A 55,385-nucleotide genomic window follows, 5' to 3' on the forward strand; every position below is an offset into this window, starting at 1 on the left:
ATCGGTTGTCCAATTTTTTAAAGAACCGCTGCCGAAGCAGCGAGAAAGAGATTCTGACAAACTTCCTTGTCGCCGTCAAGTACTGCTGTGTTTTTTATTTCCTTCAACACCGCCGCGCTCAACGCTCTTTCCTCTTCCCGCTGCCGCCGCATTTGCCGGCAACGTCGCGAAGAGGGGCGGATTATATAGAGCTCCGAGCGGGCGTCAAGCCTTGAGGGGAATTTTGTTTGCTGCCCGCTCCCAATGGATCGCCAATGCCGGCGGTGGCACTTGAAAAGTGTGACGAGTATGGCTCGGGGGAGGGCAAAGGAAGCGCCGCGCGCGGACTCGGGCGACGTGCGCCCGTCCGCTAGGCGCTTATTCGCGCAGTGTCAGTGGAGAATCCAGCATCAGTCGCCGACCCGAGACCTGATCGGTCACGTTGGCGATGATGTGATATTGACCGACAGCGTCGTCCTGGCCGAAGCTCAGGCCGACGCTGGAATTTCCGATATGCAAACCGCCGGGTACCGGTGGATCCGACCACAACTCGCCAGCCCCTCCGGACATCTCGGTGCCCGAGGGGGAGATCACGGAGAACTCGGCGACAACGTCGCACCGACCTGCCCCATTCGTCGCACATCCTTGGAATACTAGAACGGCTGTCACGGACGATCCCCGAGTCAGTATGTACTCCCAAGGCAGTTGAGGTAAGCGGGATCGGGAAACCAATGCTTCGGCGAAGCCCTGCTCGTCCGGAGTAAGGACCAATTGCGCACCGAAATGGTCCGTGGGGCCGAGTGCGGCGCGGCTGTCCGGCACCGCCGTCTTCAGATGCCCGCTAGCTCCGACGGGAATTAGCAGAATAAATGCAAGCGCGGCAGCGATGGCTGATTTTCTCATCCTGAACGGCCCTCCCGGAACGAAGCGGCACGTAGAAACTTGTGCACGACATGTCGCCTTGTGAAAAGGAATTATGACGCTGACCGCTGCAGCTTGTACTTATTTTACATATTCACACATCTTCAATTCCGGATCCGGGCAGACGACGGATGAGGCCGCATCGCAAGTCCGACTGGAGGTCGATCGGGCAATTGCTCGTCTGGCCCGGCCTGAGCTGCCGGTTCCCACGTCCCCGCCGACGTGCCTTATCTCTGCGTCGGCGAGGCGCTTCAGGCATTACAGAACTTGGTGCGATCCATCACACAGCGGGTGGTTATTGCCGTGCTTACAGCCACAGAAATACGCGGTCTTGCTCTCCTCCGCCTTGTATTCGACGGGGGTGAACTCCGACCCATTGTGGCTGCCATCACAGAAGGGCTGACTCGCGCTCTTGCCGCAGGAGCACCACCAATAGCTCTTGCCTGCTTCGACATCCACGGCGTACGGAGCTTTCTGCGCAATCGTTGCGTCGCTCATTGTTATCTCCCAAGAAATGGCACCCGCGAAGAGCGGGCAAAAAAAGGCCCCGGAGGATCGGGGCCTCGGTTCGCAGCTGTTATTGCTTGACCGCTTCGACTGCGATCACGAGCTTGACGTCGTCACCGACGTAAGGTGCAAACTTGCCGGCACCGAAGTCGGAGCGCTTGATGGTGGTGACAGCGTTGGCGCCGCAGGCTTCCTTCTTCACGATCGGATGATCCATGCACTTGAATGAGGTCACTTCGAGCTTGACGGGCTTGGTGACGCCCTTGATGGTCAGGTTTCCATCGACGGAGGCGAGCTTGTCGCCGTCGAAGGAGAGACCCGTCGACTTGAAGGTGATCTTGGGGTGCTTGGCTGAGTCGAAGAAGTCCTCGCCCTGGATGTGCTCATTGAAGAGGTCCGAACCCGTGTCCACCGACTTGGTGTCGATCGTGACATCCACCGAGCCGCTCTTCCCCGCGCGGTCGATGACGATCGTGCCGGTGGTCTTGTTGAAGCGGCTCTGCTGGGTCGAATAGCCGAAGTGGTTGTATTCGAAACGCGGGAAGGTGTGGGTGCCGTCGATGACGAAGGTTTCGGGGGCAGCGAACGCGGGAGCGACGAAAGTGGCGGCCAGGGTCGAAATGAGGGCGAGGCGTTTGAGTTGCATTTCTTCGGAATCTCCTAGGGACAAACGGTTCGATTAAGGTGCTGCGGTTATCGGGGTTGGGTGGTGTGTGTTATTTGGCGGCGCGGCGATCGGCTTCGACGTGGAAGCTCACCTTGACTTCATCGGCCACGATCGACGTATCCGACCAGCTGCCGTCGCCGATGCCGAATTCCAGGCGCTTGAGGGTGAAGTTGCCGTCGAATTTCGCCGTGTTGCCGGCCTGGGTCACGACGATCGGGGTCGTGACGTCGCGAGTGCGGCCCTTGATGCTGAGCTTGCCGGTCATTTCGTAGCGGTTGCCGCCGAGCGGCTTGACCGACGAGGACACGAAGGTGGCGGTCGGGAAGTTCTTGAGGTCGAACCAGGCCTTGCCTCCGACTTCCTGATTGGCGTCGGACGAGCCGGCATCGATCCCGGAGAGATCGAGATCGAGGCGAACCGTCGATTTGGCCGGAGCAACGGCGTCGAAGGCCAGGTCTACCTTTGATTTCCGGAATTGGCCTTCGACCGGCACGCCCATTTGCGTGAATACGAACGCGATCTTGCTCTTGGCCGGTTGCACCTGATCAAAGACGGCGGGCGCATCGGCTGCGACGGCGGTCAGGGGAGCCATCGGCAGGGTTGCCGCAAACAGGGCGGCGGCGAGCACTGTGCGCAGGGTCATCGTCGAGTTTCCTTGATTCAGTTTGAGCGTTTGAGAATCGGCATCATCCGGACCAGCGTTTCGTCGCGGTCGACGAACTGGTGCTTGAGCGCCGCCGCAACGTGCAGGCCGATCAGGATGAGAAGCCCGTCATTCAGGGTTTCGTGGATGGTCTTGAACAGGTCGCCGAGCGCTTGATCCTTCGCCACCAGATCCGGCAGCGGCAGGATGCCAAGATAGACGACCGGGAAACCTTTGGCGGAGCTCATGAGCCATCCGGTAAGCGGCACGGCGATGAGGAGGACGTAGAGCAAGCCGTGGGTTGCGGAGGCGGCAAAGCGTTGCCACGCGGGCGCTTCGAGGGCCGCGGGGACGGGTTGGGTCAGGCGCAGCAACAGGCGCGGAAGGAAGAGGAACAGCACCGTGATGCCGATCCATTTGTGATACGAGATGAGCTTGAGCTTGTTCGGCGACAGCGGCAGATCGCTCAGGTAGAGGCCGAGCGGAATCGCAGTCAGGATCAGCACGGCGGTGAGCCAATGCAGGAGTACGGACGGCGTCGCGTAGTGTTTTGGGACTTTCATTCTTCTTCCTCGTTACGGATGCGGCAGGTCAGGGGGCGCGGAAGAATTCGGCGACGAGGCAATCGATTGATTTCGGAGGGTGGCCGACCAAGGCTGCGAAATCGTTGCTGCATCGGGCGAACCGGTTTTCCGAGGCCGCGGTATACATTGTTGCCATCGCACGTGCCAGCCAAGCAGGCATTTGCGCCTGCTCCAGCAGCTGCGCGTATTCGTCTTCGCCGATCGCCTCGTAGCGCAGGGGCTTCCCGGTCGCCGCGCCGACCTTGGCCGCGATTTCGGTGAAGTCGTGGGAGGTCTGGCCGGTGAGTTCGTAGAGTCCCTTCTCGAGGCGCGGTGCGAGCGCGGCCGCAGCAATGGCTTCGGCAAGTTCATTGCGCGAAATGAAACTGACCTTACCAGTACCCGCAGGCAGGCGCAGGACGCCGGTTTGCAGCGCCGACGCGAGCGTCATCGGCAAGAAATCGGCGTAGAGGCCGTTGCGCAGGATCGTGTGCGCAATACCGCAAGTCGCGAGGAGCGATTCGGTGGCCGCATGGACTTGGGCGAATTCGGATGGGGAATTCTCCGCCGCGTCCTGGAAGCTCGTGTAGAAGATGTGCTTGACGGCCGCCTTGCGTGCGCTCTCGATCGCCCTGCCATGCTGGGCGATCCGGACAGCCTTGGGGCCGTCGGTGGAAATCAGGACGAGGCGATCGATCCCGGAGAAAGCCGTGGCGAGCGTGTCGACATTGTCGAAGTTGCCCTGACGGACGTCGATTCCGCGCGCGGCGAGTTGTGTCGCGCGGGCGGGATCGCGGACGCTGACGGCGAGCTGGCCGGCGCCCGCGTGCGGCAGGCGGGCTGCAAGGCGCTGCACGATGCGCTGCCCCAACTGCCCGGTGGCTCCGGTTACCAGAATCATGTCATCGCTCTCCGTTCTTGCATCATTGCGTGATTCGAACTTTAGGCGAACGATTGCTCCTAAAATAGGCCTTGTCTTCGAACTCTTTGTTGCACGGAAGAAAACAATGGACCGTCTTCAAGCCATGGATGTGTTTGTCCGCGTCGCCGAAGCCGGCAGCTTTACGGCTGTGGCGGATCGGCTCAACGTTGCCCGGTCGGCAATCACGCGCCAGATTGCGGCGCTTGAGGCGCACCTCGGGACAAAGCTGCTGGCGCGCAGCACGCGACGATTGAGCTTGACGGCATCCGGGTCGGCCTATCTGGAGAAGTGCCGGGAAATCCTGTCGATGGTCGAGGCGGCCGAGGGCGATCTCGTCGGGGAAAAACGTGCGCCGCGCGGCCCGATCCGGGCCAGCGTGCCGATGAGTTTCGGCATTCGACACCTGATGCCGCTGGTCTCGGATTTCATCACGACCTATCCGGAAGTGACGGTTGATCTCGAGTTCAGCGACCGGCGGGTGAATCTGATCGAGGAAGGGATGGATTTCGCGGTGCGGATTTCGCCGCGGATCGATCCGAGCTTGGTCATCCGTCGGCTGGGAGTAAGCAGCCTTGCGGTGGTCGCCTCCCCCGCGTATCTCGACCGGCACGGGCGTCCCAGCCATCCGGACGACCTGCTGTCGCACCATTGTCTGACGTATACGCTGGCCCCGGTGCCGGGTTGGAACTTCCGGGTCAATGGCGAACCGTACTCGGTTCCGGTGAAGGGGCGGCTGCGGATGAACAACGGCGATGCCCTCGTGGACGGGGCGATCCGTGGCCTCGGCATTGTGTGCGAACCGACGTTCAATACGGCACAGGCGGTTCAGGTGGGACTGCTCGAACAGGTACTGGCCGAATACACGGCGATGCAGCTGCAGATCTACGCGGTATTCCCGGGGACGCGCTACGTGCCCCATCGCGTGAGGACGCTAGTCGATTACTTGGCGGAGCGGATCGGGCCAGTGCCATACTGGGACCAAGGCTTCTCAGGGCATCGGCAGGAGTGAGCCGGGGCCGTCTCGCCCTGTGTTCAGAAATTCATCCGCCACGGGAGCTCGCCCTGGATGAACAGGCGCGCCTCCTCCGACGAGGGGCGGGAGAAGAAACGCTGGACCGAGGCATGCTCACGCACCTTGCCCGCGCTCATGAACACCACATCGTCGCCGAGGCGGGTCGCTTGGCCGAGGTTGTGGGTGGTCATCAGGATGCGGGTGCCGTCGGTGCGGATTTCGCGCACGATGCGCTCGACTTCAGTCGTCGCCGAAGGGTCGAGGCTCGCGGTCGGCTCGTCGAGCAGCAGGAGGCGAGGCGCGGTGACCCAGGCGCGAGCCAAAGCCAGGCGCTGTTGTTCGCCGCCCGAGAGCTGTCGCGCGCTATCCGTCGCGCGAGCGGCCAGGCCGACGCGTTCCAATACCTTCGCCGCGCGCTCGTGACGTTCGCTCCGCGGAACTGCGAAGGGTTTTAGCGCGACGGCGACATTTTCGAGCACCGAGGCACGCAGCATCATCGGCCGCTGGAAGACCATCGCGACCGCGAGGTGCGGCCGTGCGCCGTTTCCCCATTCGATCGTGCCTGCGGTCGGTTCGACGAGGCCGCATAGCGTACGCAGGAGCACGCTCTTGCCGGCGCCGTTCGGCCCAAGGATCAGCGTAATCCCCTCGCCCCCAAGTTCCAGGTCTACGCCGTCGAGCACGGCACGGCCGTTGGGCTGGAATTTCAGGTCGCGCAGTCGCAACGGAAACATCGTCTTCATCCGTAGCGGCGCATCGCCCAGGCCCGAACCGTGAAGGCGACCGCATTGAGGACGAGGATGACGGAAATGAGGACGAGCCCGAGCGCGATCGCGAGCGGAAGATCGCCCTTGCTGGTTTCGAGCGCGATGCTGGTCGTCATGACGCGTGTGGCGTGGTCGATGTTGCCACCAACGATCATGACGGCGCCGACTTCACTCATGGCGCGGCCGAGACCCGCGAGCACGGCGACGAGCAAGGAGTGCCGGCAGTCGTAGAGAAGCGTGGTCACGCTCTGCCACCAAGTGAAACGCATCGCTTGCAGTTCTTCCGCGTAGCGCTGCCAAGCGTCGTCGACGACTTGGCGGGCGATCGCCGCCATCAACGGGATGACGAGCACGGTTTGCGCGACCACCATCGCGGCCGGCGTGTACAGGAGGCCGAGTTCGCCGAACGGCCCGGAGCGAGACAGGAACAGGTAGACGATGACGCCGACGACGACCGAGGGCAGGCCCATCAAGGCGTTGACGGTGACCAACGCGACGTTCCTGCCCGGAAATCGGCCTACTGCGAGAAACGCGCCCAAGGGCAATCCGATCAGGGTTCCGAGCAGGACAGCCGCCCCGCTTACGCGGACGGACAGGGACACGATCTCGACCGCCCGGTGGTCGAGCGACGCAATCAGCAGGAAGGCTTCATAAAAGGTGGAGGAAAACGCCGCCATTCACCAAGGATAACGGATCAATTGCTGCGCAGGGACAGGGCGGCAGCCGCCGTGTCGCTCCATCACCGGCGTAGCACCTTGAATTGCCCAACCAGCGCGGTGAGTTCTCCGGTCATGCCCGCAATGTTTGCGGTTTCCTGCGAGGTGTCATCGGCCTCCGCGGCCGCTCGATCGGCAAACTCGGTGATGGCCGTAATGCTGTTGCCGATGTGTTCGGCGGCTTCGCGCTGCGTGACGACGGCCTCGGCGATCTGCTGCACCATTGCACCGATCTGCCCCATCGCGACGACGATGTCATTGAGCGCCTGTTCGGCAGCGCTGGCGTGACGGACTGTGTCCGAGGCCTTTCCGCCCCCAGCTTCCATGACGGAGAGCGCACGATGCGATCCCGCCTGGAGCCGCCCGATCACGACTTCGATGCGTTCCGTCGACTCGTGCGTACGCTGCGCGAGCTTGCGCACCTCGTCGGCAACGACAGCGAATCCGCGCCCCTGTTCGCCGGCCCGGGCGGCTTCGATCGCAGCATTGAGGGCAAGCAGATTGGTCTGGGCGGCAATCTCGCGGATGATCACCAGCGCATCACTCACGTCGCCGACTTCGGTGTGAAGGCTTTTCATCGCTTGACCCGCGTCGGCGACGTCCCGGGCAAGATCGCGGATCGCCTCGATCGTCGCTTCGATGACGCGTCGGCCTTCCTGCGCTGCGTTGTCCGAGTGGCGAGCAGATTCCGCCGCGGACGAGGCGCTGGCCGCGACCTCCTGGACGTTGGCATTCATTTCGACGACTGCTGCCGACGCGGCCTCGGTCTGCTCGTGCAGCCGGCGCATGCTGGAGCGGGTGACATCTGCTGCGCGCGCGAGGGTGCCGCTCATCGACTGCAGGCTGGAGCTGTCGTCGGTAAGCCGGACGATGATGTCGCGAATGCGGGCCACGAAGCGATTGAAACTGCCGCTGACCTCCGCCAGTTCGTTCGTGCCGACGGCCGCAAGCTGCCGCGTGAGATCGCCCTCGCCCTGCGCGATGTCGTTCATCGAATCGCGCAATTGCTGTATCGGCTTCAGCACGCTTTGACGAACCGCGAGGACGACGACGATGACGCCGATGAGCATGGCAAGGCTCGCCAGATTCATCAGGTTCTGGATCGTGGTGATCGACTCGGAGGTGTGCTGGAGCGATTCGGCAGACTGGACAGTCAGTTGGTCAACCAGGGCGTCGATGCGCTGGGCGAGCGCCGCAGCCCTGTCGTCGAATCCATCGCCCTGGCGCTTCATGATGGCGTTACCGGCATCGCGACCGGTGTTGATGTAGGCGCGGGCCATTTCCACGCCGATTCCGTGCAGAGTGGTGACGTCGGCGGCAAGCGGGCGGATGCGTTCGGCGAGGCTGGGTTCAAGTTCGCCGAGCCGCGACAACGCCTTCTGCGCGGCCTCCATCGCGTGGCGCGCTTCGCCGAACGAATCCTCTTCGGCGGTGGCAGCCGCGTCGGTCAGGAACTGCTGGATCTGGATCGTCTGGAAGCGCGCCTCCTTCGCCGCCAGCATCGAGCTCTGCAGCGCCTGGCCGGAAAGCGACTGATCGTGGATGCCGTTCAGCACCCTGTTCGAGAAAATGGACAGCACCGCCATTCCCACGAGCACGACGACGCTCGCGACAAGAACGAGTCGAGCCAACGAAATTCGATTCAACATGCATCCCCTCCCCGCCCCCGTTTCAGGGGAAACTGCTCGCGCCGATGGCGGCGATCGAACCCGTATTGTCCTATTACCTTTTACGTAACGGCGCTCTCTCAACAAACTTTAATGGAATAGCGCAGAGGCATCTCCCGGGGAAGCCGGGTGCCGACCATAGCTGACGTATGTCTTACCCGCCACCTCGCTGCATTGCGCGATCGAGCGTGTGCAGTAGCCGGCGGCGCGCCGCTTCGTCACCCCCGTGAAATTCGTATGTGACCTTCAGGAGCGGCAATTCGAGTATGCCGAGTCGACGCGTGCCTTGTGTGATGGCAACGATCTCCAGGGCGAGGTCGCCGCAGGCCACCGAGAATCGATTCGGCCCGACACTCGCGACCCCCTCCGGCCAGGCCTTGCGCAGATCGCGGCCAAATTCCTCGGGGGTTGCGGTGACGGTTCGTTCGAACCGTGGGGGTACGACGTCCTTGAAGAACACTACGAGTCGTGCCGCGAGGCTGCCGGCCTCAGCCGCCCGCGATCGGCGGCCAGATTGCCAATTCGTCCCCGTCGGCAAGCCGGTGCATGAGCCGCTGCGCCGGCGGGATGAACTGGCCGTTGACGAGCACGAGGTGGGCGCTGCGCTCGGGAATCTGGAAGCGGCCGATCAGGTTTGCGATCGTCGTGCCCTCCTCCACCTCCAGTTCGACGCGGTTACCCTTGCGGTCGGCCGGGAGGTGGTCGGTGAGCGACGCGAAGAGCTTGAAGCCGATCTTCATTGCTTTGCCTTCGGAATGCCTCAGCGGGCCAAGGCCATCGGCTGCTGCGAACGGGCGACGTAGGCTTCGACAAACTGCAGCGGGTTGGCGAGCAGGCGCTCCTTCCACGCACCGAGCTTGACCTGCCCGTGGATCAATCCGCGCAGTGCGCCGACGTGTTCGGTGAGACCGATCGAGGTCGCGCCGATCATCACGTCGTCCTTGAACTGCAGGCTCAGGTAGCGATAGCGGGCTTCGTCGATGTGCTCGACACCCGCGCCGCCCTGGTCGCTCTTCTCACCCCACCACTGGCCGAAAGATGACGAAATGAGGCCGAGCGTGGCCAGAACGTTGATCGCGAGCACGCCGTTGAGCTTCGTCGGGCGACCGGCCATATTCAACGCGGCAACGCGGGCCTGATCGGCGGCGTTGGGCTGGATCGCGGCGACGAGATGCTCGCCGGTGAAGAGGTCGGGGGCCTCGGCGACGTCGCCGGCGGCATAGACCCCCGGTACGCTCGTCTCGAGATATTCGTTGACGAGGACGCCCTTGGCGACGTGCACCGGCGTGGATTCGAGGAAGGCGACATTCGGCGCCACGCCTGCCGCGACGATCACGAGATCGCAGGACAGCACGTCGCCGGTCGACAGGGTGACGTCCACCACCGAAGGCTGTGCGCTACGGTCGATCCGCTTGACGCCTGCATTGGTGACGACGCGGATGCCCTTCGTCTCGACCCAGTTCTTGATCATGCCGCCAGCCTTGGGCGTCATCATCCGCGGCACCATGCGGTCGCCCATTTCGACGACCGTGAGCTGGACGCCGCGCGCCGCAAGGGCTTCCATGATGATGCAGCCGATGAAGCCGGCGCCGAGCTGCAACACGCGCGAGCCGGGCTTGGCGAGATTGGCGATGGCGCGCGCGTCGGCGAGCGTCCAGCACGTCTGCACCTCGGGCAGGTCGACGCCGGGAATCGGCGGACGCACCGGGTGCGAGCCGGTTGCGATCAGCAGACGGTCGTAATCCTCGAAGTGGCCGTCCTGGAAGAGGATGCGGCGTTGTTCGGTGTCGAGCGATACCGCCCGCGCGTTCAGCTCGCGGACGCGCAGCTTCTTGAAGTGGTCGGGCGTCTTGCGCAGATAGGTGCCCGATTCGTCGATGTTTTCCTCGAGCAGGTAGGGAATGGCCATGCGCGAGTATGGCGGCTCGCCTTCGGAGCCGACCATCAGGATCTCGTCGGCGGGGGCTGCGCGACGGAGCGTCTCGGCTGCGACGACGCCCGTCGGACCGTTGCCGAGTATCACGTGTTTCATGGGAGCTGTCCTCGATTGGGCGATGAACTCCCCTTCCCGGGGCGACGCCGCCGGGAAGGGGGACTACGCTTTGCGTATCGGACGACGATCAGAGGCCGAGGCGCGACAAGGTTTCCGGCGTAGGCACGCCCTCGGGCGTCCAGCCGCGCACCTTGTAGTACTCGGGCAGCATCTCGCCGAGACGGTTCACCATGCCCTTGGCCGGGCCGGTCTTCGCGGGTTCCGTCGTCAGACGCTTCGGCAGGTTGTCGTCCTTGCCGGTGAGGCCGGCCGCGAGGTTGAACTGGCGCTCCATGTTCCAGATCCGCTCGCCCACTTGGTTGAGCTTCTCCATCGACCAGTCGCCTTCGCACGCTGCCTGCACCTGAGGCTGGACATCAGCCAAGGTCCAGGCGAAGGACGTGAATACGCACACACCTGCCGCATCGAACACCGCCGTCGCGTCCTGGAAGGCCTTGACGAGTTCGGGCTTGCCTTCGGTGGCGTGGGGGTCGGTCTTGACCGGAATGCCGAGGACTTCCGAGGCGATCGTGTAGCCGCGCAGGTGGCAAGCGCCGCGGTTGGAGGTCGCGTAGGCGAGGCCGATGCCCTGGATGCCGCGCGAATCGTAGGCGGGGAATTCCTGCTTCTTGACGCTCATCGACAGTTCGGGGTGGCCGTACTTGGCCGTGAGCCTTGCCGAACCCAGGCCGATCTCCTTGCCGAAACCTTCACCATTCGCGGTCAGCTCGGCAATCCGCGCCAACGCCTGCGCGGAACCGAAAGGCGCTTCCATGCCGATCTGGTCCTTGGTCAGGACACCCATCTCGTACAACTCCATCGCCGCACTGACGGTCGCACCGAAGGAGATTGGGTCCATGCCCTGCTCGTTGCACAGCATGTTGACGTACTGCAGCGCTTCGAGGTCGCCGACGCCGTTGTTCGCGCCGAGCGCCCAGGCCGCTTCGTATTCCAGGCCCCCGGAAGCGCCCCAGTACTTCGGGCTGTTCTTGACCGTGAAGTGATTCTGGTCGAGCTGCGAGATGCGCCCGCAGGCGATCGTGCAGCCGAAACAGGCGGCGTTGGTGACGAGGTGCGTCTTGCCGTCGGTCTCGCGCTTCTCGTGCATCGCCTCGGCGGAAATCTTGGAGGCCTCCTCGAACTGCACGTCGCGGTGGTTGCGGGTGGGCAGCGCGCCGACTTCGTTGATGACGTTCATCAGCACCTGAGTGCCGTACTTCGGCAGGCCCTGGCCGGTGACCGCGTTGTCGGCGAGGACCTTCTTCGCGTCCTGCGTCGCCTTGAGGAAGGCGCCGAAGTCCTTGATGCCGGATACACCCTTGGTGCCGCGGATTGCGACCGCCTTGAGGTTCTTCGAACCCATCACGGCGCCGACACCGGAGCGGCCGGCAGCGCGGTGCAGGTCATTGACGATACAGGCGAACATCACCTGATTCTCGCCCGCGAGCCCGATCGAGGAGACGCGGATCAGCGGATCCTGATGCTGAGCCTTGATCGTTTCCTCGGTTTCCCAGCAGCTCTTGCCCCACAGGTGCGAGGCGTCCCGCAGCTCGGCCTTGTCGTTCTCGAGAAACAGATAGACCGGCTTCGGAGACCGTCCCTCGAAAATGATCATGTCCCAGCCGGCGAACTTCATTTCGGCACCGAAGAAGCCACCCGAGTTCGAACAGGCGATGGCGCCCGTCAACGGCCCTTTGGTCGTGACGGTGTAACGACCACCAGTCGAGGCCATAGTGCCGGTCAGCGGGCCGGTCCCCATGATCATCTTGTTGTCGGGTGACAGCGGATCGACCTTGGGGTCGATCTCGGAGACCAGATACTTGGTTGCGAGACCGCGCGAGCCGAGGTACTCATCGGCCCATGCCATGTTGAGCGGCTCTTCCTTGCACGTGCCCTGAGTCAGGTTCACCCGCAGGACCTTGCGATTCCATCCCATGACGTTCCTCTCCTCTCAGGCTGCGGGTGCGGGGGTGTTGGCCTTTGCGGCCCAGGCCTGCATACGCGCAAGTCCGGTCCAGTCGGCGTCGATGTAGGTGATCGCGCCGGTGGGACAGGCCTTCGCACAGGCGGGATCGCCCTCGCACAGGTCGCACTTCTGGACCTTGCCGGTGCTCTGGTTGTAATTGATCGTGCCGAAGGGACAGGAGATAGTGCAGACCTTGCAGCCGACACAGGTGTCCTCGAACACCATCTTTGCGCCGGTCGTCAGGTCGAGACGGATCGCATCGACCGGACAGGAGTGCATGCACCACGCTTCGGTGCACTGCGTACAGGTGTAAGGGACCTTGCGCCCTTCGTGCTCGAAACTGAACACCTTGATGCGCGACTTGCTGGGATTGATGACCCCGGTGTGTTCGTACGAGCACGCCATTTCACACTGCAGGCAGCCGGTGCACTTCGCGGGATCAATGTGAAGTGATTTCCACATCGAATGTCTCCTCCGTCATGTGGATTTACCTTGGGAACAACATTTGGTTACAGCAAACACCATGCCAAAGACCATTAGTCTGCCATGGTTTTCTTGTGGGTCAATTCATCCGGCCCAGCTTTCTATACAAGGTATTCCGACTGACGCCGAGACGGCGGGCGGCGGCAGAAATGTTGCCGCCGACTTCGCGCATCACGGTGCTGATGGCTTCGAGTTCGATTTCGTCCAGACTCCGCGGGCCCGCCGCCTCGGCGACCGCCCGGACTGCCGCTGCACCGGCAGGCTGTGCCGGCGCCGGAACAAAGTCGGCGCGGCGAGGTTCGCCGTCGTCGCCTGGATCGGTTCCGAACAATTCCTCCGGCAGGTGCACCGGCAGGATTTCGTCCTCGTCGTCGTCGAGCAAGGCGACGGCGACGCGAATCACGTTCTGGAGCTGGCGCACGTTGCCCGGCCAGTTGTAGCGCTGAAAGAAGGACATCACCTCATCGCCTATCCCGACCCTGCCCCGGCGCATGTCGCCGATCTCGGCGTCCAGCAGGCGCGTGACGATGGGGCGGATGTCGGTGCGTTCGCGCAGCGGCGGCAAGGTCACCGTTAGACTGTTCACGCGGTAATAAAGATCCTCGCGGAACGTGCCTTGCTTCACCGCCTCGCGCAGCACGCGGTGAGTCGCGCAAACGAGCGAGATGTCGACCGGGATCGACTTCATCGAACCGATCGGCGTGACGCTGCGCTCCTGCAGCACGCGCAGCAGACGGGCCTGCATGCCCATCGGCATGTCGCCGATCTCGTCGAGGAAGAGTGTGCCGCCGTGCGCTTGCTGGAGCTTGCCGATCGCCCCTTCGCGACGCGCGCCCGTGAAGGCGCCGCCGACGTATCCGAAGAGTTCGGATTCGATCAGGTTCTCGGGGATTGCCGCGCAGTTGAGCGCGACGAAGGGGCCGTCGCTGCGCGGTCCGCTGTGGTGGAAGGCACTCGCGAAGAGTTCCTTGCCGACGCCGGACTCGCCCTGGATCAGCAGCGGGATGTCTTTCCCGAGGACGCGGCGGGCGCGATCGAGCGCGAGTTGCAGGCGGGTGTCGCCGGTCGCAAGGTCGTCGAGTTGGATGCGATTGCGGCCACGCTCCGTCGACTTGGCGGGCCGCTCGGATGCGCGGTCGAGGGCTTTTGTGGCGGGCACTTCGACACGGACCGGGCGCTGGCCACGAACTTGAACGTAGATGGGCTCGCCGCGGCGGGTTTCGATCATCAGCAGGTCTCCAGCGGCCGAAGCGGCGCGATCCATCAGTTGGCCGAAGCCGGTGCGGAGGAAGGTGGACAGTGCGGGGGTTTCGAGCAGTCCCGGAACCAGTCCTAGGTATTCGCGGGCGAACGGATTGGCGCCGATGATGGCGCCCTCGGGGCTGATCGCGATCATGCCTTCCTGCAAACTGCCCACGTACTCGGGGCGCGGATGGAAGGCAATGCGGATGTCGCGGGCGAACTCCGCCTCGAACAAGCGCTTTTCAAGCAGTTGCACCGACAGGCGCGCAAGGCCCAAGGTGTGGCGCTGATGAGTGCGGGAGTCGCCGGAGATGTCGAAGACGCCGGCGAGCTGTCCGCTGGCGCTGAATACGGGGACGGCACAGCAGGTGAGGAATCCGTTGCGCTCGAGATAGTGCTCGGCGCCCAGCACTTCGACGGCTCCACGCTCGACGATGGCTGTGCCGATCGCGTTCGTGCCGCGAACCGACTCTTCCCAGCTCGCGCCTGGCTGGAGTGCGACCTGGTGGGCACGGCCGACGAAGTCAGGGTCGCCGAGACAGTGCAGGATCATGCCTTCGATGTCGGCGAGGAGGACCATGCTGCCGGTCGAGCGGATCTGCTCGAAGACGTGTTCCATGATCCCGCCAGCCTGGTCGAGCAGGCGCGCACTGCGATCGCGCGCTTCGGACAGCCGAGCCCTGCCCGCCGGGTCGACCGGTCGTCCGTCCTGGACATCCAATCCGACCGAGCGGCTGCGCTCCCACGAACGCAGCACCAGCGGTGCGACGCCCGATTCGGGCAGCTCACCTCGTTCGAAGAAGCTGCGTCTTGCGTCAAGAACAGCATCGTCGCGGCGCTCTCGCAACTGCGGTGTCACAACCATCATCTCCTCCTGTGATGCGCCTTATACAGGACTTATTGTCAGCGTGTCCCTTGCTCCAGAAAGTAGCACCTGCCCCATGTTGAAGCAATCGACCCTCTGGCTGGGGTAGCTCCGATGGAGCAATTTCTTTGCCAGCAGAAGATCAGCAGAATCCCGCGGATCTTGTGGGTTTGCTGCGAGTCGAAGCCCTTACTGAAACGGTGGCACAGCGTTTGCAGTACAGGTTACGCCAAGGGCACCGTCCCAGGTGCACGTGAAATCTAAACAAGTGTGAGGAACGACAAGGTGGATACGCAGAACTACAAGGAGACCCCGGCCCGCAAACTGCGAGTTGGAGCAATGGCGATCGGTCTGGCGCTCGTGGCGGGCCTGGCACACGCGCACGGCAACGTCACTCCCCAAGCGGTCGATGTATCGACCTTGAAGCCCCTGGGCAAGGAATGGATCACCTCCCCCAATCCCTACCGCGGCGATGCAGAGGCGATCCGCGTCGGCAGCTCGGCCTTCAACCAGAACTGCGCGCGCTGCCACGGTCTCGGCGCGGTCTCGGGCGGCATCGCTCCTGACCTGCGCAAGCTGGACATCGAACCGGAAACCGACGAATACTTCCTCGGGCGCATCCGTCACGGCGTGACGCGCAATGGCGCGGTATATATGCCCCCGTTCGAAGGCATTCTGCCGCAGGAGGCAATGTGGGCCATCAAGGCTTGGTTGGAGACCGTACGTGAAAAATGATCGTCGTTCCTTTCTGATCGCTGCGGGGGCGCTGTGCGCAAGCCCCCTGCTGCCCGCCTATGCGAAGGCGGCCGACCTGGAGCTGCAGCAGCAAGGCACCTTGAGGATCGCCGTCTATGCCGACTTCGCGCCGTATTCGGCGCGCGGCAAGGGCGTCGATATCGCGCTCGGGCAGGCCCTGGCTGAAAAGCTGGGCCTGCGCGCGGAGATCGTCGAATTCCCCGCCGGGGAGAACATGAGCGACGATCTGCGCAACATGGTCTGGAAAGGCCATTACCTGGGGACGCGCCCGGGGGACGTGATGCTGCACGTTCCGGTTGACGCGTACTTCGCGCAGCAAAATGACAAGGTCGCGATCTTCGGACCCTACCAGCTCGAGACGATGGCCCTCGCCCGGAACCCCGAGCGCGTGCCGCAGATATCGGGCTCGCCGTCGGAAGCGCTGGAAGTCTTCACACGCGAAAAGATCGGCGTGGAGCTCGACACCCATTCCGATGATTACCTGATGCACGCGCTGGGCGGACGCCTGCGTGACAACGTCGTGCACTTCCACAGCGTTGCCGACGCCGTGAAGGCGATGACGCACGGTGAAGTCAGCGCCGTGATGGGTCCGCGCAGCGAACTCGAGGCGACGATGAAGGACGACAAGCAGTTCCGCCTCGATCCGATGAACATCACCGGCATGCGCGTCAGTAGCTGGACGCTGGGCCTGGCAGTGAAGTCGGGCAGCAAGGAACTGAAAGCTGCGCTGTCCGAAGGTCTCGCCGAAATCCAGCGCTCGGGCGAGCTCGACCGCATCTTCGCGACTTACGGCGTCACACACCGGACGCCCTGAAAGCGATTCTGCGATGACTCGGAAGGTCATCGCAGAATTGCGTCATTTCCCCCAATCGCTCCAAAACGGAACAACTGCTCCACTTTGGAGCAGGTCGCTACACGTCCTGCTCCACGGCGGCGATACAGTTCATGCCGCCTTCGCGCCGGCGCGCTTCAGCATGCCGCGCTGCGGGTCGTATCCCTGGACGGCGAGCGCGAAAAAGACGATCAACGCCGCAACCACGATCGCCATCGAGGTCACGGCGAATTGCCCGTACAACGCGAAGCGGATCGCCTCGACCGCGTGGGTGAAAGGGTTCCAGCGAGCGACTGTGTAGACGACGGCCGCGCCGGATTCTTCGAGTTTCCATAGCGGATAGAGCGCCGGCGAGATGAAGAACATCGGGAAGATGACGAAGTTCATCGTGCCCGCGAAGTTCTCCAACTGGCGCACCTGCACGGACAGCAGCAGGCCCAGCGCTCCAAGCATCATTCCTCCGAGCACGATCACCGGCAGCGCGTAGAGCCAGCCGGTCCACGGCACCTGCACGCCGAAGAGCGCCGCGATCACGAGGAAGACGTAGGCCTGCAGCACGGACAGCAAGGTGCCGGCGAGGAGCTTCGCGAAGAGCAGGTAGGCGCGCGGCAAGGGGGCGGTCAGCAGCAGGCGCATCACGCCCATTTCGCGGTCGTACACCATCGCGAGCGAGGACTGCATGCCGTTGAAGAGCAGCACCATCCCGAGCAGGCCGGGGACGATGTATTCCTGGTAGGGAATGTAGGTCTCGTAGGGCGGGATGATCGACACGCCGAAGACGTTCTGGAAGCCCGCGGCGAACACAACCAGCCACAGCAGCGGGCGGACGAGCGCGGAGGCGAAGCGCCCACCCTGTCGGACGAACTTGGCCACTTCGCGGCCGGTGATGGCTTGCAACGCAAGCCAGGCGTGGGAAAGTTTCATCGGTGCTCCTGGTGGCCGGCCGTCAGAAGGCGCAGCGGCTGTCGCGCTGATCGAAGCCGAGCGTATCCATGTTGTTCGTCGGATGCAGGAAGCCGTCGATCGGAGCGCGCTCGATCACGGCGTTGTGGGTCGCGAGCAGGATCGGCTGGCGCAATTGGTTGTCCCACGCGCGGAAGCCGAGGCGGTTGCCTTTGAAGCCGTCGATCGCGATTTCGTCGCCCTTGAGATATTTGACGACGACCGGGAAGGCGGCGTTGTTCGTGCGCGCGACGGCCTCGACGACGGACTTCACTGCCATCCAGGCGGCCCAGTCGATGTCGGCCATGCGGCGGCCGGCCTGCTTTTCCAGGCGGGCGTTGAGCTGCGGCGCGCCGTTGCGCTCCCAGGCCCAGGTCCATGCGGTGGCGACGAGGCCGTCGGCGCCGACAACCGGACGCGGCTTCACCGTGCGATAGGGGACGCTGCGCGCGAATTCGCCGTCGCTGTCGGCGACAAAGACGACGTCGTAGTCGCTGCCGGCCGTGAGCAGCGCGACATTGCCCTGGTCGCGCTGACGTGGATCGTTGCTCAGCACGAAAGGCTTCTTGTCGACGACCTTGACGCCGAAGCGCTTGGCGGAGCGCTCGAAAGCTTCGGCGATCAGGTGATCGTCGGGCAGCGGGCCTTCGAGCATCAGCACCGAGCGCCATTTGCGCGACACGAGGTACTGCACGAGCGCATCGGCGGTCATCGCGTGGTTCGGCAGCGTGTGCATGAGATTCGGCTGGCATTGCGTCTGGCGCAGCGCGTCGTCTGCCGCCGAGACGTTGAAGAGCAGCAGTTCGCGGCCGCGCACCGCCTTCGCGACTTCGGCGACCACGGCGGCCGGTGCGTCGATGAGGAAGTAGCGCACGCCTTGCCCGTTGAGTTTCTCGACGGCGGCGATCAGGACCTTCGCATCGGCGCCGCTGACGCGCTCCAGGGCGAAGTCAACGCCCGCCGCCTTGCCGGCGAACTTGGCCTCGCGGATCGCCACTTCCGCACCCGCGTAGGGACGCCCGAGCGGCTGGGCGAGACCGTGCAGCGCCAGATGCGTTTCGTCGTAGCGCGGGTCGCCTTCGATCTCAAGATGGGCGATACGGACGGTCGCAGCCCAGGTGGCAGGCGCGAACAGCAACGCAGCCAGCGCCGCGAACAAGGCGAAGAGCCGTGGGAATCGTCCCGCGTAGACTCGGTACGTGATCTGCACGATGCCCCCTTAGTCGTCGATCACGACCGAATGCGGCACGCGGCCGACGGGCACCGACCGCAGCACCTTGCGGCTGGCGGTGTCGATCACGGAGAGGTCGTCCGAGAGGCCATTGACGACGTAAAGCTGGCTCTCGTCGCGATTGAGGGCGACACCCCAGGCGCGTTTACCGACGAGGATGTAATCCTGCACAGCGCGGGTCGCGACGTCGACGACGGCGACGTGGTTCGCGCGCCCCAATGTGACGTAGGCGGTCTTGCCGCCGCGCGTCATCGTGATGCCGACAGGCGTCACGTCGTCCTGGCGGAAGCCCTTCGGCTTGAAGTCGACGTTGCCCTTCACGGTGTCGTGCGTCGCATCGATGATCGAGACGCGCGCGCCCATCTCGTTGGTGACCCACACTTCGCTGCCGTCCGGAGTCATCGCGAAGCGGCGCGGGCGGTTGCCGACCATCACGTTCGCGACGATCTTGTTGGTCGCGGTATCGACGACGTGCACCATATTCGCGACTTCGGAGGTGACGTACACGCGCTTTCCGTCGGGGCTGACACGCACGCCTTCGGGCTCCTCGCCGACCTCGACCTTGGCGACCGGCTTGCGCGACGCGACGTCGATCACGGCGAGCTGGGCGCCCTCTTCGTGCGAAACATACAGGCGCTTGCCATCGGCCGACAGATCGAACATCTCGGGGTCCTCGGCGACCGGAATGCTGCGCACGACCTTGAGCTGGGCGACGTCAATGACGTCGACGCGGTTGTTCTTGCTCGAGATGACGTAGAGCGACTGCCGGTCCGGGCTCAAGTGCATGTCGCGCGGGCGCTTCCCGGTCGCGATCGTCTTCACGACCTTCCACGTCTTGCCGTCGAGCACGGTCACGGCGTTGTCGTTCTCGCTGCTGACGAACACGTAGCCGGTGTCCTTCGCGCCGGCCGCTCCTGCGGCAAAGGCCAGCGCGAGCGCGGCCATCGTCGTCCTGATACGAATCACTGGGGGAGTCTCCTGTCGTTGCTGTTCGATTGTTACTGGTAGCCGCTCAGTCCTGGTTGCCACCTGTCAGCTTGAGGAAAGCTTCGGCGAGCGTCGGCGTCCCGGCGAATTGCGCGAGCGCCTCGGGACGCCCTTCGGCGAGGATACGTCCCTGATGGAGCACGATCACGCGATTGGCGGCCTCGGCCTCGTCGACGAGGTGGGTCGCCCACAACGTCGCGACACCGCGGTCGCGCAGCGCGAGGACTTCGTCGAGCAATTGGCGGCGCGATGCGGGATCGAGCCCAACGGTCGCCTCATCCATCAGCAGCACGGCCGGCTCATGCACCAGCGCCCGCGCGAGCTCGACCTTGCGCCGGTTGCCGCCACTCAACGCACGGACCGGGTCCTTCGCGCGTTCAACGAGGCCGACACGGCGCAGGCTGTCGTCGATGCGCTCGCGGGCATGCTTGCCCCCGAGCCCATGCAGCTTGGCGTGAAAATTCAGGTTGGCGACGACGCTGAGATCGAGGTCGAGCGTCATCTGCTGGAACACGACGCCGATGTCGGCCAGCGCCCGCACCGGATCGCGCCGGATATCATGGCCGCAGACGCTGATGCGGCCGGTGTCGGCATTGAAAAGCCCGGTCAGCAACTGGAACAGCGTGCTCTTGCCGGCCCCGTTCGGCCCCAGCAGTGCGACGAACTCCCCGGGCTGCACCGCGAGGCTCACGCCACGGAGGGCCTCGCGCGGGCCATAGGATTTGCGCACGTCCTCCAGGCGCAGCAGCGCGTGATCGGGCGACGCGGCACCAGGAATGTCGCTCCCCTCCTGGCCACGGCTTTGGGTGACAGGCTCAGCTTCGATCATTTCAGACATCCGGTCTTTCCTCCTTCCCCAATCCACAAGCCGCCAGTCCGGCGAGGATCTCGGGATGCTCCGCCAGCAGGCGGGCGTGCAATTGTGCGACGGCTGCGTCGTCAGGCATTCTCGGGCGCCGCAGGCTCACCGGCAATTCCAGCACGACGTGCCCGGGCGCGGGGGATAGAAAGCATATGCGGTCGGCGAGCGACAGCGCCTCGCGCAGGTCGTGCGTGACGAAGAGCACGGTGCTGCGGCAACGTTGCCACATTTCGACGAGCATCGCGCGCAAGCGGTTGGCCGTGGGGACGTCGAGCGACACGAAGGGCTCGTCCATCAGCAGCACCGCCGGTTCGATCACGAAGGCGCGTGCCAGGGCAACGCGACGCTGCATCCCACCGGAGAGCCGACCCGGGTAGGCGTGCATCACGTCGCCGAGCTCCATTGCACGCAGCAGAGCGAGCGCCCGTTCGCGTGCTTCAGGCGACGGCCCTGCGACGAGCAGCACGTTGTCGAGCACGGTGAGCCAGGGCATCAGTCGCGGCTCCTGGAACATGTAGCCCGTGTCATGCCGCGCGCCGGGTGCGCCGATGCGGACACGGCCATCGACGTCGTGGTCGAGCCCGCCGATGACGTTGAGCAGCGTGCTCTTGCCGCAACCCGACGGGCCCACGACGCAGACGAATTCGCCTGGCGCGGCGCGCAGTTCGAGCCCCGCGAGCGCAAGATGCGGACGGCCGCCGCGGTCGGCGTAGGATTTGCGGTCGATCGTGATTTCAAGCATGAATCAGCTCCGCCACCGGGTGAGGCGCCGTTCGAGCGGTCGCAGGCCGGCCGCTTCGACGATCAACACGACCGCCGCGAAAGTCAGCGTGTAGGCCAGGATGCCCGCGATGTCGAACAGCTGGAAGAACATGTTGAGCTGGAAGCCGATGCCATTGCTGCGGCCGAGCAGTTCGACGACGAGCACGATCTTCCAGATCAGCGACAGGCCGGAGCGGGCGGAGGCAATCAGCCAGGGATAGAGCTGCGGCAGATACACGCGCATGAAGGTGAGGCGCCGCGGCAGACGATAAGCCTGCGCGACCTGCATGAGGCCTCGATCGATCGCGCGCGCGCCTTCGCGCACGGTGACGATCACGGTCGGGATCTTGTTGAGCGCGACGGCGACGATCGCCGCGGCGTCGTTGAGCCCGAACCACACGTAGCACAGGATGATCGTGACGAGCGCGGGGATGTTGAGCCCGAGCACCAGCCAGCCGTCGAGCAGCAGGTCCAACTGGCGCCAGCGTCCCATCGCGATACCGATCGCGGTGCCGATCGCCATCGCGAGCAGGAAGCTCACCGCGACGCGCGCGAGCGTGATCCCTAGATGGAGCGGCAGCGCGCCCGACAGCATTTCGTCGAACATGCGCCGGAACACGACAGGTGGCGCTGGCAGCGTCGAGCTGTTGAACAGCACCGCCGCGAGCTGCCACACGACGAGGAATCCGGCGAGCGACGCGAGACGCAGCCACGCTTCGGCGCCGACGCGCGGCACGCCGAGCCGCGGTGTCTTGCGCCGCTCGCCCAGGAGCATCACGCCCGCCTCATCGACGGCGCCCTTCATCACCGCCCGCCCGCGCGCCAGAAGGTGCCGGCCGGCAACGCGGTCGCGGAGCCGACGAGGTCGGTACCGCCTTCGTCGGCCAGTATGCGGAACACGCTGCGGGCCGTGCGTTCGGCACGTGCGACATCGGCCGTCGGGATGCCGGCACGGAAGCCCTGCTTCAGCGCGGTGAAGGTCGCGTCGTCCTCGGCCTGTGTCAGGGGCCGGATGTCCGCCCACACCGCATCGGACTCCTGCATCGCCTGCTTGGCCTTGGCCGATGCGCGCAGGAAGGCTTCGAGCGCCGGACGGTTCTTGTTTGCCCAGTCTTCGCGGAACACCCAGCCCACCATCGGCAACTCGCCTTCGACGCCGAGCCCCTGCAGGATCTGGTCGAGACTCAGCAATTCGCGCATCCCGGCTGCGCGCAGGCGCGCCGAGAAATGCCAGAAGTTGAGCACCGCAGGCAGCTCGCCCTTGAGCATCAGCGCGTTGAGCAGCGGCGGCGCGCCGAAGTCGGGTTTTACGAGCTTCGCAGCGTCTTCGCCGAGGGTCTTGCGCGAGTAAGCACGCAGCAGCAGCCAGCTCTTGTCGAGCGCGCCGCCGGCGACGCCCAGGCGCTGGCCGCGCAGGTCTGCGAGCGAGCGAATGTTCGAATCCGGCCGCACCATCACCGAACCGATCGCCCGCGAGTAGGGGACAAAAGCGAATTCGCGCCCGTCTGCACGCTGACGGGCAACCCAGATCCAGTCATTGACGATCAGATCGACCGACCCGCCCTGCAGCGCGACGTTCGCGGCGTCCTTCAGCGCGAGTGGAACGACTTCGAAGCGCACCCCTTCGCGCTCGGCGAGCCCGAGCCGCTTGATGACTTCGAGTTCCCAGCTGACGGTGCCGTATTGCAGCACCCCGATGCGGATCGTCGGGAGATCGGCAGCCAAAGCGGCATCCGTCCCCCAAACCAACGCGCAAACCGCAAACCAGATCCGCACAACCGTTCGGAACATCTTCTCGTCTCCTCGCAATTTATATGTTCGCCGGCAGGATCGAGCCCGCCGGTGCGTCATCTGATAAAGCACGATTCGCGCCATTTAGTCGTCCCGGCTACATCGCCGAGTAAACACGTCCCTTCCCGCAACTGGTGTCCCACGAAGCGTCCCAATCCCACGGGACAGGTGTGCCAAATCACTGGGATGGGATTGCCGAAGCTCTGTCAGGAACAGCAGCGCCAGCACCGAACAAAACCATTCTCCGCCAAATGTTCTTTATATACCAGTCACTTACTTAACTACCAACTATGCCTTAAGCATTACTGCCATACCTTGGCCCGGCCTTTGCGCTACCGGTTCGTCTGCATCACGAGTACAGGACCGGAGACACAATGAAAAACGAGACTGACACACCCTGCTTCAATTGCAGCGCCCCGGAAAATCCCGCCCGGCGGTCGGCGCTGATGAAGATGTGCACCGGGGCTCTCCTGGGCCTCACCGCTGCCACACCTCACCGCAGCCACGCGGCGGAAGTCAGCGACGCACGCCCGGAAACCGGCGATCTGCTCGTGCGAGCCGACCCCGAGGGCAACACGGAGCCGCTGACCCTGGCGGACTTAGCCCTCGGTGATAAGCCAATTCTAGCCTTCCCGTTCGATCCTGGGAGCGGAGCGATCAAGAGCGGTTCCCGCCTCAACAAAGTCATCGTGTTCCGCGTCGCGCCGGACGACATCCACGAAGACATGCGCAGGAAATGCGCGGACGGCGTGGTCGCCTATTCGGCCGTGTGCACGCACCAGGGCTGCGACATCACGAACTACGTCGCCAAGGACAACGCCCTGATCTGCTTTTGCCATTTTTCCCAGTTCAGACCCACTCACGGAGGAGAAGTCATCGCAGGACCGGCTCCGCGAGGCCTTCCCGTTCTGCCGCTCAAGGTCGAAAACCAGCGCCTTGTCGTCGCCGGAAAGTTCTCGTCCAAGCCGGGCGCAACCGCCGTTTGAACCAGCCCACCACCCACCCGCAAAAAGTAAAAACAGGAGGAGTCACATGAGAAAGACACTCAAGCCGCTGGCCGTCGCCCTGGCGCTCACGCCGCTGATCGCAACTGCCTCGCTACCACCGTATGCCCCTGTCACGGATAACCGCCTCGCGAATCCGGAGCCGCAGAACTGGCTGTCCTACCGCGGCAACTACGCGAGTTGGGGCTACAGCTCGCTCAAGCAGATCAACACGCAAAACGTCGCAAAGCTGAAGCTCGCCTGGGCTTACTCCACGGGCATGACTGAGGGCCACCAGTCGCCCCCGATCGTGAACAACGGCTACATGTACATCACGACGCCGAACAACCAGGTGATCGCTTTCGAGGCGGCCACGGGCAAGGAACTGTGGCGGTACAAGAAGGCGATCCCGGAAGAGCTGCAGCAGCTCCACCCGACCAATCGCGGCGTCGCGCTCTACGGCAACAAGCTCTACCTCGCGACCACCGACGCCACCCTCGTCGCGCTCGATGCCGTGACAGGCAAGGAGTTGTGGAAGACTGCGGTCGCCGACTGGAAGAAGGGCTACTACATGACGCTCGCTCCCCTTGCCGCCAAAGGCAAGATCATGGTGGGATCGTCGGGCGGCGAATATGGCATCCGAGGTTTCATCGCCGCGTTCGACGCCGAAACCGGCAAGGAAGCCTGGCGCACGCATACCGTCGCCGGCCCGGGAGAACCTGGCGGTGACACGTGGCCCGCGGATACCTACAAGCGCGGCGGCGGTTCAGTATGGATCACGGGTTCCTACGATCCGGAAACGAATCTGGCCTACTGGGGCGTCGGCAACGCTGGCCCCTGGATGCCGGACACACGGGCAGGCGACAACCTTTACGCGAATTCGACGATCGCACTCGACGTCGACACCGGCAAGCTGAAGGGCTACCACCAGTACCACTGGAACGACGGGTGGGACTGGGACGAAGTGTCGGCACCGCTGCTGATCGATCTGGAGCGCAACGGCAAGAAGTTCAAGTCGCTGGTGCACGCCGGCCGCAACGGCTACTTGTGGCTGCTCGAACGCACCAGCAGCAAGATCAATTTCGTCGATGCCTGGCCCTACGTGACCCAGAACGTCTTCAAGAGCATCGATCCGAAGACTGGCCGTCCGACCTACGATCCCGCGCGCACCCCGGGCACCGGAAAAACCGTCAATTTCTGCCCGTCGCTGTGGGGCGGCAAGGACTGGCCGCCCGAGGCGTACAACCCCGGCACCGGCCTGCTCTACATCCCGGCCAACAACAACCTGTGCTCGGAACTGACCGGCGAGCCGGCCAAGTACAACGCCGGCGAGCTCTATATCGGGGTCTCGATCGACAACATTCTGACCAACGTCCGCATGGACGATAAGGCCCGCAAGCACGTCGGCGAAGTGCAGGCCTGGGACATAAAGACCGGCAAGAAGGTGTGGACACACACGTACCCCGAAATGAACTGGGGTCCGCTGCTCAGCACCGGCGGCGACCTCGTCTTCGGCGGGGGCACCAATGACCGCAAGTTCCGCGCATTCGACGCGACGAACGGCAAGGTCCTGTGGGAATTCCCGACCAACTCGGGCGTCACGGGCGTGCCATCGACCTTCGAGATCGATGGCGAACAATACGTCGCCGTCCAGTCCGGTTGGGGTGTGGATGCCCAACGCATGCAGGGCGCCTTCGACGCAGTGCTTCCGCACAAGACGGTCGTCCCGCAAGGCGGCGTGCTGCTGGTCTTCAAGCTCGAACAGTAACCCGTTCCGACCCCGGCCCTGATCGGCCTTTCTCCACGCGGCGCCAGACGGTGCCGCGTAGGGATCGCTTTGCCCAAAAAATCGAATCAAGGAGACGACATGCACCACAACAAACCCGCAGCACTCAAGCACCCTGCACTCGGGATCCTCGCCGCCGTCGCCACGCTGTGCGGCGCTCCGGCCCCCGCCCAAGCCCAGACGACCTTCGACGTCATCGGTCCGCACGAATACGAACTGCCGGTCGGCTTCAAGCCGTTCAACGTCTTCGTCCAATACGCCTACGCCCAGCGCAACGACAAGACGTTCGACGGCGACGGCGACCGCGTGAAGGGCTCCGGCGCGAACACTACGGTCGGTCTGTCGAAATACGTGCGCTTCTGGACGCCGGAGTCGAACCCATCGATCGGTCTCGCCTATGAGGTGATCGTCCCCGAGATCGGCGTCAAGGATCGCAGCAACTCCAGCCAGACCAGCGGCATCGGCGACCCGCTGACGGGCTTCGCCATCTGGTACAAGCCGACGCCCTCCTCGACTCTCGGCTTCCAGTCCTTCGTGCAGATTCCCGTCGGCGACGACAGCGTGAGCGACAGCAACTGGAAGAATCTCTCCAGTGTACTTTGGGATGTTCGCGTCACCGACAAGCTCGGCTGGACGGCTGACGCCGGGTTCGTCTTCCAGAACGAGAAGAAGGACGGCTCCCGCCCGGGCACGACCTTCCACACCAATCAGCGTCTCGGCTACCGCCTCAATGGTCTGCTCGAGCCATTCGTCGCGCTGGACTATGAACGTAGCTCCAAGACCAGCACGGTCGATAGCGCACACGTACTCGACGCCGGCGTGGGCCTCATGTTCCACACCTTCGACAACCAGTCGATCACGCTGCGCTACTCAAAGAGCATTGAGGGCGAGAACCACGCCTCGAACAACAGCCTGAATATCAAGTACGCGTACGCCTGGTAACGCCTTCGCGGGTTCGACAACGGGCCCGCGAAGGGGACTTCCTCACCCTGTTTCAGGAGACTTCAATGAAACTTCTGCACGCACTCGCTTCGAGCATCGCAACGCTGGTCGCCGTGTGGGTATACCTCAGCGTCGGCAATCCGGACTTCCACTTCAACCCCTGGATAGGCTTCGTCGCCTGGGCCGCGTTCTTCGCAGCCGGGGGTGGCACCGCCGGCGCCATCAAGTCCGCAGCGGCCGGGCTCGCAGGGATCGGGCTGACGGCGATCACGCTGTACTTCGTGGGCACCCTCGGCGGCGACATCACGTCCCTCGTGATCCTCGTCGCCGTGCTGGCTTTCGTTCTGGTCGCAATGGCCGACTTTGCGCCACTGGCCTACACGCCCGCAGCCTTTCTGGGCGCCGCGTCCTTCTTCGGCTCGGGTGGAAAAATCGACGTCAGCATCGCCTTTATCGCACTGACCTGGATCGCCGGCATCGCTTTCGGCTTCGCCTCCGAGCTGGCCGGTAAACGCCTCGCCCGCACCGCCTGACCCCACCACACACGGAGAAAGATGATGACCAAGATGTATCAGAACTATATCGGCGGACGTTTCATCGAGAACGGCTCGCCGGATTTCATCGAAGTCCGCAACCCCGCCACGGACGAACTCCTCGCCCGCGTTCCGGAAGCATCGGCCGCTCTGGTCGATGAAGCGGTCGCCGCGGCGCGCGGCGCCCAACCCGCATGGGAAAAGCTGCCCGCAATCGAGCGCGCGAAGCATCTGCGTGCCATCGCCACGAAGGTGCGCAGCGAAAAGGAACAGCTGGCCGAAATCATCACCCGTGAGCAGGGCAAGATACTGGGTCTGGCCCGCGTCGAGGTTGACTTCACTGCCGACTACATCGACTACATGGCCGAGTGGGCGCGACGCATCGAGGGCGAAGTCATTCCCAGTGACCGCATGGGCGAGAGCATCTTTCTCATGCGCCGCCCGATCGGCGTCACGGTCGGCATCCTGCCGTGGAACTTCCCCTTCTTCCTGATCGCACGCAAGATGGCGCCCGCCCTGCTGACCGGCAATACCATTGTCGTGAAACCTAGCGAGGAAACGCCGATCAACGCTTTCGAATTCGCGCGGCTGGTGAGCGAAACCGATCTGCCGCCCGGTGTCTTCAATCTTGTCGGCGGGCGCGGCGCGACGGTCGGTGCCCGGCTCACCGAGAGTCCGCAGGTGGGCCTCGTGAGCTTCACCGGTAGCGTCGAGACCGGCAAGCGCATCATGGCCGTTGCATCCCGCAACCTGACTCGCGTCAATCTGGAATTGGGAGGCAAGGCGCCCGCGATCGTGCTCGGCAGCGCCGACATCGACCTCGCCGCCAAAGCGGTCTGCGACTCTCGCGTCATCAACACCGGCCAGGTCTGCAACTGCGCCGAACGCGTCTACGTCGAACGCTCGGTTGCCAACGAGTTCATCGACAAGGTCACCTCGCGGATGGCCGCCGTGCGCTATGGGGACCCGATCGCCGACCCCTCGGTGGACATGGGGCCGCTGGTAAACCGCCAGGGCCTGGAAAAGGTCGCGGCAATGGTGAGCAAAGCACGCGAGGAAGGGGCAGAAGCGATCCTCGGCGGCAACGTGGCGCCCGCGGAGCAGGGCTACCACTACCTGCCCACCGTTCTGGTCAACTGCCGTCATGACATGGAGGTGATGCACAAGGAGATTTTCGGACCAGTGCTGCCGATCCAGGTCGTCGATAGCCTCGAGGAAGCCATCACCTTCGCCAACGACTCCGACTACGGCCTGACGTCGTCGATTTTCACGCGAGATCTGAGCATGGCCATGCGGGCGTGCAATTCGCTGCGTTTCGGCGAAACCTACGTGAACCGTGAGCACTTCGAAGCCATGCAGGGCTTCCATGCCGGCCGCCGCCATTCCGGCATCGGCGGCGCGGACGGCAAGCACGGTCTCCTCGAATACACGGAGACGCAGGTCGTCTACATGCAGCACGGCTAAGCCCCCCTCTCTCCAGGAGTCCATCCGACTTCCTCCTTGCGATCGTGGCGCCCTCGTCACGATCGCCTTTTTCAAACCGGATCGAATCTTCGGCAGTCCGCCATTCAGGAGAGCCCTGGCCATGCGCACGGCGCTTGAACATCTCCGACTCGTCCTCGCCGACGATCACCCTGTGGTGCGCTCAGGCTTTCGCATGCTGCTCGAAGGCGTCGGCGCGACAATCGTCGCCGAGGCGGACAGCGGCGAAGCGGCGCTCGCGGCCTACGCAGAGCAGCGGCCGGACGTCCTCGTGATGGACGTGAGAATGCCCGGCATCGGTGGCTTAGGCGCGCTCGAACGACTGCTCACGCATCATCCGGCGGCCCGCGTGCTCGTACTGTCGGCTCACGACGATACGCAGATTCCTGCGCGCGCATTGAAGGTTGGCGCGACCGGCTACCTGTCCAAGCGGGCACATCCGCAGGAACTGGTGCGCGCAATTTCGCAGGTGGCGCGAGGCCGACGTTATCTGGACCCGGAACTGGCGCCCAAGATCGCCCTCGCCCACTTCAACGGCTCCGAAGACCCCGCCGACGCACTGACGAATCGGGAATTCGCCGTCTTCCTGCAGGTGGCGGCAGGATCCTCGGTACAGGAAATCGCCTCCACGCACCGGCTCAGTTCGAGCACGATCGGTACGCACCTGTACCACATCAAGCAGAAGTTGAATGCCTCGAACGCAGCAGAACTCGCGCTGATCGCGGTGCGCGCCGGCTTCATCTGACCACCTCGGGGGGTGACGGGCGCCACCACTCGGGAAGCGATGGATACCTATTACGAAAGCTCTATATAATCAGCAAGCTTCAATAAGCCGCGGGACTGCTCCCGGACTGCTACAAGAAAAGCACCAAGACACAACATAGTGTCCGGAGGAGGAGATGGAGATGAATCAGTTCGGGAGCCGGCAGGCCCTGCTGGATTCGCTCGCGGTCGGCAAGTCGATGCCATCGGGCACGGCCGTTCCGGGCCGCCAGCGTATCGCCGTTTCGCGCCAGCGATCACAACGGGAATACGGACTCGATCCCGGGGCAGTTGCGCGAGAACGAGTCCTGACAGCGGAACGGCTTGCCGAGCTCAGGGAACGCGAGGAACGCTTTCTCCGCATCGCGACGCCGGGCATCAACTGGCTTCACCAGCAGATCGGCGGGCTCGGGTATTGCATATTGCTCACCGACCGGAACGGCGCCACCGTCGACAGACGGGCCCATCCGCGTCACGAGCGCGAGTTCGAGGACCACGGCCTGCGTGTCGGCGCATGCTGGTCGGAACAGGATCAGGGAACGTGCGGCATCGGCACTGCGCTCATCGATCGCGCCCCGCTCCTCGTTCACGAAGCCGAACACTTCCTCATCCGCAACCACGGGATCAGTTGCAGCGCGGTGCCGCTGTTCGGTCCGTGCGAAGAGATCCTGGGCGTATTGAACACGACCGCGATTTCGGCGAACACCGATCGGGGCAGCCAGTCCGTCGCGTACAACCTGTCGCTGCTCACCGCATCGCGAATCGAACAGGCGATCTTCTTCGAAGAAAATGCCGCGAGCTGGGTGATCCGCCTATCCACCCAGCCGGAAAGCTGGACACCCGACGATTCGATCCTGCTCGCCTTCGACGAAGGCGGGCGCGTGGTGTGCATGAGTCGCCAGCTCAGGCATCAGCTGCCGAACCCCCACGGCGACCTGCGCATCGAGGATTTGCTCGACGTGACCGCCGAGCGGTTGCTGCGCTTCGCGCATACGAACCCCGGCGTGCCGATCACGATTCCCTGCGTGCTCGGCGTCAGCAGCGTCCACGCCCAGATCCGCTCGCCCCGTAAACCCGTTCCCGCCGCCGCCGCGAAAGGCGCCTTGGCGCCCTCGGCACGCGCAACGTCCCTGGCTGGAAACGCGAGCACGGGTTTCGAGGGGCTCGCCGTGTCGGACCCACGACTCCTCGAAAACATCTCGCGCATCAAACTGCTCGCAAACAACCGGATTCCGATTCTCCTGCTGGGCGAGACCGGAGCAGGCAAGGAGCGATTCGCAAAGGCCATCCACGACTTCAGCCGGCGCCGCGACAAACCCTTTATCGCGATCAATTGTGCGGCTATCCCGGAAACGCTGATCGAGAGCGAACTGTTCGGCTACAAGGAAGGGGCATTCACCGGCGCGAGGGCGAAAGGCAATTCGGGCAAGATCGCGCAGGCAAATGGTGGAACCCTGTTTCTCGACGAAATCGGCGACATGCCTCTGGCGCTGCAGACGCGCCTGCTCCGTGTGCTGGCCGAAGGGGAACTGGTCGCCCTCGGCGCCTCGGTCCCTGAACGCGTTGACGTGTCGGTCATCTGCGCGACGCACCGCGACCTCCCATCGATGGTCCGCGACAAGCTCTTCCGCGAAGACCTCTTTTATCGCCTCAATGCCGCAACCTTCAGGATACCGGCGCTGCGCGAGCGCTCGGACGTCGTCGACGTGATACGCATGGTCTTCGCCGAAGAGGCGGCGAGCGCGGAGCGGACGGCGACGCTGTCGGCGCACACGGAGCGGCGCTTACTGGCGTATCGCTGGCCGGGCAACATTCGGGAGTTGCGCAACGTGTTGCGGTATGCGATTGCGGTTTGCACCGCAACTGTCGTCGGCCCCGAACATCTGCCGGAGACCTTTGGGGAGACGGCCTCGGAGCAAGCGCCGCCCCGCAACACGAAAGCTTGCGTCAGTGCCGAGGAGCGCAAGGACAGGGAGCGCGATGCGCTGGTCGGGACGCTAAGTCGCTGCGGCTGGAATGCCACGGAGGCATGCCGGCAGCTCGGGATGTCGCGCTCGACCTTCTATCGAAAGCTCAAGGAACACGGCATCGTACCGTCATGCATGGCTCCCCGCGACAGTGCGCCAGAGTGATCTTTCCTAGTCGGCATTGCCGCCAAAAGTGTTCCATTTCGCAGCAAATGCTCTGAAATGGAACACCGGAACGCGGTCTGTCTCAGTTGATATCGGAGAGCCCAAGTTCCACGAGCTCCGCGTCGTTAAACAGTCGCGAGCGCAGGTGGAAGCTATAGCCTTCAGGCCCCTCAAGGGAGAAACCGCCGCCCCGCCCCGCTACGACGTCGATGATCAACTGTGTGTTCTTCGAGAATTCGTATTGCGAACGACTGATATAGAAGGGGCTGCCGCCGATCTGCCCGAGCAGGATGTCCGCCGGCCCGACGATGAATTCTCCGCGCGGATAACACATCGGCGCACTGCCTTCGCAGCAGCCACCGGAGAGGAAGAACATCACCGGGCCGTGCTGCGCAACGAGGCGCTGGATCAAGGCCTCGGCCTCGGGCGTTGCAATGACGGTGTCGACCATTCGAAGCTCCATGTCTCACCGCGGCCGAAATCCGCGGCAAAAAAAACGGGCGACCAAGGCCGCCCGATAACTCTTCCACTCTGGGAGGGAGGAGAGGGAGAGGAGAACGCCACTGCCGTACTGCGGACTCAGGCAAGACCCGCAGTACAACAGCGACCGAAGCTCAGAAGAAGCCCAGCGCGTTCGGGCTGTAGCTGACCAGGAGATTCTTGGTCTGCTGGTAGTGATCCAGCATCATCTTGTGGGTTTCGCGACCGATGCCCGATTCCTTGTAGCCGCCGAAGGTGGCGTGCGCCGGGTAGGCGTGGTAGCAGTTGGTCCACACGCGGCCGGCCTTGATGCCGCGGCCCATGCGGTAGGCACGGCTGCCGTCGCGCGACCACACGCCGGCGCCGAGGCCGTACGGGGTGTCGTTCGCGATTTCGAGGGCTTCGGCTTCGTCCTTGAAGGTCGTCACGGCCAGCACCGGCCCGAAGATCTCTTCCTGGAAGATGCGCATCTTGTTGTGGCCCTTGAACAGGGTCGGCTGGATGTAGTAGCCCTCAGACAGCTCGCCGGCGAGGTGAGCGCGGTCGCCACCGGTCAGGCACTGCGCGCCTTCCTGCTTGCCCAGGTCGAGGTAGGACATGATCTTGTTCATCTGGTCGGTCGAGGCCTGCGCACCCATCATCGACGTGGTGTCGAGCGGGCTGCCCTGCTTGATCGCCTTGACGCGGGGAATCACACGCTCCATGAAGCGGTCGTAGATCGATTCCTGGATCAGCGCGCGCGACGGGCAGGTGCAGACTTCGCCCTGGTTGAACGCGAAGAGCACCATGCCTTCGACCGCCTTGTCGAACAGTTCGTCGTCGGCGCTGGCGATGTCTTCGAAGAAGATGTTGGGCGACTTGCCGCCGAGTTCCAGCGTGGCGGGGATCAGGTTCTGCGCAGCAGCCTGGGCGATGACGCGGCCGGTGGCGGTCGAGCCGGTGAAGGCAATCTTGGCGATGCGCTTGCTGGTCGCGAGCGGCATGCCGGCTTCACGACCGAAGCCATTTACGATGTTCAGCACGCCCGGGGGCAGCAGGTCGGCGATCAGTTCGACCAGCACCATGATCGAGACCGGGGTCGACTCGGCGGGCTTCAGCACGACGCAGTTGCCGGCGCCGATCGCCGGGGCGAGCTTCCATGCGGCCATCAGGATGGGGAAGTTCCACGGGATGATCTGGCCGACGACGCCGAGCGGCTCATGGAAGTGGTAGGCGATCGTGTGTTCGTCGATCTCGCTGATGCCGCCTTCCTGGGCGCGCAGGCAGCCTGCGAAGTAACGGAAGTGGTCGACCGTCAGCGGAATGTCGGCGTTCAGGGTTTCGCGGATGGCCTTGCCGTTATCGACAGTCTCGGCATACGCGAGCATTTCAAGGTTGGCTTCGAGGCGGTCGGCGATCTTCAGCAGAATGTTCGCGCGGTCGGCGGCGGAAGTACGGCCCCACTTGTCGGCAGCGGCGTGGGCGGCGTCGAGGGCGAGAGCAACGTCTTCCTCGGTCGAGCGGGCGACTTGGCAGAAGGGTTTGCCCGTGATCGGGGTGATGTTCTCGAAATACTGGCCGCGGACCGGCGGGACAAACTTGCCGCCGATGAAGTTGTCGTAGCGGGTCTTGAATTGGACCTTGGCGTCGGGCGTGCCGGGCAGCGAGTAGATCATGAACGTGTCTCCAGTAATTGATTGGAACGCTGGTGCGTCGCAGAACCTATCGCAGGGGGCGTGCCAGCTTGATCTTCACGCCACAGTCAACTTCGATTTCTCTTTTAAATACATATACATGTAAAAATATACAAACCATACGCATAAAGTGCAGATGCCAATCGGCTTGCACAGTGCGCTGCTCAACAAGTGCGCAGTTGCTCCACTTCGAAACAGCCGGCGATAGTCGGAACAGTCGAAAGGGCCGGGCTCGGGGCACGGAATGATTTGTGCTTTACAGTTCCGCATGACCCTTGTTCCAAAGGCTCCTCTTCTTCCAGAAACCCTGGTCGCGTCGTGGGCGCGCAGCCAGGATCATGGCCTGCGTCCCGACGAACCCGTCGACGGGACGGCGGTCGCGCACGCGGAATTGACGGAGCGGCTGGAGGCGAACAACCGGCTGCTGACCTTCTCACGGCCGATGATCGAGGGACTTTATTCGCAGATCGCGAGCCCCCACTCGACCGTGCTGCTCGCCGACCGCGGCGGCATGATTCTGAGCGCGGTCGGGCATACCGATTTCCTCGACCGCGCAAGCGTCGTCGCACTGCGCCCCGGTGTAGAGTGGACGGAAGCCAGCATGGGCACGAACGCCATCGGCACCGCGCTGCAGACGGCGGAAACCGTCTCGGTGCTCGGCGGCGAGCACTATCTCGAACGCAATCGCATCCTCGCCTGCGTCGCAACGCCGATCCTCGCCCCCACGGGCGGCATGCTCGGCATCCTGGACATTTCGTCGGACGCACGCGCCAACGTGACGCACGCCCGTGCGCTGCTGCGAACCACGGCCGAGTTGATCGAGCAGCGCCTGATCGAGACGGCCGACGACGGCTTCCTGACGCTGCGCTTCCAGGCCGGCATCAACAGCCTGTCGACGCCGCTGCATGCGCTGGTGGTGTTCGACGAAGCGGGCGTCATGCTCGCGACGAGCCGGCTCGCGCGAGCGCTGCTCAATCTGCCCGAAGGAAGCGTATCGGGGAGCTGCGAAGACTGCTTCCTGACGCGCTGGGGCGACATCGTGACGCACGCCGCACGCGCCGACGACGCTCCGTTCCCGCTGCGAACGTTCGACGGCCGTACCTTCGTCGCCCGCGCCAGCCTCCGGCGACGAAGACCGCGCAACACAACGCCGCCGCACGCGTCACAAGCCGAAAGCCCACGCCGACCGTCGCCGCCGCCGATTGCATCAGCACGCCCCTCGCCTGTACGCCCCTCGCCCGCTGCCGGCAATTCGCGGCTGGGCGACATGGCGCTCGGCGACGCCCGTATCGCGGAGATCATCAACCTCCTCCACGAATGCGCCATCGCACCGACACCGCTGCTGGTCGAAGGCGAGATGGGAACCGGGAAGGCTTACGTGATTCGCGCCTTCCATGCGGATCACTGCGCCTCGCCCGACGCGCCGATCGTCGGGGTCGATTGCCGCGGACTCGCGCCGGGCGCGGACGGAGAGGACCAGGTGGACATCGCCTGGACCCAGGCCGCGAACGGCATTCTCTTCCTCGACGAATTCGACCTGCTACCGGTGCCGCTGCAGGCACGGCTCTTCGACGCCAACGACGGATCGCGCGCACGCATCGTCGGCGCTACGCGGCGGCCGATCGTCGAGCTCGAAGGGGCGGGTCACCTGGATCTGCGGAACTTCCACGCCAACGGCGGACATATCCTGTCGATGCCGCCGCTGCGCGAGCGCGGCGATTTCGAAGCCCTCGTGCGGCGCTTCGTGAGCCAGGCCGCACCGGGACGCCACATCTACATCCGCCCTGAAGCGCTCGCCCTGCTCCATCGCCACGCCTGGCCGGGCAACCTGCGCGAGTTGCGCAACCAGATCGCCTTGATCCTCGCACTGATGGGGGACGAAGCGGAACAACTATGCCCCGAAGACGTCCCGCCTGAGCTTTTCGAGGAAGATCAGCTCATCGGCGCGTAAGACGCGGCGCCGCGCACGAGATCCGTCAGTGATGGTCGGCGACCAGGTCCGCGATCCGCGACTGCAGCGCGTCGAAATCCAGCGGCTTGTGCTGCACGCGAATCCGCTGGGCAGCCATACGGCGAATCACGGACGGATCGGTATCCCCGGTAATGAGGAGCGCCGGCAAATCGTCGCCGAAGGCCCTCCGCAAGGACGCAATGACGTCGAAACCCGTTTCGCGCCCCACAAGCCGATAGTCGGAGATCACGATGTCGGGCGCCCTGCAGTCCAGGCGCGGCAAGAGTTCATCCCTGGAAGCCGCCGCGACCACCTCGTGGCCGGCAATCGTCAGCGAGTGGATCAGCGCCAGGGCAACCTCGACGTTATCCTCCACGAGGGCAATTCGTAGCGGCCGGTTCACGTACTCGTGGCTAAACACGGGTTTGATCGCTTCGCCGAGCGGAATCTCCACGGCGAACATCGACCCTTTGCCGAGTCTGGAGCGAACCCGGATCTGCAAGCCCAACAGTGCGGCAGTCTTGGCGACGATGGCGAGGCCGAGCCCGGTGCCCTTGGCCCGGTTTCTCTCGTAATTGCCGAGTTGCCGGAATTCCTCGAAGATCTCGGTGGTCTTGTCTTCGGGAATGCCGAGTCCGGTATCCCAGACCTCCACCCACATCTTTCCCTGGCGCCGCCGGCAACCGATTAGCACCCCACCCGTATCGGTGTAGCGGATTGAGTTGGAAACGAAATTCTCAACGATGCGCCGGAAGAGGATTGCATCGGTGCGGGCGATCAGCGGATGCACGACCCAGCGCAGCTGCAATCCTTTCGCATTCGCCTCGGGCTCCTGTGACGACACGACGTTGGCGATGAGGGCATCGAGCATGAAATCGCTGGGCTCTGCCGTGACGATGCCCGCCTCGAGCTTGGACAGGTCCAGCAGGTTGCTGAGCATGCCGCTCAGGCTGGTGACACAGTTCTTCATGTTGGTCACGACCTGGCCATCGACGACGGTCGGGGACTTGCCTCCGAGTGTCCCGATGTAGAGCGAGAGCGCGGAGAGCGGCTGTCGCAGATCGTGGCTGACGGCCGCCAGAAAGCGCGTCTTGGCGTTGTTGGCACGCTCGGCCTCGACCTTGGCAGTCGCGAGTTCGGCCGTCCGTTGCATGACGAGTTTTTCCAGTTGCTGCCGCGACCGCTCCTCATTGGCAAGCAGCGCCCTTTCCGCTCCTTTCTGTTCGGCAAGGGCCCCTTCGGCGACGGAACGTGCATTCTCGAGCGTTTCGACCATGCGGCCTCGCTCCAGCCCCAGACGGATCGCGGAATCGAGCGACTCGTGCAGGTAGGTGGCGCTCGCCATCACGGCCACCAGAAAGATGACGACCATTGCCGCGAATGCCCAGTGCAGCACTGAGTCGGCCTGCAGCGACAGGACGACAGCCAGCGGCACGAGGACCAACGACGCGAAGATCCGGAAGGCGGCAGACACGGGCGCCAGGATCGGCACGGCGCCCGCGACCATGCCCGCAACCACAAGACCGGTGAACAGGCGCACGCCGTCGGGCGCATTCCAGCTGAAAAGCACCGCGCCCGCGCCCCAAAGCGCTGCGGTCATCGCCGTGGCGGCCATGTAGCGATGGCGCCAGCCGACCGCGTCGAATGCATTCGGCGCGGTGGCCGCAAAACGTCGCGCGAGCACGTAACGCCCCGCGGCGACGGCGACGAGGAGTGCCCACCACAAGAAGGCCAGCGTGGGCGTCGTATGGAGCGTCGTATTTACATACGCAAGCAAGGACCCGTTGACGACGTTGACGGCTTGCGCGATTCCAGCATTGCGGAATAGCAGTGCCGTTTTTTGCCGCTGTGCTTCCGCTTCGATGTCAGAAACCGCTATACCGGGAGGGGCCATTGTAATTTTATGACAATATCAAGCCCTGCTCGCACCAGTGGCAGGCGCGGCAGCGCTTGTGCAAATTTCGGTGCCGATAGATTACTGCCGATGCTCATATTGTCAATTTATGAAGCGATCAGGTATTGCGAACGGCGTGCAAGCCGACGAAGTCAGCAGGCCGACGCCTCGAACCGGACCCGCAGCAGCGGCAGCAACTGCACCGCCATGACGCACGCGAAGATCAACGCGCCGCCGGCCATCTGCTCCATCGACATCGATTCACCGAGCACGAATCGGCCGGCGAGTGCCGCGAACAGCGTCTCGCAACTGAGCAGGATCGCAGCGTCGGCGGCCTGGGTGTGGCGCTGCGCGACGACCTGCAGTGTAAAGCCGAGCCCCACCGACAACACGCCGGCGTAGGTGATCGACGGCAGCGCGCGGACGAGCGCGTCCGTACTGACCGCCTCGGTCGCCCCGCCGACAACGAGCCCCAGCAGGCCGCATACGAGGAATTGCAGCATCGCAACCGCGATCGGCGCGCCTTTGCGCGCGGCCACGCGGCCAACCAGCATGACGTGTGCAGCCCAGAACGTTGCACTTGCGATCACCCACAGGTCACCGACCGACAGCGCCGACAGCGCTCCGCCGCCGAGCATCCACGTTCCTGCGAGACAGCCGAAGCTCGCCGGCCAGACCGACCAGTGGAGCCGTTCGCGCAGCAGCAGCGCAGTTGCGACCGGCACGATCGGCACGTAGAGCACGGTCAGGAAGCCCGCGTTGCTGACCGTGGTCCCACCGACACCGATCTGTTGGAAGGCTGCGCCGAGGAACAGGACTGCGCCCAACAGGCAGGCAGCCGCCAAGTCACGCGCATCGAGGCACACGCCGGTGCGCGCGAGCCGCCGAAGCTCCCACCACGCCAGGGGCGCGACGATCACGACGCCGAAGAGGAAGCGGGCGCCCGTAAACATGAACGGGCCGACGTCGCGCATGCCGGTTTGCTGCGCGACGAAGGCGGTTCCCCAGATCAGTGCCGCTACGAGCAGCAGCGCGTTAGCCTGAGTACGCCTCATCGGCTGCCGCCACGGAACGGGCACGGGCGCCCGGAGATCGAACCGGTCATTGCAATCCTTCGCTGAAAATCGCCGGACTGCGGAAGCGTCCGGCCGGCAAATGCGGCGATCTTAATGGAATCGGTCACGGGCAGAAGCGCGTTTTGTGCGAAATGGCAACCACCTCTGACGTTTTGCCATTTATCTGGCTGTATTGATGCATGTTTGATTATTCTGTCTGACAAGGCTGTCGTTCAAGATTCGCCCCCACAGTCGCTGTAACAAAGGACAAGCCCGTGCGCGTCAACGAGATCGCCAGAAGTAACATCCCTGAACCGAATCCTGAGGGAGCCTGAGGACCATGATCAACCGGAATGTCAGCCTGATCGGGGTGCCGACGGACGTCGGCGCGGGCGTGCGCGGCGCGAGCATGGGACCGGAGGCGCTGCGCGTCGCGGGGCTCGGACGGGCGATCGCCGCCTTTGGTGTCGATGTCCTCGATTGCGGCAACCTGAGCGGCCCGAACAATCCCGAGTTGCCGGCAGTGAACGGCTTCCGCCATCTGGCCGAGGTGCAGGCGTGGAACGCGACCTTGCATGAGGCGGTGTACGCGGAACTTCAGACCGGGCGGCTCCCGATCATGATGGGTGGGGACCACTGCCTCGCGATCGGCTCGATCAGCGCCGTCGCGCGCCACTGCCGGGAAACCGGCAGGAAGCTGCGCGTGCTGTGGTTCGACGCGCACGCGGACCTCAACACCGCGACGATGACGCCCTCGGGCAACATTCACGGCATGCCGGTCGCCTGCCTGTGCGGCCACGGCCCCGAAACCCTCACACAGATCGGGGGCCATACCCCGGCGATGCTTCCCTGCGACATCCGGCAGGTCGGCATCCGGAGCGTCGACGAGGGCGAAAAGACCTTCCTGCGCGAGCTGGGGGTCGAAGTGTTCGACATGCGCTACATCGACGAGGTGGGCATGCGGGCGGTGATGGAGCAGGCGCTGGCGGGAATCGACGAGAACACCCATCTGCACGTCAGCCTGGACGTCGACTTCCTCGACCCGGCGATCGCACCGGGGGTGGGCACGACGGTGCGCGGAGGACCGACCTATCGCGAAGCGGAGCTGTGCATGGAAATGATCGCCGACACCGAGCAGCTGGGCTCGCTCGACATCGTCGAACTCAATCCGGCGCTCGACCATCGCAACATGACGGCGGAACTGGCCGTCGATCTCGTCGAAAGCCTGTTCGGAAAGAGCACGCTGATGCGGATGCACCGGCATACTCCCTGAACGAAAGCCGGGGGCCGCGACCCCCGCGCCGGAATTCCGATTTCTTGCCCTGGATCAAATCATTGTGCACGCAGCGGGGTAAGCTGCATTCCCATAAACCCGAGCGGAACGCTCAACTATATGAGTGAAGCCGCCGAGCACCTAACCCCGACCGACGTGTAGCACTCCGACCATGGCCAAGAAATTTCCCCTGCATCCCAAGCACCCCGAGCGAATCTGCTGGGGCTGCGACAAGTACTGCCCGGCGACCTCACTCGCGTGCGGCAACGGATCCGGTCGTACCTTGCACCCGGCGGAAATGCTGGGTGAGGACTGGTACACGTATGGCGATTGGGGAATCGAGACCGGGGAGGAAGAGGAAAAGCCGGCGGAAGGCCAGGCTCCGGCCTCCCCATAGCCGGCCAGATCAACGCAATCAGAATTCCCAGCCGAGTCCGGCCTGGCCGAAATTGCGGTCGTTGCCGCGCCCGATCGCACCGGATACCTTGAGGCCGGGCAGGATTTCGTAGCGCAGGCCCACGGCGCGGTCCGGGCGCACGTCTTCGGCGCCGAAGGTTTCTGCCGTCAGCTGCAGGTCTTCCGTAAGAGGAAATTCGTAGCCGATGCCCCAGGTGCCAGCGGTATCGCTGTCGCCCTTGGCGCGAATGCGCTCGGTGCCGAGATTGAGGTGCAGCACCTGCTCGTTCTCGAAGCGATAGGACGCGAGTCCGGTCAGTGCGTAGTTGCGTTCGCTGAAGCGGTCGGGCGTCTGGCGATCCTTGATGCGCGTGACGCCGAGGTCCACGCGGGCGCCGAGCGACCAGCCCTTTTCGTTCTGGTACGGCACCCACTTCGCGCCGAAGCCGAAGCCTTCGAAACGCGTGGCGGGACGGGCGCTGCCGTCGTGGGCGCGGCCCGCGCCAACTTCGAGTTCGACGTCGTCGACGGGGCTGAAGCCGAAAATGAGTTCGCCGCCGCGGGCGCGGTCGTCCTTGCTCCAGATGCCTTCGAGCTTCATGCCGCCCTTGTCGAGCGTGCCGGCGTCATCGACGTTCATCGGCGCCTCGGCGTGGGCGAGCGATGCGATCAGCAGGCCCGCCAACAGGGTGACGAAGGCTGCGACGGGGGAAAAACGGTGCTGCCTGCCTTGCATGCCAGACTCCAGATCGGACCAACGCTCGGGGAGCTCGCATTCTAGCTGCGCGGCTGGGGGCACGGAAGCGAACGGATCTTCAGAACGGGCACGCAGCCAGCGCTATCCGGCTTCCTGCGGCGTGGCCGTCTTCAGGACTGCAAGGGAAGACACCAGATCCACGAAGCGCTCGCCCTGCACGGCGACGTGGCCGCGCAGGCGTTCCGCGGCGAGCTCGCCATCGCCGGCAAGGATGGCATCGACGATGGCCTGATGCTCCGAGTAGGAAGTTTGCATGCGGTTGCGCACGCGCAGCTGGAGCCGGCGGTAGGGACGCAGGCGCCGATGCAGCGCGATTGCCTGCTCGGCCAGGAATTCGTTGTGGCTCGCGGTGTAGAGCACGCGATGGAAGACTTCGTTGAGACGGTAATACTCGTCGGGGTTCTGCGCGTCACGGGCCGCTTCACACGCGCGATGCGCCTCCTGCAGCGCATTCTGCTCGGCCGCGCTGATGCGCCGCGCCGCGAGGCGGCCGCACATCGCTTCGAGTTCCGCCATCACTTCGAACATTTCACATAGGCGCGCCGGACCGACGTCGGCAACGACGGCTCCGCGCCGCGGCCGCATGTCGATGAGACCGGCGGCCGCGAGCTGGATCAAGGCCTCGCGTATCGGCGTTCGCGAAACGCCGAATTCCGCGGCGAGCTCCTGTTCGTCGAGGCGCGAGCCCGGTTGACGGATGCCGGTCGCGATCTGCTCCTCGATGATTTCGCTGAGTTCCTCGGAGCGTCGGAGCGTCGGTTGTTCGTGGTCCATGGGCGCATTGTAATGCATAGCTTCCCTCCATGCATTTTGATCCAGCAATCCTGTATACAGGGCAACGGCAGTTGGCGGCCCTGACGTTTCATGGGTGCTGCCGGAGGGTCCGGAAGCGCCCAACTCGAGCGGCAGATCATACAGAACACGTTGACTTTGCATCCTTGTTCTATATTCTTGTATACACGCATCGCAACGATGGATGCAGACAAGGGTTTCCGGGTTCCGCCCGAGGACTGGCTTCCAAGGCAAGTCTCTGACGGATCTCGAGGGGCATCTCAAATACAGGAGGAGACAAATGATCATTTATGGAACGGCGATCCTCGCCGCCTGCCATCTGCTCGGCGTCTATATCGGCGACGTGCTGGGCAGTCTTATCGGGGTCAAGGCCAATGTCGGCGGCGTCGGCATCGCGATGATGCTGTTGATCGCAGCCCGGGTATTCCTCCACAAGCGCGGGCTGATGCCTGAAACCACTGAACTGGGCGTCGGTTTCTGGGCGGCGCTCTACATCCCGGTGGTCGTCGCAATGGCCTCGCAGCAGAACGTCGTGGCGGCATTGAAAGGTGGCCCGGTGGCGCTGCTGGCAGCGCTGGGCGCCGTGACCCTCTGTGCCGCCGTGATCGCTTTCATCAACCGCCTCGGACCGAAATCGCAGGACAGCAGTTGGCAAATCGGCACCGTGGCCGACGAAACCTGAGTGAGCCGGAGCGAATAGCATGGAAATGATCGAACACGCACTGCGCGAAAACTCGCTGGTGATGGCCTTCGCCTTCGTCGGCATCATCATGTGGCTGTCGGTGCACCTTTCCCGTTACCTGACTTTCGGCCGGGTGCATGGATCCGCGATCGCCATCGTCATCGGCCTGATCCTCGCCTACTGGGGCGGCATGGAGACGGGCGGCAGCAAGGGGCTGGCCGATCTGAAGATCTTCAGCGGCATCGGTCTGATGGGCGGCGCGATGATGCGGGACTTCGCGATCGTCGCGACGGCCTTCGAAGTGCATGTGGACGAGGCGAAGAAGGCCGGCCTGATCGGGGTCTTGTCGCTGTTCCTGGGTACCGTCATCCCCTTTGTCGTCGGGGCGAGCGTCGCGTGGTCCATGGGCTACACCGACGCGGTTTCGATGACCACCATCGGTGCGGGCGCGGTGACCTACATCGTCGGCCCGGTCACCGGCGCCGCGATCGGCGCGGGCTCGGATCTGATGGCCCTCTCGATCGCCACGGGGCTCATCAAGGCGATCATGGTGATGGTCTTCACGCCGGCCCTCGCCCGCTTCATGAAGCTGGACAGCCCGCGCTCCGCGATGGTCTTCGGCGGGCTCGCCGGGACGGTCAGTGGCGTGTCGGCAGGCTTGGCCGCGACTGATCGCCGCCTGGTGCCCTACGGCGCCCTGGTCGCGACCTTCCACACCGGCCTGGGCTGCCTGATGGGGCCGTCGGTCCTGTTTCTCGCGACGAAGGCGCTGGTGGGCTGATTCTCGCCAACCGACTCGCACCGTCTGACAACTCACGGATGAAAACCATGTACTTAGCCGATTCCCCGGGCCGCGCCTGGGACACGCGGGCGCGCAACCGTGCGCATCGCCTGGAGCGGGCGGCGAGTCTCGCGAACGGGCGCAACGTCGCCCCCGAGAACATCGTCGCGTTGCTCGAAGCCGTCATCGAACCGGGCGACCGCCTGTGCGTCGAGGGCAACAACCAGAAGCAGGCGGACTTCCTGTCGCGCGCGCTGGTGCAAACCGATCCTTCAAGGGTGCGCGACCTGCATCTCGTGCAGTCGGTGCTGGCGCTGCCGGAGCACGTGGACGTCATCGAACGCGGACAGGTCGCCCGGATCGACTTTTCGTTCTCGGGACCGCAGGCCGGGCGGCTGGCGCGGCTGGTCGAGAGCGGTCGCATCACGATCGGTGCAATCCACACCTACCTCGAGCTCTTCGCGCGCTACTTCGTCGATCTGACACCGCAGGTTGCGCTGGTCGCGGCGCAGGCGGCCGATCGCCACGGCAATCTCTACACCGGCCCGAACACCGAGGACACGCCGGCGATCGTCGAGGCCACGGCCTTCAAGGGCGGCATCGTGATCGCCCAGGTGAATGAGATCGTCGACACGCTGCCGCGCGTAGACATTCCCGCGGACTGGGTCGATTTCACGGTCGCGGCACCGACGCCCCACTACGTTGAACCGCTCTTCACGCGCGACCCGGCGCTGATCACCGAGACGCAGGTGCTAACCGCGATGATCGCGATCAAGGGCCTCTACGCGGAGTACGGCATCACGCGGCTCAACCACGGTATTGGTTTCGACACCGCGGCAATCGAGCTGCTGCTGCCGACCTACGCCGCTGAGCTCGGCCTGAAGGGCAAGATCTGCACGCACTGGGCGCTGAATCCGCATCCGACCCTGATCCCGGCGATCGAGGCGGGCTTCGTGCAGTCCGTGCATTCCTTCGGTTCCGAGGTGGGCATGGAGCGCTATGTCGCGGCACGGCCGGACGTGTTCTTCATCGGGCCGGATGGTTCAATGCGCTCGAACCGCGCGTTCTGCCAAGCGGCCGGCCACTACGCCTGCGACCTCTTCATCGGCTCGACGCTGCAGTTGGACCTCAACGGCAACAGCTCGACGGCGACCAAGGGCCGCATCGCGGGCTTCGGCGGGGCGCCGAACATGGGGGCCGATGCGCGGGGACGACGTCATGCGTCGCAAGCCTGGCTGCGTGCGGGACGCGAGGGGCGCGGCGACAACCCGATGCCGCGCGGCCAGAAGCTCGTCGCGCAGATCGTCGAGACCTTCCGCGAGCACATGGAGCCCGCTTTCGTCGAGCGTCTCGACGCGTGGGATCTGGCCGAATCCGCCGGGATGGACCTCCCGCCGGTGATGATCTACGGCGAGGACCTGACCCACATTATCACCGAGGAAGGCATCGCGAACTTGCTGCTGTGCCGCACGCCCGAGGAGCGCGAACAGGCGATCCGCGGTGTCGCGGGCTACACGCCGGTCGGCATGGCGCGCGACCGCCGCGCCGTCGAGAACCTGCGCGACCGGGGCATCATCCGCCGCCCCGAGGACCTGGACATCGACCCGCGGCTCGCGACGCGCGACCTGCTCGCGGCCCGCAACATCAAGGACCTCGTGCATGCCTCGGGTGGCCTCTACGACCCGCCCAAGAAATTCCGCAACTGGTAGGAGCCTGACGTGGAACGATTCGAAATCAAGCTGCCCGCCCAGCCGGCGGGCGCCCGACGGACCGCGCTGTGCGGGGTCGTGTCGTCGGGCAACCTGGAAGTGCTGGTCGAGCGCGGCGGTGACGACGCGGCCTGCACGATCGAGGTGAACACCTCGGCGCACGGCTTCCGCGAGATCTGGGAAGCGGTGCTCGCCGATTTCGCCAAGCGCCATTCCGCGGGGGGACTCCGTATCGCGATCAACGACGCCGGCGCGACCCCTGCCGTCGTCAGCCTGCGCCTAGACCAGGCCTTCGAAACCTGCAGGAGCGACAACCCATGAAGACGAAGCGCGTCAGCTATTTCGAGGCGAGCGCCCGCACGCGCGTCGCGGCGCTGGTCGATGAAGCGAGCTTCACCGAGTTCTGCCCGCCGGAGTTGCGGCTCACGAGTCCGCACCTCGCACGGCTCGATGCGCCGGTCGGCTTCGACGACGGCGTAGTCGTCGGCCGCGCGACGGTCGACGGCCGGGCGGTGCTGCTCGCGGCGCAGGAAGGCAAGTTCAACGGCGGTGCCGTCGGCGAGGTGCATGGTGCGAAGATCCGCGGGCTGCTTGAGCGCGCGCTGCGCGACAAGCCGGAGGCGGTGCTGCTGCTGGTCGACTCGGGGGGCGTGCGTCTGCATGAGGCGAACGCCGGGCTGATCGCGATCTCCGAGATCATGCGCGCGGTGCTCGCGGTGCAGGCCGCGGGCATTCCGGTGATCGCGCTCGTGGGAGGATCGTGCGGCGCCTTCGGCGGCATGGGGATCGTCACGCGGCTGTGCGACGAGGTGCTGATGTCCGAGGAAGGCCGGCTGGGGCTATCTGGCCCGGAGGTGATCGAGACGGTGAAGGGCGTCGGCGAGTTCGACTCGCGCGACCGCTCGCTGGTGTGGCGCGTGACGGGCGGCAAGCTCAGACGTGCGCTGGGCGAGGCGACGGGGCTGGTCGATGACGATGCGGCGAGCTTCCGCGAAGCCGTGATCGCCTGCCTCGATCGTGGCATCACCGGGCGTGATGCGCTCGACGACCTGGAAGTGCTGCAGGCAGCGCAGCAAGGGCTGCAACGGCGCCGCGAGCGTTTTGCCGAGACGCGCGACGGGCTCGAAGTCTGGCGCAGCGCCGGTTTCCCCGATCCGCAGGCGGTGCCGATGCTCACCGCCGATGCCTTCAACACACAGCTTGCCGGCTTGCAGGCGGAGGTCCAGTCATGAGTGATGTCATCGTTTTCGATCGCCTGTTCGGCGCCGGCCACGGCGTGGAGGTCCATGGGCACTTCGTGCGCGGTCGTGCCGAAGTCGCGGGCCGTCCGGTCGCAGTGATCGGCACCTGGGATTCTGCAGCCGTCGATGGCGATCTCGCGCTCGCGGTGTCGGGTGCGATCCTCGAGGTCGTCGCGGAGGATGCGAAGCGCACCGGGACGCCCCGCCCCATCGTCTTCATCGCCGACACCGAGGGCCAGGAGCTGTCGCGGCGTGAGGAGCTGCTCGGGCTCAACGGCTGCTTCGCGCACGTCGCGCGCTGCGTGGATCTCGCGCGCCGGCGCGGCCATCCTATCCTGACGCTGATCCACGGCAGGGCCGTGTCGGGCGGCTTCCTCGCCTTCGGCATGCTCGCCGATCGCGTCTGCGCGCTGCCCGGGGCGCAGGTGCGGGTGATGGACCTGCGGGCGATGTCGCGCGTCACGAAGATCGCGCTCGACCGCCTCGAAGGCTTGGCGAAGGAGTCGCCGGTGTTCGCGCCGGGAGCGGATAACTACTGGCGCATGGGGGCCGTCGACGAGCTGTGGCCGGAAGGTGGCGCGGACTGGGACGAGCGGCTGGCGGGGGCGCTCGACGCCGTGCTTTCGGCATCCCGGACGGACGGTCGTGCGGCCGTCGGCGCCGAGCGCGGTGGGCGGACGCTTGCGGCGCAGGTCGCGGCGACCGTGCTTGCGGCCTGAGTGACGGCAATGAGCGCACTGCGCCGCCACGACCTCGTCTGGCTCGATCCTGCCTTTCCGCTCGCGAAACTCGGCGTGACCGAGGACCATCGAGCGGAACTGGGCGGCTGGATCGCGCGCGGCCTGCCGCTCGTCGTCGGCCGCCAGTTCGGGCAACCGGGCGTGCGCCTCGGCTTCACGCTGCCAGGCATCGGTCCGCGGCGACGGGTCGAGGTTCGCGCGCCGCAGAGCGCGATCGTTGCGCACGAACCGCCACCGGCGCTGGAAAGCGTCGTTCGGGCCGCGCCCGAGGCGTGGCGCGAGCCGCTCCATGCAATCGCACACGCCTTTCACGATGCCGGGCTCCTCGCTCGCGCTTACGGGTCGCTGGTCACACAAGCCGTCACCGGAGAAGCGTGCGTGCGCCCGGGTAGCGACGTAGATCTGCTCGTCGATTGCGCAGGTCCGAACGAGACGCAGGTCGCACTTGCCATCCTCTCGACCTGCGGCGACCGCCCTCCCCGCCTCGACGGGGAACTGCGCATGCTCAACGGGTGGGCCGTCGCATGGCGCGAGCTGGCGACGACTCTCGCGGCAGGGGGGCAGCTTCTGGCGAAATCCGACGACGATGTCTGCCTGATGAGCGCCGATGGCTTTCTGCTGACCCAGGAAACAACCGTTCGCGCCGCGCCTATCGAAGCCCGGCCAGCGCCCTTCGATGAATTCATCGCTTGACCTTCCGGAGTCGTGCATGACAACCCTGGCCGCCCCTCTGCTGCAGCCCCTCGCCCGGCCCGAAACCACGTCACCGTGGCTCGCGCTCGACGCGCGCTGCCGAACGGCTCTGAAGCACGAGATCGACGCGTGGCCCAAGCCTGGTCTCGTGACGCCGGTGGATTCGGGCAGCCATCGGGACATGAATTACGCGACTTTCGTGGACAGCATTGCAGCCCTCGAAGGCTATTTCGCCCAGATCGCCAAAGCGGGGGCGCGTGACGCCGACTACGCCGACCTGCAGGTCATCGCGATCGCGGCAGAGGCACGGATGCTCGAGGCGACGCGCGGCGCCAACACGCATCGCGGCGCGATCTTCAATCTCGGCCTCCTCGCGGCCGCTGATGGCTTGCAGCGCACGACGAAGCGGTTCAAAGGACGGACCAGCGGCGAGATCGTTGCGGCCCGCTGGGGCGCGGCGATCCTCGGCTCGCGCGGCGCGGCGCCTGCGTCGCACGGGGAAGCCGTCTGGCAGCGCTACGGGGTCGGGGGTGCGCGCGAGGAAGCGGCCGCGGGCTTTCCCGACGTCTACGAGATCGGCCTCCCTGCCCTGCGCCATCTCCTCGCGCTCGGCGTCGACGAGGAGCAGGCGCTCGTCGGCACGTTGATGGCACTCATGGCCGAGCTTCCCGACACGAACCTGCTGTGGCGCGGCGGCGAAGCGGGCCTGCGCGACGTGCAGCAGGCGGCGTCCGCCTTCAACAGCGCCGGTGGCGTGCTGCAGTGCGACTGGCGCGAACGGCTGCTCGCCATCCACCGCTGGATGGTCGCGCGCAACCTCAGTCCCGGTGGCAGCGCGGACCTGGTCGCTGCGACATGGCTCGCCCATCAGCTCGATCGCGACAGCCAATGAAACTCGCGATCCTCTGCTCCGGCCAAGCCGGCCAGCACTGCGCGATGCTCGATGAGGTCCTCGGCGCGCCGGACTGCGCCGAACTCAGGGCGCTCGCGAGCGACGTGCTCGGGCAGGACGTTTCGGCCTGGTGGCGCGGGTTGGAGACGAAGCAGATCTTCACCAATGCGAATGCGCAGTTCGCGATCGCGCTGTACCAGATCGCGAACTGGGCGCGAGTCGCACCGCTCGTCCCGCAGCCGGCCGTCGTCGCCGGCTATTCCCTCGGTGAAGTGCTCGCGTGGCACGTCGCCGGCGCGCTCGACGCGGCGCAGACGCTGCAGCTCGTGCGCCTTCGTGCCAAACTGATGGACGGGCTCGCAGCCGGACTCGAAAGCGGCTCCGGCGAAGGCTGCATGCTCCTGTGGCGAGGCCGTAGCACGCCAACGATGCGAGCAGCACGCGAGCGGGCGATCTCTGCACATGGCGTCGAGATCGCGATCCACCGCCCGGGCGGCGATCTCGTGCTCGGCGGGCCGGAAGCCGCCATCGACGCCTTCGTCGCCGACCCGACCGTGCAGCACGCAGACCTCAAGCGTCTGCAGGTCACGGTGCCATCCCACACGCGCTGGCTTGCGGACGCGGTCGAACCCTTCCGCGACGCACTTGCCGCCTCGTCGCTCCGCGATCCCGCACTGCCGGTCCTCGCCGGCATCGACGGCCGCGTGTTGCGTCGACGCAGCGACGCGCTGGCCAGCCTTCCAGCCCAACTGGCCCGGCCGCTACACTGGGACTGGTGCCAGGAAACGCTCGCCTCGCTGGGCGTGGACCTGGCGCTGGAACTGGGCCCCGGCAACGATCTCGCGAAGTTGCTGGAAATGGGCGAAGCCGGCGTCACCGCACGGGGAGCCGAGGAGTTCGGCTCGGCCGCCGGACTTCGCGAATGGTTGGAGAGACATCAATGAAGCTGGGCCCCGTGCACATCGACGGATTTCTTGCAGCGATGCTGAGCGCCGTGGCGCTCGCGCTGCTCGCCCCGGGCATCGGACGCTCCGAAGGGCCCCTGCATCTCGGGACGGTGACGGGCCTCGGCATCGCGCTGGTCTTCCTGTTGCACGGGGCCAATCTCGCCCCCGAAAAACTCGTCGCCGGCATGCGCAACTGGCGGCTGCATCTCTTCGTGCAGACCTGCACCTTCGTGCTCTTCCCGGTGATCGGCACCGTCCTCGCCTTCGTGCTGGACGGTCATGTCGCGCCGGCGCTGCTCACCGGCGTGTATTTTCTCTGTGTGCTGCCCTCGACGATCTCCTCGTCGGTCGCCTTCACGGCGATGGCGGGCGGCAACGTCGGCGCGGCAGTGTTCAACGCGACGTTGTCGAACTTCATCGGCATCATCGTGACGCCCTTGCTCGTGAGCCAGTGGATGCATGCGACCGGTGCGTCGATGCCCATCGGACAGGCGATCCTCGGCGTCGCGGTGCAATTGCTGCTGCCCTTCATCGCCGGCCAGTTCCTGCGGCCGCACCTGCACGCCTGGCTTGTGCATCACAAGTCGGCGGTGAATCGCGTCGATCGCGGGGTGATCGTGCTGATCGTCTATAGCTCGTTCTGCGATTCGGCGGCCGCCGGACTGTGGTCCGGGCAAGGTTGGGTGGCCGTGCTTCAGGCCTTCGGACTATGTGTCGCGATCCTCGCCGGCGTGCTGTCGCTGACCTGCTTCGCCGCCCGCCGCTTCGGCTTCACGCTGGACGACGAGGTGGTCGCGGTGTTCTGCGGCTCGAAGAAGAGCGTCGCGAGCGGGATTCCGATGGCGCGGCTGCTGTTCGGATCGCGCCCGGAACTCGGAATGATCGTGCTACCGGCGATGCTCTATCATCAGGTTCAACTGCTGGTCTGCGCCAACCTCGCACGACGCTACGCGCGCGTCACGCACGCAGGCGCTTCGCGTTGACGCCAACGACGCGTCGATCAGCTTTCCTGCGACGCCCCGCGGAAATGCTCTTCGGCAAGCTGCGCCGCGACCGTCCATAGCGTGGGGGAGCCCCGCTCGATTGGCGGCCGGCAGCGCGACTCGACCTGCTCCAGCGTCACCTCGCACTCGACCCAGGTGCCGCCCTCGGTCGCGGCGTTGTGCAGCATCGGCTGGAAGCGGTCGAGCGCCTTCGCGAACTTCGCGTCGTCGCTCTGGGCCGCCTCGAACTCGAACCACAGCTCGCGGAACTCGGCCGCCTGCGCGTCCGGCAGCAGACCGAAGAGGCGCTCCGCGGCGAGCCTTTCCCGCTCGGCCTGCCCCTCGTGCGTCGCCGGGACGTGAAAGGGCACGTCGCCGGCGTCGATCTCGACGATGTCGTGGATCAGCAGCATCTTGACGACGCGCAGCACGTCGACCGTCCCGGCCGCGTGCTCCGCGAGCACCAGTGCGTACATCGCGAGGTGCCAGGAATGCTCGGCGCTGTTCTCGCGGCGCGAGCGGTCGATCAGCGGCGTCAGGCGGACGATGCTTTTCAGCCGGTCGATTTCCTTCAGGAAGGCGAGTTGCCGTTCGAGGTCAGGCAGGTTCACGATGCTGCGGTCTCCATCAGGCTGCGGGGGCGGCAGAGTCTATCAGCCCTGGGGCGCGCTCACGATCTGGTCGGGCCCGAAGACTTCGTAATGCACGCGCCCGGCGGGCACGCCCCACGAGAGCAGCGTATCGCGCTGCTTCATCATGAAGGGCAGCGGACCGCAGAGGTAATAGTCGGCATCGGCGAGCTCGACCCGGTCGCGCACGCGATCGAGATCGACGACACCTTCGAAGTGGTAGTCGCGGCCGGCGACGTCCGTCGCATCGGGCGCATCGTAGAAGACGACATGCTCGACGTGCGCGTGCTCGGCAGCGAGCTGCTCGACGTGCCCCTTGAGCGCATGCACGCGGCCATTGCGCGCGCCGTGCACGAAGATCGCGCGGCGCTTCGTCTGCGCGAGCGCGTTCAGCATGCTGATCATCGGCGTCAGGCCGACGCCGCCACTGACGAGCACGACCGGCGTATCCCGCTCCTCGTCGAGATAGAAGTCGCCGTAGGGCGGCGACAGGCGGACGCGGTCGCCGGCATTCACCGCGTCGTGCAGGCGATTCGACACGACGCCCTGCGGGTCGTTGCCTTCGCGTTTGACCGAGATGCGGAAGTAGCCGGTGTTGGGCGCTTCGGACAGGCTGTACTGGCGGATCTGCTCATAGCCCAGTTCGGGGATGTACAGCACGAGGCTGACGAATTGCCCTGGCACGAAGGGCGGCAGCGCGCCGCCGTCGGCCGGACGCAGGTAGAAGGAGGTGATCAGCTCGCTCTCGGCTTCCTTGCGCTCGACGACGAATTCGCGCCAGCCATTCCAGCCGCCGGGTTCGGTCGCCGATGCGCGGTAGAGTTCGGCCTCGGCGGCAATCAGCACGTCGGCGAGTTCGCCGTAGGCTTCTCCCCATGCGGCGATGATCTCGTCGGTCGCCGCCGCCCCGAGCACTTCGCGGATTGACGCGAGCAGGTGGCGACCGACGATCGGATAGTGCCCCGCGTGGATGCCGATGCTCGCGTGCTTGTGTGCGATGCGCGACGCGACCGGCGCGAGCGCCGCCGGGTTCTCGATGTGCTGCGCGTAGGCGAGCACGGCCTGTGCAAGCGCCTGTTGCTGCTTCCCGCCCGCCTGGTTGCCGAGGTTGAAGATGTTCTTCAGTTCGGGCTCATGGGTGAAGAGCCGGGTGTAGAAATGGGTGGTCAGCGCGAGACCGTGAGCCTGCAGCGCAGGGACGGTTGCCTGGACCAGTTCGATCGTGCGTTTCGAAGCCATTGGGGGTGATTTCCTATAAGATTCATTTTTTATACATCTTTGTGAGCGCGAGCGTACACGCTAGTCCCTACGGCTGCAAGTCGGGGGTACGATCGAGTGACGTGAACCCAGGAGACCTCGTATGGAAGACAAGGCAAACGACACCCTCCCCCTCGATGACCGCATCCTCGACCAGATGGCCGAGGCGCTGATCTACTCCGACCGAGACGGCATCGTTCGACGGTGGAACCGGGCGGCGGAGACGATGTTCGGTCACTCGGCAGCGCAGGCCCTCGGCCAGTCACTGGATCTGATCATTCCCGAGAACCTGCGCGCCGCGCACTGGCGCGGCTTCGACGCTGCGATGAAGAGCGGCGCGACCCGCCTGCACGGCCGGCCGACGCTGACGCGTGCGCTGCACCGCTCGGGGAGCCGGCTGTATGTCGAGATGAGCTTCGCGCTCGTCACCGACGAGGCTGGCGCGGCGGTAGGGTCGGTCGCGGTCGCACGCGATGTCACCGATCGGGTGGAGCGTGAAAAGGCGGCGCGCGGGGCGATGAATCCCTGAGGGAGTCCCGGCCGATGAGGGGGTGAGGCGAGAAGGGTCGAGGAACTACCGGCCAGGCCCGCCTGAGCGGGCCTGCCGTCAGCGCGCGATACCGAGAATCTCCCGCGCTTCGTCCGGCGTCGCGACCGGCCGCTCCATCTCGTGCGCGATCCGTGCGATGCGTGCCACGAGCTGGGCGTTGCTCGTCGCGAGCTCCCCTTTGCGATACCAGACGTTGTCCTCGAAGCCGACACGCACATGCCCGCCGAGCGCGATCGCCATCGCGCCGAGCGGCAGCTGCGCGGCACCGATGCCGGCGACCGTCCACGTCGCATCCGCCGGCAGCTGAGAACGCAGAAACATCAGCGACTCGGGCGTGCCGGCCATCGCGCCGGGCACGCCGAGCACGAAGTCGACGTGCACCGGGCCGGTCACGATGCCCTTCTTCAGCCAGCGCTGCAGGCTGTGCAGCATGCCGGCGTCGAAGATCTCGAACTCCGGTTTGACGCGCAGTTCCTTCATCGCGTGGAGGAAGTGCTCCATCTCGGACGGCGGGTTCAGGAACACATCGTCGCCGAAGTTCACCGAGCCCATCGACAGCGTCGCCATCTCGGGCCGCAACTCCACCGGCGCTAGGCGTTCGGCGGCGGTCATGCCTACGGCACCGCCGGTCGACACCTGCACGATCACGTCGCAGCGCGCGCGCACCTTCTCGATGATCTCTGAGTAGATCGCCTTGTCCTGAGTGGGTGTGCCGTCCGGGTAGCGGGCATGGACATGGACGATGGACGCACCGGCCGCCGCGCACTCCTCGGCGGCGCGGGCGATCTCGTCGGGCGTGATGGGCAGCGCGGGCTGCTGCGCGCGCGTGACTTCGGCGCCGGTGAGCGCCGCGGTGATGATCAGTTTTTCCATGTTCAATAATGTCGCACATAGATGCGGTTCGGCCTGAGCCGTACCGCTTTGTTCATGAACGGAGCGTCACAGCTGCCCGCATGCCCTTCGGCGGGTTCAGGGCGAGCGCATCACTCGGGTTGGCGGTTCATCCTTCAGCTCACGTTGCGCTGGCACTCGGCCGGCACGACGCAGGTGCCGGATGCGCGGCAGACGATGATCGGCTCCGGCAGCACGTCGCAAGCGGAAGGCTGGCCTTTGACGCCGGCCGGCACGATGACCTTCCGCGCCTCGAACTCCATCTTGCGCGAGGTCTTGCCCATGGCGACGATGCGACCGGTGGCCTCGATGAAGTCCCCCGAGCGCACGGGCGCGAGGAATTCGACCTTGTCGTAGGCGACGAAAAGGCCCTCGTCGCCGTCGCTGCGGATCAGGAGTTCGGTCGCGACGTCGCCGAAGAGTTGCAGCATCTTGGCGCCGTCGACGAGGTCGCCGGCGTAGTGGGCGTCGTGGGCGCTGATGCGCAGGCGGATCATGCTGGTGATTTCCTTGTTCATGTTGTCTCCCTTACGCCCTGTGGCGCTTGATCCATTCGTTGATCGCGAAGGACGCGACGTCCTCCGCATAGGACTTCGTCCCGAAACCCGCGTCGTAGCCGAGCTCCTTCGCGAGCTCATGCGAGATGCGCGGGCCGCCGACGACGAGGATCACGCGGTCGCGGATGCCTTCGGCTTCGAGGAGATCCGATAGACGCGTCAGGTTGTCGAGGTGGATGTTCTTCTGCGTGACAACTTGCGACACGAGGATCACATCGGCCTGCTCCTCGATCGCGCGGGCGACGAGTTCCTCGGAATCGACCTGCGCGCCCATGTTGATCGCACGGACCTCGTGATAGCTCTCCAGCCCCTTGTGGCCGTTGTAGCCCTTCATGTTCATGATCGCGTCGATGCCGACGGTGTGCGCGTCGGTCTCGATGCACGCGCCGAGGAAGACCATCTTGCGGCCCATCTTCTCGGCGATCAGCGCGTTGATCGCGTCCTTGTCGAGCGTCTCGAACTCGGGCTTCGCGACCTTGATGCGCGAGAGGTCGACGCGGTGCTTGCACTGCCCGTACAGCACGTAGAACGAGAAACCCTGCCTCATGTCCTCCGCGTGGACGACAGCGGGTTCGTCGAGCCCCATCTCCAGCGCGAGCTGCCGCGCGGCTTCCTTGGCGTTCTCGTCGAGGGCGACCGGCAGCGTGAAGGAAAGCTGCACGCGGCCGTCGTTCATCGTGTCGCCGTAGGGCTTGACCCAGTTTTCAGCGACCGCCTCAGTGGTGTGCGCGGTGAGGTGTTTGCTCATGTCGGCGCTCATGTCAGTTCGCTCCCGCCAGCATCAGGTCCGGGAACGGGTTGTAGTAGTCGGCGGCCTTCGCGACGAC

59 protein-coding genes (1 of these 59 running past the window's edge) are annotated in these 55,385 nt (G+C 64.9%); 25 read left to right on the top strand and 34 right to left on the bottom strand.

The window, feature by feature from the left end:
• The coding region (locus VJ673_RS16505; protein ID WP_324127239.1) for a hypothetical protein at positions 1–274 on the top strand (274 nt) is incomplete at its 5' end.
• Positions 275–357: 83 nt separating this feature from the next.
• Here VJ673_RS16505 and VJ673_RS16510 read toward each other — a convergent pair.
• From VJ673_RS16510 to VJ673_RS16535, 6 genes are all read right to left on the bottom strand, one after another.
• Positions 358–882 (bottom strand): hypothetical protein, encoded by a 525-nt coding sequence (locus VJ673_RS16510; RefSeq protein ID WP_324127240.1) that lies wholly within the window; start codon positions 880–882, stop codon positions 358–360.
• A gap of 276 nt (positions 883–1,158) precedes the next feature.
• A complete protein-coding gene (locus VJ673_RS16515; protein WP_324127241.1) occupies positions 1,159–1,398 on the bottom strand; it encodes a CDGSH iron-sulfur domain-containing protein in 240 nt (79 codons plus the stop codon).
• 79 nt (positions 1,399–1,477) lie between these two features.
• Complete coding sequence (locus VJ673_RS16520) at positions 1,478–2,053, bottom strand: YceI family protein (protein WP_324127242.1); 576 nt, start codon at positions 2,051–2,053, stop codon at positions 1,478–1,480.
• A gap of 70 nt (positions 2,054–2,123) precedes the next feature.
• The gene (locus VJ673_RS16525; RefSeq protein ID WP_324127243.1) at positions 2,124–2,717 is read right to left on the bottom strand and encodes a YceI family protein; all 594 of its coding nucleotides are present in this window, start codon (positions 2,715–2,717) and stop codon (positions 2,124–2,126) included.
• A 17-nt stretch (positions 2,718–2,734) separates the two neighbouring features.
• Entirely contained in the window at positions 2,735–3,280 is a 546-nt protein-coding gene (locus VJ673_RS16530; RefSeq protein ID WP_324127244.1) for a cytochrome b, read from the bottom strand.
• Positions 3,281–3,308: 28 nt separating this feature from the next.
• The gene (locus VJ673_RS16535; RefSeq protein ID WP_324127245.1) at positions 3,309–4,181 is read right to left on the bottom strand and encodes an SDR family oxidoreductase; all 873 of its coding nucleotides are present in this window, start codon (positions 4,179–4,181) and stop codon (positions 3,309–3,311) included.
• Between the two features lie 106 nt (positions 4,182–4,287).
• Here VJ673_RS16535 and VJ673_RS16540 point away from each other — a divergent pair, with 106 nt between their 5' ends.
• Entirely contained in the window at positions 4,288–5,211 is a 924-nt protein-coding gene (locus VJ673_RS16540; protein WP_324127246.1) for a LysR family transcriptional regulator, read from the top strand.
• Between the two features lie 23 nt (positions 5,212–5,234).
• Here VJ673_RS16540 and VJ673_RS16545 read toward each other — a convergent pair whose 3' ends face one another.
• The 9 genes from VJ673_RS16545 to VJ673_RS16585 form a co-directional block, all read right to left on the bottom strand.
• Positions 5,235–5,948 carry an ABC transporter ATP-binding protein gene (locus VJ673_RS16545; RefSeq protein WP_324127247.1) on the bottom strand — a complete coding sequence of 238 codons (714 nt, stop codon included), beginning with the start codon at positions 5,946–5,948 and terminating at the stop codon, positions 5,235–5,237.
• A gap of 5 nt (positions 5,949–5,953) precedes the next feature.
• The gene (locus VJ673_RS16550; protein WP_324127248.1) at positions 5,954–6,658 is read right to left on the bottom strand and encodes an ABC transporter permease; all 705 of its coding nucleotides are present in this window, start codon (positions 6,656–6,658) and stop codon (positions 5,954–5,956) included.
• Between the two features lie 62 nt (positions 6,659–6,720).
• Positions 6,721–8,346, bottom strand: a complete 1,626-nt coding sequence (locus tag VJ673_RS16555) for a methyl-accepting chemotaxis protein (protein ID WP_324127250.1) — start codon at positions 8,344–8,346, stop codon at positions 6,721–6,723.
• A 172-nt stretch (positions 8,347–8,518) separates the two neighbouring features.
• Positions 8,519–8,824, bottom strand: a complete 306-nt coding sequence (locus tag VJ673_RS16560; protein WP_324127251.1) for a hypothetical protein — start codon at positions 8,822–8,824, stop codon at positions 8,519–8,521.
• 28 nt (positions 8,825–8,852) lie between these two features.
• A complete protein-coding gene (gene thiS / locus VJ673_RS16565) occupies positions 8,853–9,104 on the bottom strand; it encodes a sulfur carrier protein ThiS (protein WP_324127253.1) in 252 nt (83 codons plus the stop codon).
• 20 nt (positions 9,105–9,124) lie between these two features.
• Positions 9,125–10,396, bottom strand: a complete 1,272-nt coding sequence (locus tag VJ673_RS16570) for an NAD(P)/FAD-dependent oxidoreductase (protein WP_324127254.1) — start codon at positions 10,394–10,396, stop codon at positions 9,125–9,127.
• An 88-nt stretch (positions 10,397–10,484) separates the two neighbouring features.
• Positions 10,485–12,332: an aldehyde ferredoxin oxidoreductase family protein gene (locus tag VJ673_RS16575; protein ID WP_324127255.1), complete on the bottom strand. Its 1,848-nt coding sequence runs from the start codon at positions 12,330–12,332 to the stop codon at positions 10,485–10,487.
• A 15-nt stretch (positions 12,333–12,347) separates the two neighbouring features.
• Positions 12,348–12,824 (bottom strand): 4Fe-4S dicluster domain-containing protein, encoded by a 477-nt coding sequence (locus tag VJ673_RS16580; RefSeq protein ID WP_324127256.1) that lies wholly within the window; start codon positions 12,822–12,824, stop codon positions 12,348–12,350.
• A gap of 100 nt (positions 12,825–12,924) precedes the next feature.
• Positions 12,925–14,952: a sigma-54-dependent Fis family transcriptional regulator gene (locus tag VJ673_RS16585; protein WP_324127349.1), complete on the bottom strand. Its 2,028-nt coding sequence runs from the start codon at positions 14,950–14,952 to the stop codon at positions 12,925–12,927.
• 285 nt (positions 14,953–15,237) lie between these two features.
• Here VJ673_RS16585 and pedF point away from each other — a divergent pair, with 285 nt between their 5' ends.
• Entirely contained in the window at positions 15,238–15,687 is a 450-nt protein-coding gene (gene pedF, locus VJ673_RS16590; RefSeq protein WP_324127257.1) for a cytochrome c-550 PedF, read from the top strand.
• Entirely contained in the window at positions 15,677–16,522 is an 846-nt protein-coding gene (locus tag VJ673_RS16595) for a substrate-binding periplasmic protein (RefSeq protein WP_324127258.1), read from the top strand. The genes pedF and VJ673_RS16595 overlap by 11 nt, the downstream gene beginning before the upstream one ends.
• Positions 16,523–16,651: 129 nt before the next feature.
• On the opposite strand, the gene VJ673_RS16600 is transcribed toward VJ673_RS16595, so the two are convergent.
• From VJ673_RS16600 to VJ673_RS16630, 7 genes are read right to left on the bottom strand one after another with little or no spacing between them, the layout of a single operon-like run.
• On the bottom strand, positions 16,652–17,464 hold the full coding sequence (locus VJ673_RS16600) for an ABC transporter permease (protein ID WP_324127259.1): 813 nt from the start codon (positions 17,462–17,464) through the stop codon (positions 16,652–16,654).
• A 22-nt stretch (positions 17,465–17,486) separates the two neighbouring features.
• A complete protein-coding gene (locus tag VJ673_RS16605; RefSeq protein WP_324127260.1) occupies positions 17,487–18,692 on the bottom strand; it encodes an ABC transporter substrate-binding protein in 1,206 nt (401 codons plus the stop codon).
• 9 nt (positions 18,693–18,701) lie between these two features.
• The gene (locus tag VJ673_RS16610) at positions 18,702–19,679 is read right to left on the bottom strand and encodes a PQQ-dependent catabolism-associated beta-propeller protein (protein WP_324127261.1); all 978 of its coding nucleotides are present in this window, start codon (positions 19,677–19,679) and stop codon (positions 18,702–18,704) included.
• Between the two features lie 46 nt (positions 19,680–19,725).
• Positions 19,726–20,538 (bottom strand): ABC transporter ATP-binding protein, encoded by an 813-nt coding sequence (locus VJ673_RS16615; protein ID WP_324127262.1) that lies wholly within the window; start codon positions 20,536–20,538, stop codon positions 19,726–19,728.
• Positions 20,531–21,304, bottom strand: a complete 774-nt coding sequence (locus tag VJ673_RS16620) for an ABC transporter ATP-binding protein (protein ID WP_324127263.1) — start codon at positions 21,302–21,304, stop codon at positions 20,531–20,533. Before VJ673_RS16620 ends, VJ673_RS16615 begins: the two co-directional genes overlap by 8 nt.
• Before the next feature lie 3 nt (positions 21,305–21,307).
• The gene (locus VJ673_RS16625; RefSeq protein ID WP_324127264.1) at positions 21,308–22,129 is read right to left on the bottom strand and encodes an ABC transporter permease; all 822 of its coding nucleotides are present in this window, start codon (positions 22,127–22,129) and stop codon (positions 21,308–21,310) included.
• Positions 22,129–23,115 (bottom strand): ABC transporter substrate-binding protein, encoded by a 987-nt coding sequence (locus VJ673_RS16630; RefSeq protein WP_324127265.1) that lies wholly within the window; start codon positions 23,113–23,115, stop codon positions 22,129–22,131. The genes VJ673_RS16625 and VJ673_RS16630 overlap by 1 nt, the downstream gene beginning before the upstream one ends.
• A 374-nt stretch (positions 23,116–23,489) precedes the next feature.
• Between VJ673_RS16630 and VJ673_RS16635 the strand changes: the two genes are divergently transcribed.
• From VJ673_RS16635 to VJ673_RS16665, 7 genes are all read left to right on the top strand, one after another.
• Positions 23,490–24,101, top strand: a complete 612-nt coding sequence (locus VJ673_RS16635) for a QcrA and Rieske domain-containing protein (protein WP_324127266.1) — start codon at positions 23,490–23,492, stop codon at positions 24,099–24,101.
• A 46-nt stretch (positions 24,102–24,147) separates the two neighbouring features.
• On the top strand, positions 24,148–25,866 hold the full coding sequence (locus VJ673_RS16640) for a methanol/ethanol family PQQ-dependent dehydrogenase (protein ID WP_324127267.1): 1,719 nt from the start codon (positions 24,148–24,150) through the stop codon (positions 25,864–25,866).
• 99 nt (positions 25,867–25,965) lie between these two features.
• Positions 25,966–26,826, top strand: coding sequence for a transporter (locus VJ673_RS16645; RefSeq protein WP_324127268.1), 861 nt, complete (start codon positions 25,966–25,968; stop codon positions 26,824–26,826).
• A gap of 65 nt (positions 26,827–26,891) precedes the next feature.
• A complete protein-coding gene (locus tag VJ673_RS16650) occupies positions 26,892–27,359 on the top strand; it encodes a DUF1097 domain-containing protein (RefSeq protein ID WP_324127269.1) in 468 nt (155 codons plus the stop codon).
• A 24-nt stretch (positions 27,360–27,383) separates the two neighbouring features.
• Entirely contained in the window at positions 27,384–28,823 is a 1,440-nt protein-coding gene (aldA, locus tag VJ673_RS16655; RefSeq protein ID WP_324127270.1) for an aldehyde dehydrogenase, read from the top strand.
• 121 nt (positions 28,824–28,944) lie between these two features.
• Entirely contained in the window at positions 28,945–29,586 is a 642-nt protein-coding gene (locus VJ673_RS16660) for a response regulator transcription factor (RefSeq protein ID WP_324127271.1), read from the top strand.
• A 160-nt stretch (positions 29,587–29,746) separates the two neighbouring features.
• Positions 29,747–31,735 carry a sigma-54-dependent Fis family transcriptional regulator gene (locus tag VJ673_RS16665; RefSeq protein WP_324127272.1) on the top strand — a complete coding sequence of 663 codons (1,989 nt, stop codon included), beginning with the start codon at positions 29,747–29,749 and terminating at the stop codon, positions 31,733–31,735.
• 82 nt (positions 31,736–31,817) lie between these two features.
• Here the strand turns inward: VJ673_RS16665 and VJ673_RS16670 are convergent, their stop codons facing one another.
• Positions 31,818–32,186, bottom strand: coding sequence for a DUF779 domain-containing protein (locus VJ673_RS16670; protein WP_324127273.1), 369 nt, complete (start codon positions 32,184–32,186; stop codon positions 31,818–31,820).
• A 163-nt stretch (positions 32,187–32,349) separates the two neighbouring features.
• Positions 32,350–33,870: an aldehyde dehydrogenase gene (gene adh / locus VJ673_RS16675; protein ID WP_324127274.1), complete on the bottom strand. Its 1,521-nt coding sequence runs from the start codon at positions 33,868–33,870 to the stop codon at positions 32,350–32,352.
• 286 nt (positions 33,871–34,156) lie between these two features.
• On the opposite strand from adh, the gene VJ673_RS16680 reads away from it, so the two are divergent.
• Positions 34,157–35,839, top strand: coding sequence for a sigma-54-dependent Fis family transcriptional regulator (locus tag VJ673_RS16680; RefSeq protein WP_324127275.1), 1,683 nt, complete (start codon positions 34,157–34,159; stop codon positions 35,837–35,839).
• 25 nt (positions 35,840–35,864) lie between these two features.
• Here the strand turns inward: VJ673_RS16680 and VJ673_RS16685 are convergent, their stop codons facing one another.
• Together VJ673_RS16685 and VJ673_RS16690 are read right to left on the bottom strand one after the other, a co-directional pair.
• Positions 35,865–37,454 carry an ATP-binding response regulator gene (locus VJ673_RS16685; protein ID WP_324127276.1) on the bottom strand — a complete coding sequence of 530 codons (1,590 nt, stop codon included), beginning with the start codon at positions 37,452–37,454 and terminating at the stop codon, positions 35,865–35,867.
• Between the two features lie 431 nt (positions 37,455–37,885).
• Positions 37,886–38,788, bottom strand: coding sequence for a DMT family transporter (locus tag VJ673_RS16690; RefSeq protein WP_324127277.1), 903 nt, complete (start codon positions 38,786–38,788; stop codon positions 37,886–37,888).
• A gap of 340 nt (positions 38,789–39,128) precedes the next feature.
• Between VJ673_RS16690 and rocF the strand changes: the two genes are divergently transcribed.
• Together rocF and VJ673_RS16700 are read left to right on the top strand one after the other, a co-directional pair.
• On the top strand, positions 39,129–40,061 hold the full coding sequence (gene rocF, locus VJ673_RS16695) for an arginase (protein ID WP_324127278.1): 933 nt from the start codon (positions 39,129–39,131) through the stop codon (positions 40,059–40,061).
• A 172-nt stretch (positions 40,062–40,233) separates the two neighbouring features.
• On the top strand, positions 40,234–40,458 hold the full coding sequence (locus tag VJ673_RS16700) for a DUF3079 domain-containing protein (protein WP_324127279.1): 225 nt from the start codon (positions 40,234–40,236) through the stop codon (positions 40,456–40,458).
• A gap of 18 nt (positions 40,459–40,476) precedes the next feature.
• Here VJ673_RS16700 and VJ673_RS16705 read toward each other — a convergent pair whose 3' ends face one another.
• The gene (locus VJ673_RS16705; RefSeq protein ID WP_324127280.1) at positions 40,477–41,193 is read right to left on the bottom strand and encodes a PA4824 family protein; all 717 of its coding nucleotides are present in this window, start codon (positions 41,191–41,193) and stop codon (positions 40,477–40,479) included.
• A 102-nt stretch (positions 41,194–41,295) separates the two neighbouring features.
• Positions 41,296–41,988 carry a GntR family transcriptional regulator gene (locus VJ673_RS16710; protein WP_324127281.1) on the bottom strand — a complete coding sequence of 231 codons (693 nt, stop codon included), beginning with the start codon at positions 41,986–41,988 and terminating at the stop codon, positions 41,296–41,298.
• Between the two features lie 298 nt (positions 41,989–42,286).
• Here VJ673_RS16710 and madL point away from each other — a divergent pair, with 298 nt between their 5' ends.
• From madL to VJ673_RS16760, 10 genes are read left to right on the top strand one after another with little or no spacing between them, the layout of a single operon-like run.
• Positions 42,287–42,688, top strand: coding sequence for a malonate transporter subunit MadL (gene madL, locus VJ673_RS16715; RefSeq protein ID WP_324127282.1), 402 nt, complete (start codon positions 42,287–42,289; stop codon positions 42,686–42,688).
• A 19-nt stretch (positions 42,689–42,707) separates the two neighbouring features.
• The gene (gene madM / locus VJ673_RS16720; RefSeq protein ID WP_324127283.1) at positions 42,708–43,469 is read left to right on the top strand and encodes a malonate transporter subunit MadM; all 762 of its coding nucleotides are present in this window, start codon (positions 42,708–42,710) and stop codon (positions 43,467–43,469) included.
• Positions 43,470–43,516: 47 nt separating this feature from the next.
• The gene (mdcA, locus tag VJ673_RS16725) at positions 43,517–45,178 is read left to right on the top strand and encodes a malonate decarboxylase subunit alpha (RefSeq protein ID WP_324127284.1); all 1,662 of its coding nucleotides are present in this window, start codon (positions 43,517–43,519) and stop codon (positions 45,176–45,178) included.
• A 9-nt stretch (positions 45,179–45,187) separates the two neighbouring features.
• Positions 45,188–45,499: a malonate decarboxylase acyl carrier protein gene (gene mdcC / locus VJ673_RS16730; RefSeq protein WP_324127285.1), complete on the top strand. Its 312-nt coding sequence runs from the start codon at positions 45,188–45,190 to the stop codon at positions 45,497–45,499.
• Positions 45,496–46,410 carry a biotin-independent malonate decarboxylase subunit beta gene (locus VJ673_RS16735; RefSeq protein ID WP_324127286.1) on the top strand — a complete coding sequence of 305 codons (915 nt, stop codon included), beginning with the start codon at positions 45,496–45,498 and terminating at the stop codon, positions 46,408–46,410. The genes mdcC and VJ673_RS16735 overlap by 4 nt, the downstream gene beginning before the upstream one ends.
• Positions 46,407–47,138, top strand: coding sequence for a biotin-independent malonate decarboxylase subunit gamma (mdcE, locus tag VJ673_RS16740; protein WP_324127287.1), 732 nt, complete (start codon positions 46,407–46,409; stop codon positions 47,136–47,138). The genes VJ673_RS16735 and mdcE overlap by 4 nt, the downstream gene beginning before the upstream one ends.
• Positions 47,139–47,147: 9 nt before the next feature.
• Positions 47,148–47,852 carry a malonate decarboxylase holo-[acyl-carrier-protein] synthase gene (mdcG, locus tag VJ673_RS16745; RefSeq protein WP_324127288.1) on the top strand — a complete coding sequence of 235 codons (705 nt, stop codon included), beginning with the start codon at positions 47,148–47,150 and terminating at the stop codon, positions 47,850–47,852.
• A gap of 16 nt (positions 47,853–47,868) precedes the next feature.
• The gene (gene mdcB / locus VJ673_RS16750; RefSeq protein WP_324127289.1) at positions 47,869–48,744 is read left to right on the top strand and encodes a triphosphoribosyl-dephospho-CoA synthase MdcB; all 876 of its coding nucleotides are present in this window, start codon (positions 47,869–47,871) and stop codon (positions 48,742–48,744) included.
• Positions 48,741–49,688 carry an ACP S-malonyltransferase gene (locus tag VJ673_RS16755; RefSeq protein WP_324127290.1) on the top strand — a complete coding sequence of 316 codons (948 nt, stop codon included), beginning with the start codon at positions 48,741–48,743 and terminating at the stop codon, positions 49,686–49,688. The genes mdcB and VJ673_RS16755 overlap by 4 nt, the downstream gene beginning before the upstream one ends.
• Positions 49,685–50,674 carry a bile acid:sodium symporter family protein gene (locus tag VJ673_RS16760; protein WP_324127291.1) on the top strand — a complete coding sequence of 330 codons (990 nt, stop codon included), beginning with the start codon at positions 49,685–49,687 and terminating at the stop codon, positions 50,672–50,674. The genes VJ673_RS16755 and VJ673_RS16760 overlap by 4 nt, the downstream gene beginning before the upstream one ends.
• A gap of 17 nt (positions 50,675–50,691) precedes the next feature.
• Here VJ673_RS16760 and VJ673_RS16765 read toward each other — a convergent pair whose 3' ends face one another.
• Both VJ673_RS16765 and hmpA read right to left on the bottom strand, forming a co-directional pair.
• A complete protein-coding gene (locus tag VJ673_RS16765) occupies positions 50,692–51,285 on the bottom strand; it encodes an HD domain-containing protein (RefSeq protein ID WP_324127292.1) in 594 nt (197 codons plus the stop codon).
• Positions 51,286–51,327: 42 nt separating this feature from the next.
• Positions 51,328–52,542 carry an NO-inducible flavohemoprotein gene (gene hmpA / locus VJ673_RS16770; protein WP_324127293.1) on the bottom strand — a complete coding sequence of 405 codons (1,215 nt, stop codon included), beginning with the start codon at positions 52,540–52,542 and terminating at the stop codon, positions 51,328–51,330.
• 121 nt (positions 52,543–52,663) lie between these two features.
• Here hmpA and VJ673_RS16775 point away from each other — a divergent pair, with 121 nt between their 5' ends.
• Positions 52,664–53,089, top strand: a complete 426-nt coding sequence (locus VJ673_RS16775; protein ID WP_324127294.1) for a PAS domain-containing protein — start codon at positions 52,664–52,666, stop codon at positions 53,087–53,089.
• Between the two features lie 78 nt (positions 53,090–53,167).
• Here the strand turns inward: VJ673_RS16775 and kce are convergent, their stop codons facing one another.
• The 4 genes from kce to kamD all read right to left on the bottom strand — a co-directional run.
• Positions 53,168–53,983, bottom strand: a complete 816-nt coding sequence (gene kce / locus VJ673_RS16780; protein WP_324127295.1) for a 3-keto-5-aminohexanoate cleavage enzyme — start codon at positions 53,981–53,983, stop codon at positions 53,168–53,170.
• 134 nt (positions 53,984–54,117) lie between these two features.
• Positions 54,118–54,519, bottom strand: a complete 402-nt coding sequence (kal, locus tag VJ673_RS16785) for a 3-aminobutyryl-CoA ammonia lyase (protein ID WP_324127296.1) — start codon at positions 54,517–54,519, stop codon at positions 54,118–54,120.
• Between the two features lie 10 nt (positions 54,520–54,529).
• On the bottom strand, positions 54,530–55,318 hold the full coding sequence (kamE, locus tag VJ673_RS16790) for a lysine 5,6-aminomutase subunit beta (RefSeq protein WP_324127297.1): 789 nt from the start codon (positions 55,316–55,318) through the stop codon (positions 54,530–54,532).
• 1 nt (position 55,319) lies between these two features.
• On the bottom strand, positions 55,320–55,385 hold the 3' end of the coding sequence (gene kamD / locus VJ673_RS16795) for a lysine 5,6-aminomutase subunit alpha (protein ID WP_324127298.1). 1,482 nt of this gene lie beyond the right edge of the window; only the last 66 of its 1,548 coding nucleotides appear in the window; its start codon lies beyond the right edge, outside the window — the gene reads right to left on this strand; its stop codon occupies positions 55,320–55,322.

The sequence above is a fragment of the Aromatoleum sp. genome (genome assembly GCF_035254505.1).
Taxonomy (GTDB): Bacteria; Pseudomonadota; Gammaproteobacteria; order Burkholderiales; family Rhodocyclaceae; genus Aromatoleum.

Excerpts from the sequence above, each read along its gene's own strand:
- VJ673_RS16510 (WP_324127240.1), bottom strand. The coding sequence starts at position 882 with ATGAGAAAATCAGCCATCGCTGCCGCGCTTGCATTTATTCTGCTAATT.
- VJ673_RS16515 (WP_324127241.1), bottom strand. The coding sequence starts at position 1,398 with ATGAGCGACGCAACGATTGCGCAGAAAGCTCCGTACGCCGTGGATGTC.
- VJ673_RS16520 (WP_324127242.1), bottom strand. The coding sequence starts at position 2,053 with ATGCAACTCAAACGCCTCGCCCTCATTTCGACCCTGGCCGCCACTTTC.
- VJ673_RS16525 (WP_324127243.1), bottom strand. The coding sequence starts at position 2,717 with ATGACCCTGCGCACAGTGCTCGCCGCCGCCCTGTTTGCGGCAACCCTG.
- VJ673_RS16530 (WP_324127244.1), bottom strand. The coding sequence starts at position 3,280 with ATGAAAGTCCCAAAACACTACGCGACGCCGTCCGTACTCCTGCATTGG.
- VJ673_RS16535 (WP_324127245.1), bottom strand. The coding sequence starts at position 4,181 with ATGATTCTGGTAACCGGAGCCACCGGGCAGTTGGGGCAGCGCATCGTG.
- VJ673_RS16540 (WP_324127246.1), top strand. The coding sequence starts at position 4,288 with ATGGACCGTCTTCAAGCCATGGATGTGTTTGTCCGCGTCGCCGAAGCC.
- VJ673_RS16545 (WP_324127247.1), bottom strand. The coding sequence starts at position 5,948 with ATGTTTCCGTTGCGACTGCGCGACCTGAAATTCCAGCCCAACGGCCGT.
- VJ673_RS16550 (WP_324127248.1), bottom strand. The coding sequence starts at position 6,658 with ATGGCGGCGTTTTCCTCCACCTTTTATGAAGCCTTCCTGCTGATTGCG.
- VJ673_RS16555 (WP_324127250.1), bottom strand. The coding sequence starts at position 8,346 with ATGTTGAATCGAATTTCGTTGGCTCGACTCGTTCTTGTCGCGAGCGTC.
- thiS (WP_324127253.1), bottom strand. The coding sequence starts at position 9,104 with ATGAAGATCGGCTTCAAGCTCTTCGCGTCGCTCACCGACCACCTCCCG.
- VJ673_RS16570 (WP_324127254.1), bottom strand. The coding sequence starts at position 10,396 with ATGAAACACGTGATACTCGGCAACGGTCCGACGGGCGTCGTCGCAGCC.
- VJ673_RS16575 (WP_324127255.1), bottom strand. The coding sequence starts at position 12,332 with ATGGGATGGAATCGCAAGGTCCTGCGGGTGAACCTGACTCAGGGCACG.
- VJ673_RS16580 (WP_324127256.1), bottom strand. The coding sequence starts at position 12,824 with ATGTGGAAATCACTTCACATTGATCCCGCGAAGTGCACCGGCTGCCTG.
- VJ673_RS16585 (WP_324127349.1), bottom strand. The coding sequence starts at position 14,952 with ATGGTTGTGACACCGCAGTTGCGAGAGCGCCGCGACGATGCTGTTCTT.
- VJ673_RS16600 (WP_324127259.1), bottom strand. The coding sequence starts at position 17,464 with ATGAAACTTTCCCACGCCTGGCTTGCGTTGCAAGCCATCACCGGCCGC.
- VJ673_RS16615 (WP_324127262.1), bottom strand. The coding sequence starts at position 20,538 with ATGTCTGAAATGATCGAAGCTGAGCCTGTCACCCAAAGCCGTGGCCAG.
- VJ673_RS16620 (WP_324127263.1), bottom strand. The coding sequence starts at position 21,304 with ATGCTTGAAATCACGATCGACCGCAAATCCTACGCCGACCGCGGCGGC.
- VJ673_RS16625 (WP_324127264.1), bottom strand. The coding sequence starts at position 22,129 with ATGAAGGGCGCCGTCGATGAGGCGGGCGTGATGCTCCTGGGCGAGCGG.
- VJ673_RS16630 (WP_324127265.1), bottom strand. The coding sequence starts at position 23,115 with ATGTTCCGAACGGTTGTGCGGATCTGGTTTGCGGTTTGCGCGTTGGTT.
- VJ673_RS16635 (WP_324127266.1), top strand. The coding sequence starts at position 23,490 with ATGAAAAACGAGACTGACACACCCTGCTTCAATTGCAGCGCCCCGGAA.
- VJ673_RS16640 (WP_324127267.1), top strand. The coding sequence starts at position 24,148 with ATGAGAAAGACACTCAAGCCGCTGGCCGTCGCCCTGGCGCTCACGCCG.
- VJ673_RS16645 (WP_324127268.1), top strand. The coding sequence starts at position 25,966 with ATGCACCACAACAAACCCGCAGCACTCAAGCACCCTGCACTCGGGATC.
- VJ673_RS16650 (WP_324127269.1), top strand. The coding sequence starts at position 26,892 with ATGAAACTTCTGCACGCACTCGCTTCGAGCATCGCAACGCTGGTCGCC.
- aldA (WP_324127270.1), top strand. The coding sequence starts at position 27,384 with ATGACCAAGATGTATCAGAACTATATCGGCGGACGTTTCATCGAGAAC.
- VJ673_RS16660 (WP_324127271.1), top strand. The coding sequence starts at position 28,945 with ATGCGCACGGCGCTTGAACATCTCCGACTCGTCCTCGCCGACGATCAC.
- VJ673_RS16665 (WP_324127272.1), top strand. The coding sequence starts at position 29,747 with ATGAATCAGTTCGGGAGCCGGCAGGCCCTGCTGGATTCGCTCGCGGTC.
- VJ673_RS16670 (WP_324127273.1), bottom strand. The coding sequence starts at position 32,186 with ATGGTCGACACCGTCATTGCAACGCCCGAGGCCGAGGCCTTGATCCAG.
- adh (WP_324127274.1), bottom strand. The coding sequence starts at position 33,870 with ATGATCTACTCGCTGCCCGGCACGCCCGACGCCAAGGTCCAATTCAAG.
- VJ673_RS16680 (WP_324127275.1), top strand. The coding sequence starts at position 34,157 with ATGACCCTTGTTCCAAAGGCTCCTCTTCTTCCAGAAACCCTGGTCGCG.
- VJ673_RS16685 (WP_324127276.1), bottom strand. The coding sequence starts at position 37,454 with ATGGCCGCCACGGCGATGACCGCAGCGCTTTGGGGCGCGGGCGCGGTG.
- VJ673_RS16690 (WP_324127277.1), bottom strand. The coding sequence starts at position 38,788 with ATGAGGCGTACTCAGGCTAACGCGCTGCTGCTCGTAGCGGCACTGATC.
- rocF (WP_324127278.1), top strand. The coding sequence starts at position 39,129 with ATGATCAACCGGAATGTCAGCCTGATCGGGGTGCCGACGGACGTCGGC.
- VJ673_RS16700 (WP_324127279.1), top strand. The coding sequence starts at position 40,234 with ATGGCCAAGAAATTTCCCCTGCATCCCAAGCACCCCGAGCGAATCTGC.
- VJ673_RS16705 (WP_324127280.1), bottom strand. The coding sequence starts at position 41,193 with ATGCAAGGCAGGCAGCACCGTTTTTCCCCCGTCGCAGCCTTCGTCACC.
- VJ673_RS16710 (WP_324127281.1), bottom strand. The coding sequence starts at position 41,988 with ATGGACCACGAACAACCGACGCTCCGACGCTCCGAGGAACTCAGCGAA.
- madL (WP_324127282.1), top strand. The coding sequence starts at position 42,287 with ATGATCATTTATGGAACGGCGATCCTCGCCGCCTGCCATCTGCTCGGC.
- madM (WP_324127283.1), top strand. The coding sequence starts at position 42,708 with ATGGAAATGATCGAACACGCACTGCGCGAAAACTCGCTGGTGATGGCC.
- mdcA (WP_324127284.1), top strand. The coding sequence starts at position 43,517 with ATGTACTTAGCCGATTCCCCGGGCCGCGCCTGGGACACGCGGGCGCGC.
- VJ673_RS16735 (WP_324127286.1), top strand. The coding sequence starts at position 45,496 with ATGAAGACGAAGCGCGTCAGCTATTTCGAGGCGAGCGCCCGCACGCGC.
- mdcE (WP_324127287.1), top strand. The coding sequence starts at position 46,407 with ATGAGTGATGTCATCGTTTTCGATCGCCTGTTCGGCGCCGGCCACGGC.
- mdcG (WP_324127288.1), top strand. The coding sequence starts at position 47,148 with ATGAGCGCACTGCGCCGCCACGACCTCGTCTGGCTCGATCCTGCCTTT.
- mdcB (WP_324127289.1), top strand. The coding sequence starts at position 47,869 with ATGACAACCCTGGCCGCCCCTCTGCTGCAGCCCCTCGCCCGGCCCGAA.
- VJ673_RS16755 (WP_324127290.1), top strand. The coding sequence starts at position 48,741 with ATGAAACTCGCGATCCTCTGCTCCGGCCAAGCCGGCCAGCACTGCGCG.
- VJ673_RS16760 (WP_324127291.1), top strand. The coding sequence starts at position 49,685 with ATGAAGCTGGGCCCCGTGCACATCGACGGATTTCTTGCAGCGATGCTG.
- hmpA (WP_324127293.1), bottom strand. The coding sequence starts at position 52,542 with ATGGCTTCGAAACGCACGATCGAACTGGTCCAGGCAACCGTCCCTGCG.
- VJ673_RS16775 (WP_324127294.1), top strand. The coding sequence starts at position 52,664 with ATGGAAGACAAGGCAAACGACACCCTCCCCCTCGATGACCGCATCCTC.
- kce (WP_324127295.1), bottom strand. The coding sequence starts at position 53,983 with ATGGAAAAACTGATCATCACCGCGGCGCTCACCGGCGCCGAAGTCACG.
- kal (WP_324127296.1), bottom strand. The coding sequence starts at position 54,519 with ATGAACAAGGAAATCACCAGCATGATCCGCCTGCGCATCAGCGCCCAC.
- kamE (WP_324127297.1), bottom strand. The coding sequence starts at position 55,318 with ATGAGCGCCGACATGAGCAAACACCTCACCGCGCACACCACTGAGGCG.